General features: G+C 67.9%; 57 protein-coding genes (2 of these 57 running past the window's edge). 33 read left to right on the top strand and 24 right to left on the bottom strand.

Features of this window, described 5'->3' with window-relative positions; genetic code table 11:
* On the bottom strand, nt 1-2502 hold the 5' portion of the coding sequence (locus tag AB0L57_RS25240; protein ID WP_364966804.1) for an ATP-dependent helicase. The gene continues 2241 nt to the left of window position 1, outside the view; 2502 of the gene's 4743 nt are visible here — the first part of the coding sequence; it begins with the start codon at nt 2500-2502; its stop codon lies beyond the left edge, outside the window.
* A gap of 123 nt (nt 2503-2625) precedes the next feature.
* On the opposite strand from AB0L57_RS25240, the gene AB0L57_RS25235 reads away from it, so the two are divergent.
* The 3 genes from AB0L57_RS25235 to AB0L57_RS25225 are packed head-to-tail and all read left to right on the top strand — an operon-like array spanning nt 2626 to nt 4992.
* A complete protein-coding gene (locus AB0L57_RS25235) occupies nt 2626-3144 on the top strand; it encodes a VOC family protein (protein WP_364966801.1) in 519 nt (172 codons plus the stop codon).
* Between the two features lie 52 nt (nt 3145-3196).
* Nucleotides 3197-4144, top strand: coding sequence for a patatin-like phospholipase family protein (locus AB0L57_RS25230; RefSeq protein ID WP_364966798.1), 948 nt, complete (start codon nt 3197-3199; stop codon nt 4142-4144).
* Complete coding sequence (locus AB0L57_RS25225; RefSeq protein WP_364966795.1) at nt 4141-4992, top strand: SDR family oxidoreductase; 852 nt, start codon at nt 4141-4143, stop codon at nt 4990-4992. Before AB0L57_RS25230 ends, AB0L57_RS25225 begins: the two co-directional genes overlap by 4 nt.
* Before the next feature lie 6 nt (nt 4993-4998).
* Here the strand turns inward: AB0L57_RS25225 and AB0L57_RS25220 are convergent, their stop codons facing one another.
* Entirely contained in the window at nt 4999-6528 is a 1530-nt protein-coding gene (locus AB0L57_RS25220; RefSeq protein WP_364966792.1) for an aldehyde dehydrogenase family protein, read from the bottom strand.
* Nucleotides 6529-6634: 106 nt separating this feature from the next.
* Here AB0L57_RS25220 and AB0L57_RS25215 point away from each other — a divergent pair, with 106 nt between their 5' ends.
* The 5 genes from AB0L57_RS25215 (at nt 6635) to AB0L57_RS25195 (ending at nt 11533) form a co-directional block, all read left to right on the top strand.
* Nucleotides 6635-7087 carry an Lrp/AsnC family transcriptional regulator gene (locus AB0L57_RS25215; protein WP_364966789.1) on the top strand — a complete coding sequence of 151 codons (453 nt, stop codon included), beginning with the start codon at nt 6635-6637 and terminating at the stop codon, nt 7085-7087.
* 106 nt (nt 7088-7193) lie between these two features.
* Nucleotides 7194-8516, top strand: coding sequence for an L-lysine 6-transaminase (gene lat, locus AB0L57_RS25210; protein WP_364967046.1), 1323 nt, complete (start codon nt 7194-7196; stop codon nt 8514-8516).
* Between the two features lie 145 nt (nt 8517-8661).
* Nucleotides 8662-10302 (top strand): acyl-CoA carboxylase subunit beta, encoded by a 1641-nt coding sequence (locus tag AB0L57_RS25205; RefSeq protein WP_364966786.1) that lies wholly within the window; start codon nt 8662-8664, stop codon nt 10300-10302.
* Nucleotides 10303-10512: 210 nt separating this feature from the next.
* Nucleotides 10513-10842, top strand: a complete 330-nt coding sequence (locus tag AB0L57_RS25200; protein WP_364966783.1) for an acyl-CoA carboxylase subunit epsilon — start codon at nt 10513-10515, stop codon at nt 10840-10842.
* Between the two features lies 1 nt (nt 10843).
* Nucleotides 10844-11533, top strand: a complete 690-nt coding sequence (locus AB0L57_RS25195; RefSeq protein WP_364966780.1) for a Maf family protein — start codon at nt 10844-10846, stop codon at nt 11531-11533.
* Here the strand turns inward: AB0L57_RS25195 and AB0L57_RS25190 are convergent.
* Complete coding sequence (locus AB0L57_RS25190) at nt 11441-12088, bottom strand: transcriptional regulator (RefSeq protein ID WP_364966777.1); 648 nt, start codon at nt 12086-12088, stop codon at nt 11441-11443. The two genes, AB0L57_RS25195 and AB0L57_RS25190, sit on opposite strands and share 93 nt — an antisense overlap.
* Nucleotides 12089-12394: 306 nt before the next feature.
* On the opposite strand from AB0L57_RS25190, the gene AB0L57_RS25185 reads away from it, so the two are divergent.
* Both AB0L57_RS25185 and AB0L57_RS25180 read left to right on the top strand, forming a co-directional pair.
* A complete protein-coding gene (locus AB0L57_RS25185) occupies nt 12395-13324 on the top strand; it encodes a sulfurtransferase (protein ID WP_364966774.1) in 930 nt (309 codons plus the stop codon).
* Between the two features lie 119 nt (nt 13325-13443).
* Nucleotides 13444-15246 (top strand): acetyl/propionyl/methylcrotonyl-CoA carboxylase subunit alpha, encoded by a 1803-nt coding sequence (locus tag AB0L57_RS25180; protein ID WP_364966771.1) that lies wholly within the window; start codon nt 13444-13446, stop codon nt 15244-15246.
* A 300-nt stretch (nt 15247-15546) separates the two neighbouring features.
* Here AB0L57_RS25180 and AB0L57_RS25175 read toward each other — a convergent pair whose 3' ends face one another.
* Nucleotides 15547-16953, bottom strand: a complete 1407-nt coding sequence (locus AB0L57_RS25175) for a protein kinase (RefSeq protein WP_364966768.1) — start codon at nt 16951-16953, stop codon at nt 15547-15549.
* Nucleotides 16954-17297: 344 nt separating this feature from the next.
* Here AB0L57_RS25175 and AB0L57_RS25170 point away from each other — a divergent pair, with 344 nt between their 5' ends.
* From AB0L57_RS25170 to AB0L57_RS25160, 3 genes are all read left to right on the top strand, one after another.
* Nucleotides 17298-17756: a DUF1707 domain-containing protein gene (locus AB0L57_RS25170; RefSeq protein WP_364966766.1), complete on the top strand. Its 459-nt coding sequence runs from the start codon at nt 17298-17300 to the stop codon at nt 17754-17756.
* The gene (locus AB0L57_RS25165) at nt 17756-18094 is read left to right on the top strand and encodes a hypothetical protein (protein WP_364966763.1); all 339 of its coding nucleotides are present in this window, start codon (nt 17756-17758) and stop codon (nt 18092-18094) included. The genes AB0L57_RS25170 and AB0L57_RS25165 overlap by 1 nt, the downstream gene beginning before the upstream one ends.
* Nucleotides 18095-18483: 389 nt before the next feature.
* Complete coding sequence (locus AB0L57_RS25160) at nt 18484-19290, top strand: biotin--[acetyl-CoA-carboxylase] ligase (protein ID WP_364966761.1); 807 nt, start codon at nt 18484-18486, stop codon at nt 19288-19290.
* Between the two features lie 16 nt (nt 19291-19306).
* Here the strand turns inward: AB0L57_RS25160 and AB0L57_RS25155 are convergent, their stop codons facing one another.
* On the bottom strand, nt 19307-20269 hold the full coding sequence (locus tag AB0L57_RS25155; protein ID WP_364966759.1) for an acyl-ACP desaturase: 963 nt from the start codon (nt 20267-20269) through the stop codon (nt 19307-19309).
* A gap of 240 nt (nt 20270-20509) precedes the next feature.
* Here AB0L57_RS25155 and AB0L57_RS25150 point away from each other — a divergent pair, with 240 nt between their 5' ends.
* From AB0L57_RS25150 to AB0L57_RS25140, 3 genes are all read left to right on the top strand, one after another.
* Complete coding sequence (locus AB0L57_RS25150; protein ID WP_364966756.1) at nt 20510-21058, top strand: PH domain-containing protein; 549 nt, start codon at nt 20510-20512, stop codon at nt 21056-21058.
* A gap of 66 nt (nt 21059-21124) precedes the next feature.
* Nucleotides 21125-21802 (top strand): response regulator transcription factor, encoded by a 678-nt coding sequence (locus AB0L57_RS25145; protein ID WP_364966753.1) that lies wholly within the window; start codon nt 21125-21127, stop codon nt 21800-21802.
* A 6-nt stretch (nt 21803-21808) separates the two neighbouring features.
* The gene (locus tag AB0L57_RS25140; RefSeq protein WP_364966751.1) at nt 21809-23119 is read left to right on the top strand and encodes a HAMP domain-containing sensor histidine kinase; all 1311 of its coding nucleotides are present in this window, start codon (nt 21809-21811) and stop codon (nt 23117-23119) included.
* 14 nt (nt 23120-23133) lie between these two features.
* Here the strand turns inward: AB0L57_RS25140 and AB0L57_RS25135 are convergent, their stop codons facing one another.
* Entirely contained in the window at nt 23134-23679 is a 546-nt protein-coding gene (locus AB0L57_RS25135; RefSeq protein ID WP_364966749.1) for a GtrA family protein, read from the bottom strand.
* A gap of 124 nt (nt 23680-23803) precedes the next feature.
* Here AB0L57_RS25135 and AB0L57_RS25130 point away from each other — a divergent pair, with 124 nt between their 5' ends.
* The 5 genes from AB0L57_RS25130 (at nt 23804) to AB0L57_RS25110 (ending at nt 28255) form a co-directional block, all read left to right on the top strand.
* Nucleotides 23804-25033, top strand: coding sequence for a 5-(carboxyamino)imidazole ribonucleotide synthase (locus AB0L57_RS25130; RefSeq protein WP_364967044.1), 1230 nt, complete (start codon nt 23804-23806; stop codon nt 25031-25033).
* Nucleotides 25026-25529, top strand: coding sequence for a 5-(carboxyamino)imidazole ribonucleotide mutase (gene purE / locus AB0L57_RS25125; RefSeq protein ID WP_364966748.1), 504 nt, complete (start codon nt 25026-25028; stop codon nt 25527-25529). The genes AB0L57_RS25130 and purE overlap by 8 nt, the downstream gene beginning before the upstream one ends.
* Nucleotides 25530-25635: 106 nt before the next feature.
* Nucleotides 25636-26316 (top strand): TetR family transcriptional regulator, encoded by a 681-nt coding sequence (locus AB0L57_RS25120; protein ID WP_364966745.1) that lies wholly within the window; start codon nt 25636-25638, stop codon nt 26314-26316.
* A 180-nt stretch (nt 26317-26496) separates the two neighbouring features.
* Nucleotides 26497-27654: an acyl-CoA dehydrogenase gene (locus tag AB0L57_RS25115; protein WP_364966743.1), complete on the top strand. Its 1158-nt coding sequence runs from the start codon at nt 26497-26499 to the stop codon at nt 27652-27654.
* A 277-nt stretch (nt 27655-27931) separates the two neighbouring features.
* Nucleotides 27932-28255 carry a hypothetical protein gene (locus tag AB0L57_RS25110; protein WP_364966740.1) on the top strand — a complete coding sequence of 108 codons (324 nt, stop codon included), beginning with the start codon at nt 27932-27934 and terminating at the stop codon, nt 28253-28255.
* A 6-nt stretch (nt 28256-28261) separates the two neighbouring features.
* Here AB0L57_RS25110 and AB0L57_RS25105 read toward each other — a convergent pair whose 3' ends face one another.
* The gene (locus AB0L57_RS25105) at nt 28262-28552 is read right to left on the bottom strand and encodes a GNAT family N-acetyltransferase (RefSeq protein ID WP_364966738.1); all 291 of its coding nucleotides are present in this window, start codon (nt 28550-28552) and stop codon (nt 28262-28264) included.
* Between the two features lie 47 nt (nt 28553-28599).
* A complete protein-coding gene (locus tag AB0L57_RS25100; RefSeq protein ID WP_364966735.1) occupies nt 28600-29958 on the bottom strand; it encodes an FAD-linked oxidase C-terminal domain-containing protein in 1359 nt (452 codons plus the stop codon).
* Between the two features lie 82 nt (nt 29959-30040).
* Between AB0L57_RS25100 and AB0L57_RS25095 the strand changes: the two genes are divergently transcribed.
* Together AB0L57_RS25095 and AB0L57_RS25090 are read left to right on the top strand one after the other, a co-directional pair.
* A complete protein-coding gene (locus AB0L57_RS25095) occupies nt 30041-30361 on the top strand; it encodes a co-chaperone GroES (RefSeq protein ID WP_364966733.1) in 321 nt (106 codons plus the stop codon).
* Between the two features lie 538 nt (nt 30362-30899).
* Nucleotides 30900-31421 carry a hypothetical protein gene (locus AB0L57_RS25090; RefSeq protein WP_364966730.1) on the top strand — a complete coding sequence of 174 codons (522 nt, stop codon included), beginning with the start codon at nt 30900-30902 and terminating at the stop codon, nt 31419-31421.
* Here AB0L57_RS25090 and AB0L57_RS25085 read toward each other — a convergent pair whose 3' ends face one another.
* From AB0L57_RS25085 to AB0L57_RS25075, 3 genes are read right to left on the bottom strand one after another with little or no spacing between them, the layout of a single operon-like run.
* Nucleotides 31422-32066: a Type 1 glutamine amidotransferase-like domain-containing protein gene (locus AB0L57_RS25085; RefSeq protein WP_364966728.1), complete on the bottom strand. Its 645-nt coding sequence runs from the start codon at nt 32064-32066 to the stop codon at nt 31422-31424.
* A 6-nt stretch (nt 32067-32072) separates the two neighbouring features.
* Nucleotides 32073-32912, bottom strand: a complete 840-nt coding sequence (locus AB0L57_RS25080) for a maleylpyruvate isomerase family mycothiol-dependent enzyme (RefSeq protein ID WP_364966727.1) — start codon at nt 32910-32912, stop codon at nt 32073-32075.
* Nucleotides 32909-33367, bottom strand: a complete 459-nt coding sequence (locus AB0L57_RS25075; protein WP_364966725.1) for an HIT domain-containing protein — start codon at nt 33365-33367, stop codon at nt 32909-32911. Before AB0L57_RS25075 ends, AB0L57_RS25080 begins: the two co-directional genes overlap by 4 nt.
* Before the next feature lie 251 nt (nt 33368-33618).
* Here AB0L57_RS25075 and AB0L57_RS25070 point away from each other — a divergent pair, with 251 nt between their 5' ends.
* The 4 genes from AB0L57_RS25070 to AB0L57_RS25055 all read left to right on the top strand — a co-directional run bounded on the left by AB0L57_RS25070 (nt 33619) and on the right by AB0L57_RS25055 (nt 36983).
* Complete coding sequence (locus tag AB0L57_RS25070) at nt 33619-34761, top strand: Re/Si-specific NAD(P)(+) transhydrogenase subunit alpha (RefSeq protein WP_364966723.1); 1143 nt, start codon at nt 33619-33621, stop codon at nt 34759-34761.
* Complete coding sequence (locus AB0L57_RS25065) at nt 34761-35102, top strand: NAD(P) transhydrogenase subunit alpha (RefSeq protein WP_364966720.1); 342 nt, start codon at nt 34761-34763, stop codon at nt 35100-35102. The genes AB0L57_RS25070 and AB0L57_RS25065 overlap by 1 nt, the downstream gene beginning before the upstream one ends.
* A gap of 3 nt (nt 35103-35105) precedes the next feature.
* Entirely contained in the window at nt 35106-36518 is a 1413-nt protein-coding gene (locus AB0L57_RS25060; protein ID WP_364966717.1) for an NAD(P)(+) transhydrogenase (Re/Si-specific) subunit beta, read from the top strand.
* A 147-nt stretch (nt 36519-36665) separates the two neighbouring features.
* Nucleotides 36666-36983, top strand: coding sequence for a hypothetical protein (locus AB0L57_RS25055; RefSeq protein ID WP_364966715.1), 318 nt, complete (start codon nt 36666-36668; stop codon nt 36981-36983).
* Here the strand turns inward: AB0L57_RS25055 and AB0L57_RS25050 are convergent, their stop codons facing one another.
* The 4 genes from AB0L57_RS25050 to AB0L57_RS25035 all read right to left on the bottom strand — a co-directional run bounded on the left by AB0L57_RS25050 (nt 36984) and on the right by AB0L57_RS25035 (nt 40401).
* Complete coding sequence (locus AB0L57_RS25050) at nt 36984-37493, bottom strand: MarR family transcriptional regulator (protein WP_364966713.1); 510 nt, start codon at nt 37491-37493, stop codon at nt 36984-36986.
* A gap of 194 nt (nt 37494-37687) precedes the next feature.
* Nucleotides 37688-38476, bottom strand: a complete 789-nt coding sequence (locus AB0L57_RS25045; RefSeq protein ID WP_364966710.1) for an oxidoreductase — start codon at nt 38474-38476, stop codon at nt 37688-37690.
* Between the two features lie 91 nt (nt 38477-38567).
* Nucleotides 38568-39155 carry a TetR/AcrR family transcriptional regulator gene (locus tag AB0L57_RS25040; RefSeq protein ID WP_364966707.1) on the bottom strand — a complete coding sequence of 196 codons (588 nt, stop codon included), beginning with the start codon at nt 39153-39155 and terminating at the stop codon, nt 38568-38570.
* A gap of 10 nt (nt 39156-39165) precedes the next feature.
* Nucleotides 39166-40401: an MFS transporter gene (locus AB0L57_RS25035; protein ID WP_364966705.1), complete on the bottom strand. Its 1236-nt coding sequence runs from the start codon at nt 40399-40401 to the stop codon at nt 39166-39168.
* 449 nt (nt 40402-40850) lie between these two features.
* Between AB0L57_RS25035 and AB0L57_RS25030 the strand changes: the two genes are divergently transcribed.
* Nucleotides 40851-41300, top strand: coding sequence for a thioesterase family protein (locus tag AB0L57_RS25030; protein ID WP_364966703.1), 450 nt, complete (start codon nt 40851-40853; stop codon nt 41298-41300).
* 6 nt (nt 41301-41306) lie between these two features.
* Here AB0L57_RS25030 and AB0L57_RS25025 read toward each other — a convergent pair whose 3' ends face one another.
* The 3 genes from AB0L57_RS25025 to pdhA are packed head-to-tail and all read right to left on the bottom strand — an operon-like array spanning nt 41307 to nt 44825.
* Entirely contained in the window at nt 41307-42701 is a 1395-nt protein-coding gene (locus AB0L57_RS25025) for a dihydrolipoamide acetyltransferase family protein (RefSeq protein ID WP_364966700.1), read from the bottom strand.
* A 25-nt stretch (nt 42702-42726) separates the two neighbouring features.
* The gene (locus AB0L57_RS25020; protein WP_364966697.1) at nt 42727-43713 is read right to left on the bottom strand and encodes an alpha-ketoacid dehydrogenase subunit beta; all 987 of its coding nucleotides are present in this window, start codon (nt 43711-43713) and stop codon (nt 42727-42729) included.
* The gene (gene pdhA, locus AB0L57_RS25015) at nt 43710-44825 is read right to left on the bottom strand and encodes a pyruvate dehydrogenase (acetyl-transferring) E1 component subunit alpha (RefSeq protein ID WP_364966694.1); all 1116 of its coding nucleotides are present in this window, start codon (nt 44823-44825) and stop codon (nt 43710-43712) included. The genes AB0L57_RS25020 and pdhA overlap by 4 nt, the downstream gene beginning before the upstream one ends.
* Nucleotides 44826-45009: 184 nt before the next feature.
* Between pdhA and AB0L57_RS25010 the strand changes: the two genes are divergently transcribed.
* The 3 genes from AB0L57_RS25010 (at nt 45010) to AB0L57_RS25000 (ending at nt 47868) form a co-directional block, all read left to right on the top strand.
* The gene (locus AB0L57_RS25010) at nt 45010-45537 is read left to right on the top strand and encodes an Lrp/AsnC family transcriptional regulator (RefSeq protein ID WP_364966691.1); all 528 of its coding nucleotides are present in this window, start codon (nt 45010-45012) and stop codon (nt 45535-45537) included.
* A gap of 87 nt (nt 45538-45624) precedes the next feature.
* A complete protein-coding gene (locus tag AB0L57_RS25005) occupies nt 45625-46992 on the top strand; it encodes a benzoate/H(+) symporter BenE family transporter (protein ID WP_364966688.1) in 1368 nt (455 codons plus the stop codon).
* A 24-nt stretch (nt 46993-47016) separates the two neighbouring features.
* Entirely contained in the window at nt 47017-47868 is an 852-nt protein-coding gene (locus AB0L57_RS25000; RefSeq protein WP_364966686.1) for a sulfurtransferase, read from the top strand.
* A gap of 24 nt (nt 47869-47892) precedes the next feature.
* Here the strand turns inward: AB0L57_RS25000 and atzF are convergent, their stop codons facing one another.
* The 5 genes from atzF to AB0L57_RS24975 are packed head-to-tail and all read right to left on the bottom strand — an operon-like array spanning nt 47893 to nt 54434.
* Nucleotides 47893-49485 carry an allophanate hydrolase gene (atzF, locus tag AB0L57_RS24995; protein ID WP_364966683.1) on the bottom strand — a complete coding sequence of 531 codons (1593 nt, stop codon included), beginning with the start codon at nt 49483-49485 and terminating at the stop codon, nt 47893-47895.
* 13 nt (nt 49486-49498) lie between these two features.
* Nucleotides 49499-51520 carry a 5-oxoprolinase/urea amidolyase family protein gene (locus AB0L57_RS24990; RefSeq protein WP_364966681.1) on the bottom strand — a complete coding sequence of 674 codons (2022 nt, stop codon included), beginning with the start codon at nt 51518-51520 and terminating at the stop codon, nt 49499-49501.
* Nucleotides 51517-52137: an urea amidolyase associated protein UAAP2 gene (locus tag AB0L57_RS24985; protein WP_364966678.1), complete on the bottom strand. Its 621-nt coding sequence runs from the start codon at nt 52135-52137 to the stop codon at nt 51517-51519. The genes AB0L57_RS24990 and AB0L57_RS24985 overlap by 4 nt, the downstream gene beginning before the upstream one ends.
* Entirely contained in the window at nt 52134-52883 is a 750-nt protein-coding gene (locus AB0L57_RS24980; RefSeq protein ID WP_364966676.1) for a DUF1989 domain-containing protein, read from the bottom strand. Before AB0L57_RS24980 ends, AB0L57_RS24985 begins: the two co-directional genes overlap by 4 nt.
* A gap of 30 nt (nt 52884-52913) precedes the next feature.
* Nucleotides 52914-54434 (bottom strand): amino acid permease, encoded by a 1521-nt coding sequence (locus AB0L57_RS24975; RefSeq protein WP_364966673.1) that lies wholly within the window; start codon nt 54432-54434, stop codon nt 52914-52916.
* A gap of 279 nt (nt 54435-54713) precedes the next feature.
* Here AB0L57_RS24975 and AB0L57_RS24970 point away from each other — a divergent pair, with 279 nt between their 5' ends.
* Nucleotides 54714-55316, top strand: a complete 603-nt coding sequence (locus tag AB0L57_RS24970; RefSeq protein WP_364967041.1) for a helix-turn-helix domain-containing protein — start codon at nt 54714-54716, stop codon at nt 55314-55316.
* Nucleotides 55317-55378: 62 nt separating this feature from the next.
* Here the strand turns inward: AB0L57_RS24970 and AB0L57_RS24965 are convergent, their stop codons facing one another.
* Nucleotides 55379-56086: an HNH endonuclease family protein gene (locus AB0L57_RS24965; RefSeq protein WP_364966670.1), complete on the bottom strand. Its 708-nt coding sequence runs from the start codon at nt 56084-56086 to the stop codon at nt 55379-55381.
* 181 nt (nt 56087-56267) lie between these two features.
* On the opposite strand from AB0L57_RS24965, the gene AB0L57_RS24960 reads away from it, so the two are divergent.
* Nucleotides 56268-56450, top strand: the 5' portion of a protein-coding gene (locus tag AB0L57_RS24960; protein WP_364966668.1) for a DEAD/DEAH box helicase. Its footprint extends 2676 nt past the window's final position; the window shows 183 of its 2859 coding nt (coding positions 1-183); the start codon lies at nt 56268-56270; its stop codon lies beyond the right edge, outside the window.

The raw sequence follows: 56450 nt of genomic DNA, 5'->3' as shown, positions 1-56450 counted from the left end.
CAGCAGTGCGCGTGCCGCACATTCGCGGAAGCGGGAGGCGAACAGTGCCGAACCGCCGACCTGCTCGGTGACCACCTCGTCGATCTCGTCGGGTTCGAAGACGAAGAGCTCGGCACCGGGCGGATCGTCGGTGGTGTCGGGCAGCCGGACCACGATGCCGTCGTCGGAGGCGGTGGGCGCGGCATCGACCCCGAACCGCTCCCGCAGCCGCGCCCCGACGGCCAGCGCCCACGGGGCGTGCACGGGAAGGCCGAAGGGGGAGTGCAGGATCAGCCGCCAGTCACCGAGCTCGTCGCGGAATCGCTCGACCAGCAGTGTGCGGTCGGTGGGCAGGTGCCCGGTGGCCTGGCGCTGTTCGGCCAGCAGTGACACCAGATTCGCGGTGGCGAAATCGTCGAGCCCCGCCGCATGCACGATCTGTTCGAGTTCCAGCAGTTCCGCACCGGGCTTTCCGGAACCGTTCGCGCTCTCGGCGGCCGGCGCGGTCCGTCGTGATTTCGATTGTCGCGCTGGTTGTTTCGCGCCATCGAGGGCCGGTTCGTGGGCGGTCCCCGGACAGGCCCCCGCCGCCTCCTGGACCAGCGTATCGATGCGCCCCGCCGGTGCGCGTTCGACCGCCCGGCCCGCGGTGCGCACGAATTCGCCCAGGGCCGCGCCCAATTCCGCCGGACGCCCCAGGGAATCGCCGTGCCAGAACGGTAAGCGGCCGGGTAGCCCGAACGCCGGGGAGACCAGCACCCGATCGTGGGTGATGTCCTCGATCCGCCAACTGGTGGCGCCCAGGGCGAACACATCGCCGACGCGGGATTCGTAGACCATCTCCTCGTCGAGTTCGCCCACCCGCGAGGCCTTCTCGCCGACCATGAACACCGGGAAGAGGCCGCGATCCGGAATCGCTCCGCCCGAGGTGACCGCGAGCCGCTGCGCGCCGGGCCGCCCGGCGAGCGTGCCCGCATCGCGATCCCACACCACCCGCGGGCGCAGTTCGGCGAATTCGTCGGAGGGGTATCGGCCCGACAGCAGATCCAGGACCGAGTCGTAGGCGGAGCGGGGCAGGGATGTGAAACTTCCGGTGCCCCGGACCGTTTCGAACCATTCGTCCACATCGATCGGTTCCAGTGCGCAGGCGGCGACCGTCTGCTGCGCGAGGATGTCGAGGGGGTGGGCCGGAATCCGCAATTCCTCGATCTGCCCCGCGGTCATCCGCATCGAGGCCACCGCGCAGTGCACGACATCGGTGCGGTGCTTGGGGAAGATGACCCCGCGCGAGATCTCACCCACCTGGTGTCCGGCCCGGCCGACGCGTTGCAGCCCGCCGGCCACCGACGGCGGCGCCTCGACCTGGACCACCAGATCCACCGCGCCCATATCGATGCCGAGTTCGAGGCTGCTGGTGGCGACCACACAGCGCAGGCGCCCACTCTTGAGATCGTCCTCGATGATCGCGCGCTGTTCCTTGCTCACCGATCCGTGGTGCGCCCGCGCGAGCAGGGGCGCCGCACCGTGATTGACCTCTGTGGGTGAGCCGAGCTGAGCGGGCGGGCCGTGCTCCGTCCGCACGGGCTGTGCCGCGACCGCGGCGTCCGCGGCGGAATCGGTTGCGGCGGAATCCGGTTCGCTGATCCGCTCGGCGTATTCCTCGTTCAGGCGGGCAGTGAGTCGCTCGGCCAGCCGGCGGGAATTCGCGAACACGATCGAGGAACGATGTGCGAGTACCAGATCGACGATCGCGGCGTCCACATGCGGCCAGATGGAGCCGGGCTGATCGGATTCGCCCGGCTCGGTCATATCCGCGACCGGAACCCGCACCGACAGATCGAAGGTCTTCGGTGCGGGCGGTGCCACGATAGTGATCGGTGCGGGCCCGACCAGGAAACGTCCCACCGCCTCGGGCGGGCGCACCGTGGCCGACAGTCCGATGCGCTGGGCCGGGCGTTCGGTGAGCTGATCCAGCCGGGCCAGCGACAGCGCCAGATGCGCACCCCGTTTGGACCCCGCGATCGCGTGAACCTCGTCGACGATCACGGTGCTCACCTGCGACAGCGTCTCGCGTGCCGCCGAGGTGAGCATCAGGTACAGCGACTCCGGAGTGGTGATCAGGATGTCCGGTGGTTTGCGCGCCATCGTGCGGCGGTCGGCGGCGGTGGTGTCGCCGGAACGCACCCCCACGGTGATCTCCGGCGCGGCCGTGCCCAGCCGCGCGGCGGTCCGGGTGATGCCGACCAGTGGTGCGCGCAGATTGCGCTCCACATCGACCGCCAGCGCCTTGAGCGGGGAGATGTAGAGCACCGAGGTCCGCGGCGGCCCGTCCACCGGCGCACGGGTGGCGAGCCGGTCGATCGCCCACAGGAAGGCCGACAGCGTCTTGCCCGACCCGGTGGGAGCGATGACCAGCGTGTGTTCACCCGCGGAAATCGCCTGCCACGCACCCAGCTGAGCGGCCGTGGGAGCCGGGAACGCGCCGTCGAACCACTCCTGGGTCGCGCGGGCGAACTGCTGCATGGAATCAGTCTGCACCTCGGTACCGACACGAACCCGTCTCGATACGTCGTCGCCGCGCCGGCGATGGTTAGGCTGGTCCGCGGCCGAGATCCCGCTCCCGGAGTTCGGACGACAGGAGCAACGATGACAGACAATCGCGCAGCCGGGTCGTCGGTGCGATCGGGCGTCCCGCAAGGCACAGGAAGCGACAGCTCCGCACCGGTCACCGAGATTCCCGCGGATCCCCTGCAGGCTCGGGACCCGGGAAATCCGCCCGTCCCGTCCGGTGCCCTGCTGCTGGAACTGGTGCCGCTACCGGTGACCGATCTGGATCGATCGATCGAGTTCTATCGCGATCGGGCCGGATTCCACCTCGATGTGGATGTCACCCCCGCACCCGATGTCCGGATCGTGCAGCTGACCCCGCCCGGTTCGGCGTGCTCGATCCTGCTGTCCGCGGGCCTGCCCACGACCGGGGCGCCGGCGGGCACCGTGCGTGGGCTGCATCTGGTGGTCGCCGATATCGCGGCGGCCAGGAACGTGCTGCTGGATCGGGGCATCGAGGTCGGCGATATCGAGGATGTCGGCGGTGGCGTGCTGTACGCGTACTTCGCCGATCCGGATGGCAATACCTGGTGCCTGCAGTACATGCCGTGGCGATGAGGCTTCCCGGACCGGCAACCGGCCGATCGGGCCTCCGCTAATGTTTGCAACTATGGGTAACAGTAACGTGTTGCGACGGCGCGGTCTGGCGATCGGCTGTGGCGGTACGGTCGGCGCGGCCTGGATCGTCGCGGCACTGGCCGCGGTGCGCGACGTCCTGCACTGGGATCCGCGCGATGCCGACGCGCTGATCGGCACCTCCGCCGGTGCGGAAATGGTGACGATGCTGGCCGCGGGGGTCTCGGTCGACGACCTGATCGCCATGCAACGCGGAACCGCCGCCGACCCGATCCTGATCCGGCACATGGCCGCCGCTCCCGGCCGCTTCCCGCCGTTGCCCCGCCTGCGCCTCGGTGCCCCGCGAATGACTCTGTGCGGCAACAGCTCTCGCCAGGCCGCGTTGTCCGCCGGTAGCCGCCTGCTCCCCGTCGGTGGCGGCGACGCCGGCTGGCTGCAGCGGCTCGCCGACGATCTGCACGGTGAGCGGGACTGGCCCGCGCATCCGGCGGCCTGGCTGGTGGCCATGGACTACGACTCCGGCCGCCGGGTCGCATTCGGCGCGCCGGATGCGCCGGATGCGACGATCGGTGCGGCGTTGCGGGCGTCGTGGGCGGTGCCGGGCTGGTTCCCGCCGGTATCGATCGGCGGGCGCCGCTACGTGGACGGCGGCGCCGCTTCCACCGCCTCGGTGGATCTACTCCAACCGCTGGCCCTCGACGAGCTGGTCGTGCTGACGCCGATGGCCTCCACACGGCCGGTTCCGGCCCGCGATCCCGGCCACTGGCTCGAACGCCGGCTGCGGCGGCCGATGAGTGCGCAGCTCGACGCCGAGATCGCCACGATCCGAGCGTCCGGCACCCGGGTCCTGCAACTGGCAGTGACCGCCGCGGATCTGGCGGTCATGGGCCCGAATTTCATGGACGGCCGACGCCGTGCGCAGACCCTCGAACACAGTCTGCGCAGCACCCGCCGCGAGCTGGAACGGAGTGAGTTCTCATGAGGTTTCTCGGACCCGACTACCCCAGGATCGATCTCACCGGAGCCCGGGTGCTGATCACCGGCGCCGGGCGCGGGATCGGCCGTGCCACCGCCGAACTGTTCGCGAACAAAGGATCTCGGGTCGTCATCGCCGATGTGGACGGTGTCGCCGCACGGTCGGCCGCCGCGGCGCTCGGTGCCCGCGCGGTCGAACTCGACGTCCGGGTGCGGGAACAGTGGGACGAGGCCGTCGCCGAGATGGGCCGGGTCGACATCCTGGTCAACAATGCGGGTGTCATGCCCGCGGGGTCCTTCCTCACCGAGCCGGATGCGGTGGGGCACACCACGATCGACGTCAACGTCTGGGGTCTCATCCACGGTATGCGCGCGGTCGCGCCCGCCATGGTCGAGCGCGGGCGCGGCCATATCGTCAACATCGCCTCGCTGGCGGGCAAGATTCCGCTGCCGGGTCTCGCCGTCTACAACGCCAGTAAGTTCGCCGCCGTCGGCTTGTCGGCCGCGACCCGGCTGGAATTCGCCGAATCCGGGGTCAGTGTGAGTTGTGTGCTGCCCTCCGCTGTGCGCACCCGGCTGTCGTCGGGGCTCACCCTGGGCCATGGCCTGCCCACGGTCGATCCGGTCGATGTGGCCGCGGCCGTCGTGCGGACCTGCCGCACCCGTCGTGCCGAGGTGGCGGTGCCGCAGTACCTGGACCCCGTGGACATCGCGCTGGCCGCCGCTCCGGAATCGATCGTGCGGATGGTGCGCGGCCTGTTCGACGGCGATCGCGCGTTGCATCCGGGTGACTCCGCGATGCGCGCGGCCTATGAGGAACAGGTCCGCTCCATCACCCACGGACCCGGTCGCTGAGCGCGCTCAGCCGAACCGGATGCCCTGGGCCAGTGGCAGTTCGGCGGAGTAGTTGACGGTGTTGGTGGCCCGGCGCATGTACGCCTTCCAGGAATCGGAGCCCGATTCGCGCCCGCCTCCGGTCTGTTTCTCACCGCCGAAGGCGCCGCCGATCTCCGCACCCGAGGTCCCGATGTTCACATTGGCGATACCGCAGTCGGAGCCGTCGGCGGCCAGGAAACGCTCGGCCTCGCGCTGGTCACCGGTGAAGATCGCCGACGAAAGGCCCTGCGGTACCGCATTGTGCAACTCGATCGCGGTATCGAGATCGCGGTAGGTCAGGACGTAGAGGATCGGTGCGAAGGTCTCCTCGCGCACGACGGCGGTCTGGGCGGGCATCCGGACGATCGCCGGGCGCACATAATAGGAATCGGGATCACCGACCTCGACGCGCTCACCGCCACAGATCAATTCGCCGCCGTCGTCGATCGCCCGCTCGATCGCCGAGCGCATCGCCGCGTGCGCCCGCCCGTCGATCAACGGTCCCACCAGCATCCGCTCGTCGAGCGGATTACCCACGGGCAGTTGGCTGTAGGCGGTGCGCATCCGATCCAGCAGGGGCCCCACGACATCCACGTGCGCGATCACCCGCCGCAGTGTCGTGCAGCGCTGCCCGGCGGTGCCCGCGGCCGCGAAAACTACAGCGCGCGTGGTCAATTCGAGATCGGCAGACGGGGTGACCACGGCCCCGTTGTTACCGCCCAGCTCGAGCAGGCAGCGGCCGAAGCGCGCGGCGACCCGCGGTGCCACCGTCCGCCCCATCCGTACCGAGCCGGTGGCGCTGAGCAGAGCGATCCGTTCGTCGTCGACGAGCAGTCCGCCGACCTCGCCATCGCCCTGGACGAGCTGGTGGATCTCCGGATCCACCCCGGCGTCCGCGGCGGCCCGGCGCAGCAGCGTATGGCAGGCCAGCGCGGTGGAAGGTGTTGCCTGCGAGGGCTTCCACACCACGGTGTCCCCGCAGACCAGGGCGATGGCGGTATTCCACGACCACACCGCGACCGGGAAGTTGAAGGCCGAGATCACCCCGACCACGCCGAGCGGATGCCAGGTCTCCATCAGCCGGTGCCCGGGTCGCTCGCAGGCCATGGTGCGGCCGTAGAGCTGCCGGGACAGGCCGACGGCGAATTCGCAGACGTCGATCATCTCCTGCACCTCGCCGCGCGCCTCGGCGCCGATCTTGCCCGCCTCCAGCGTCACCAGTTCGGCCAGCGCGTCGATGTTGTCGGTCAGCAGCTCCCCGAGCCGGCGCACCACCGCCGCGCGCCGGGGCGCCGGTACCGTGCGCCACGATCGAAAGGCGCTGTGTGCCTTGTCGATCGCGTACATCACCTCCAGTTCGGTGCTGGCCCGCAGATGTGTCAGCACCGAACCGGTGATCGGGCTGCGCACGGGGAGGTCACCGGATTCCACGGTGCCGGCGCCGAGTTCGAGCAGGCGCTGCGCGAGCCGGTCGCGCAATTCGCCGGTGCTGGGCAGGACGGGGGCGGATGTCATGTGCGTCTCCGTTTCCGGGATCGGGATCGGGATTGCTGCGGGGCCTTCGCACCGGGGGGGAATCGGTTTCGGCCACGGCCGCCGCGCACTGGGTTAGCCTTCGCTGATGGCGGATGCACCTGCGAAACCTGTTCTGGACGATATCGATCGGCTCCTGATCCGCGAATTGATGGCCGACGGACGTGCCACCCTGTCCAATCTCGCGGAGAAAGCCAGCCTCTCGGTGTCCGCGGTGCAATCGCGAGTGCGACGGCTCGAGGCGCGTGGTGTGATCCGGGGCTACACCGCGAAGGTCGACCCGGAGGCGTTGGGGCAGATGCTGTCGGCATATGTCGCGATCACTCCTCTCGACCCGTCGCAACCCGATGACGCTCCGGCGCTGTTACAGCACATCCCCGGGATCGAGGAGTGCCATTCGGTGGCGGGGGAGGAGAGCTACATGCTGCTCGTCCGGGTGGCCTCCCCGCGACATCTCGAACAGTTGCTGGCCGAGATTCGCGCCACCGCCAACGTCAGAACTCGAAGCACCATCATTCTGCAGACATTCTATGACCAGTGAGACTTGATCGTAATTTATACGATCGTTCGTAGTGATTACGTAAATATTTACGTATCCTGCGAGAGTGACCCTCGAACTGGAACGTCCCGGAACGACCGACGCGGTGGTGACGAATCCGGCGTCGATCGCAGCCTCGCGCGTACTCGAGATCCTGTCCGGCCACATCCTTGCCGACGGCTTCGACATGGTGCTCGACCTGCGGAAATCGCAAGGGCGAAGACTGGTCGACGCACGGGACGGCACGGCCTTCCTCGACATGTTCGGTTTCTTCGCTTCCTCGGCGCTGGGGATGAACCATCCGGCCTTGGCCCAGGACGAGGGATTCCGCACCGAACTGGCCGCGGCCGCGGTGAACAAGCCCAGCAATTCCGATATCTATACGGTCGAGATGGCTCGCTTCGTCGAGACCTTCGCGCGTGTCCTCGGTGACCCCGCGCTGCCACATCTGTTCTTCATCGACGGTGGTGCCCTCGCGGTGGAGAACGCGCTCAAGGTGGCCTTCGACTGGAAGAGCCGGCACAACGCGATGCACGGCCGCGGAGCCGAACTCGGCACTAAGGTGTTGCATCTCACCGGTGCGTTCCACGGTCGCACCGGCTACACGATGTCGCTGACCAATACCGATCCGATCAAAACCGATCGCTTCCCGAAGTTCGACTGGCCACGCATCGATACGCCGTATCTGTGTCCCGGCATCGATATCGAGGCTGCCGAATCCCGGGCGCTGGCGCAGGCTCGCGCGGCCTTCGCCGAAAACCCGCACGACATAGCCTGTTTCATCGCCGAGCCGATTCAAGGTGAGGGTGGCGATCGGCATCTGCGTCCGGAATTCCTGCGGCGGATGCAGCGGTTGTGCCACGACAACGACGCCCTGTTCATCCTGGACGAGGTGCAGACCGGGGTCGCGATGACGGGTTCGCTCTGGGCCTATCGGCAGCTCGGGCTGCAGCCGGATGTGGTCGCCTTCGGGAAGAAGACCCAGGTGTGCGGGATCATGGCGGGCGGGCGCGTCGACGAGGTGCCCGGCAATGTGTTCGAGGTGAGCTCCCGGCTCAACTCCACCTGGGGCGGCAATCTCACCGATATGGTCCGCGCCCGGCGCATCCTTGAGGTGATCGAATCCGATCGGCTCGCCGACCGTGCCGCGGAACTCGGTGAGCTGCTGCTGGCGCGGCTGCGGGAGCTGGCCGGCCGGTACGGCGAGCTCACCGATCCGCGTGGTCGCGGGCTGATGTGCGCGGTCACAGTGGAATCCGCGGAACTGCGCGATGCCGTGCTGACCGAAGCCCGGGAACGCGAACACGTCCTGCTGATCGGCAGCGGTGAGCGGGGCATCCGGTTCCGGCCGCCGCTCACGGTCACCGCGGCCGAACTCGAGGAGGCGGTGGCGGCTCTGGACCGGGTACTGGCCCGGCTGCGGAATCGCTGAGGATTCGGGCCGATTCCAGCAATAGCGGCCTCGCTATTATGGCACTTCACCAGGGATTTTCTGCTGGCGAACAGTCAATAAGGGTACTGATCGGTAGTACCCTCTGGAATTCCGCGAAGGCTTGTCACTGGTTACACTCCGGGACATGACGAGTGTCCAGCAGCAGCCTTCGCCGGATTCGGCGGAGGCCCCCGATATCCACACGACCGCCGGGAAGCTGGCTGATCTGCGTAATCGGCTGGAAGAGGCCAAGCACCCGATGGGCGAGGGTGCGGTCGACAAGGTGCACGCCAAGGGCAAGATGACCGCCCGCGAGCGCATCCTGGCCTTGTTGGACGAGGGCTCGTTCGTCGAGATGGACGCCCTGGCCCGGCATCGCAGCGTCAATTTCGGGCAGGAGAACAACCGCCCGCTCGGCGACGGTGTGGTGACCGGCTACGGCACCATCGACGGTCGCGACGTCTGCATCTTCTCCCAGGACGCCACGGTCTTCGGTGGCTCGCTGGGTGAGGTCTACGGCGAGAAGATCGTCAAGGTCATGGATCTGGCCGTCAAGACCGGCCGGCCGCTGATCGGTATCAACGACGGCGCCGGTGCCCGTATCCAGGAGGGCGTCGTCTCGCTGGGCCTGTACGGGGAGATCTTCCACCGCAATGTGCAGGCCTCGGGTGTGATCCCGCAGATCTCGCTCATCATGGGTGCCGCCGCCGGTGGCCACGTCTACTCCCCGGCGCTGACCGACTTCGTCGTGATGGTCGACGAGACCAGCCAGATGTTCATCACCGGCCCGGACGTGATCAAGACCGTCACCGGTGAAGAGGTCACCATGGAGGAGCTGGGCGGCGCCCACACCCACATGGTGAAGTCCGGTACCGCGCACTACGTCGCCTCCGGTGAGCAGGACGCGCTGGACTGGGTGAAGGATCTGCTGAGCTACCTGCCCAGTAACAACCGCGCCGAGGCCCCCCGCTTCCCGGCCACCGATCCGATCGAGGGCGCGATCGAGGAGTCACTGACCGACGAGGACATCGAACTCGACACCCTGATCCCGGATTCGCCGAACCAGCCCTACGACATGCACGAGGTCATCCGGCGGCTGGTCGACGACGACGAGTTCTTCGAGGTGCAGGCCGAGCGCGCGATGAACGTCATCGTCGGTTTCGCCCGCATCGACGGCCGCAGTGTGGGTTTCGTGGCCAACCAGCCCACCCAGTTCGCCGGGTGCCTGGACATCGACGCCTCGGAGAAGGCCGCGCGCTTCGTGCGCACCTGCGATGCCTTCAACATTCCGATCATCACCCTGGTCGATGTTCCGGGCTTCCTGCCGGGCACCGGCCAGGAGTACAACGGCATCATTCGCCGCGGTGCCAAGCTGCTCTACGCCTATGGTGAGGCCACTGTGGGCAAAATCACGGTCATCACCCGCAAGGCCTACGGTGGCGCCTACGACGTCATGGGTTCCAAGCACATGGGTGCCGATGTGAACCTGGCGTGGCCCACCGCGCAGATCGCCGTGATGGGTGCTTCGGGTGCCGTCGGCTTCGTCTACCGCAAGAAGTTGCAGCAGGCCGCGGCCGAGGGGGCGGATGTCGACGCTCTGCGCCTCGAGCTGCAGAACGAGTACGAGGACACCTTGGTCAACCCGTACGTGGCCGCCGAGCGCGGCTACGTCGACGCGGTGATTCCGCCCTCGCACACCCGCGGGCAGATCGTGTCGGCACTGCGCCTGCTCGAGCGCAAACTGGTCACACTGCCGCCGAAGAAGCACGGCAACATTCCGCTCTGATCCGACGATATGTGCGGTAGCGGAGGCACACTTTCTTCGATGAGTGGTGCAACCGCGACGCGCATGATCGCCGCATTCGGGTGAAGATGGTAGGAACAGGCACTCATTGCATGGGAGCCGCAACGAGTACCGTTCACGACGCGCGGTTCACCCCGCGTCGTGAACGCCGGGCCCTCGCGGCCCGGCGCATGGACAGGAGGAGTTGGCGCTGTGACCGCTGTGGCTGACGAAGAGATATTGCGCGCTGCCGAACTGGAGTTGGCGGCCGATGGATTCGGTGACGACGCGAAGCTCGTATCCGAGCCGGCCGCGACCGAGCCGGAGCCGGATCGGGGCCCGGTCGTCCGGGTTCTGAAGGGTTCGCCCACCGATGCGGAGCTGGCCGCTCTGATCGCCGTGTTCGCCGCTGGCGCGAATACCGGTGGGGCAGCTCAGGAGCAGGGCCCGGTGGACAACTGGGGCCGGCCCACGATGATGCACCGCGGTGCCTCTCCGTTCTCCCCGTACGCCTACCCCTACGTGTCGCACCTCCGCGGCTGACGTGACGGGATTCGTTCTCGGGTCCGCGTCGCCGGCGCGTCTGCAGGTTCTGCGTTCGGCCGGGCTGGACCCGGTGGTGCGGATCTCCGATGTCGACGAGGACGCGGTCGCGGCGGCGCTGCCGCCGGACACCTCGCCCGCGGGTGTGGTGACCGCGCTGGCGCGGGCCAAGGCCCGGTCGGTGGCTGCCGCGGTGCTCGCCGAGGCTCCGGACGGGCCCGGCGCCCCCTCGCCCCGGCTGGTCGACGACTGCGTGATCGTCGGCTGCGATTCCATGCTGCTGGTCGACGATGTGCTGCAGGGCAAGCCACACACCCCCGATGTCGCCCGCGCTCGCTGGGCCGCGATGGCCGGGCGCAGCGCCGACCTGCTGACCGGTCACTGCGTCCTGCGTGTGCGCGACGGCGCGATCGTCGCCGAGGCGCACGACTGCAGCACGACCACGGTGCATTTCGCCGAGCCGGGTCCGGCCGAACTGGATGCCTACATCGCCACCGGTGAACCGCTGAAGGTCGCCGGTGCGTTCACGCTCGACGGTATGGGCGGCTGGTTCGTCGATCGCATCGACGGCGACCCGTCCAGCGTCATCGGAATCGGACTACCGCTGTTGCGTCGCCTCCTGGGCGATGTCGGCGTCGGCGTTGCGCAGCTGTGGGTCGGAGCGCAATTGCGGGCCGACGCGATTTCCTGACGGCGTCGCGATCCGCGACGTGGGGCCCACCTGATCGGGTATGTGCGCCGGATCCGGCACCAGTGCCGCGGCCGATGTCTCCAGTCGTAGGACGCACAGATCCGGTCCGACGAACGGGTGCAGGCGAACGTTGACCACGTCCCGGCCGCCGTTGCGGTCGAGTACCTCGCGCATCAGGCCCTGATGGACACCGCAGACCACCTCGGAATGGGTACGGGCCAGTTCGCGCAGGGGGCAGGCGGTGAGCCGGACGTTCGATTGCTGCGCCGACTCGGATGCGGTGTCGCGCTCCGGGGCGAAACCGAGTTCCGAACTCACGGTGATCGCGACGTCCCGGGCATCCTCGAGGGACGCGATGGGCTGCTCACACTGTTCGACCTTGGCGCCCCAGGCCCGGCCCGCGGTCACGGCCAGATCCGCGCGGCGTCGCGGATCGCTGCCGAGCTGATCGGCGAGTACCTGTGCGAGATCCTGATAACCGACCGATCGCTGCACCGCGGTGTATCCGATGCGCGGGCGGCCCCGTCCGCGCGGGGGTTGCTGAAACTGCCGCACCAGGGATTCTCGTGTGAGAACATCCAAATGGAAGCGAACGGTGGTTACGTGTTGTCCGGTGATGCGCGCCAGTTCCTGCGCATCGAGAGGCTCGCTGGCGCCGCGTAGGATCGCAAGCAGGCGTCGTCGTGGCCAAGAATCGGACATAGCTCACCCCTCCTCCCTGGTGACTTTATCGGACGAAGCTGCGACTTAATCGCTTCTTCCTCCGATTCATGATGTGAAACCGTCAGTGCACATTCTTCGCACCTACGATCGGTACCGCACAGCCGACAATCGTCCACCACGCATGAAGGATCTTCCACCGTGCCCGTCACCCCGGACCCTCATCCATCCTTCGGCTCCTATGCATTCCCACAACGACTAGTAACCACTGAGTGGCTGTCGGCAAACATCGGTGCGCGCGGCCTGGCCATCGTGGAGTCCAACGAAGACATCCTTCTCTACGACATCGGACATGTGCCAGGTGCGGTCAAGATCGACTGGCGCACCGAGCTTACCGACCCACTGACCAGGGATGTGATCAACGGTGCGCGATTCGCGGAGCTGATGCGCGCCAAGGGGATCGCCCGCGACGACACCGTGGTGGTGTACGGCGACAAGATCAACGGAACGGCCGCCGCCACCGCGTGGGTGTTCGGGCTGTTCGGTCATCTCGATGTGCGCCTGCTCGACGGTGGGCGCGACGCGTGGATCTCGGAGGCGCGCGACACCACCTTCGAGGTGCCCGCGGTGGGGCTGGGCGACTACCCGGTGGTCGAACGCGACGATCGCGACGCCCGGGCCTTCCTGGAGGACGTGCGGGAGCGCCTGGAGCGGGCCGCCGAGACGACCCGGCTGATCGATGTCCGCGAGACCGAGGAGTACACCGGGGAGGCCGGCCGGATTCGGGACCGCCCGGAGGAACAGTCGCTGCGCGCCGGGCACATCCCGACGGCGATCAGCATTCCGTGGCGGGCGGCACTGCACGCCGACGGCCGCTTTCGCAGCCGAGCCGAACTGGAGCAGATCTACGCGCCGGTACTGGACGCACGTGACGCCGTCGCCTACTGCCGCATCGGCGAGCACTCCGCGCACACCTGGTTCGTGCTGACCTCGTTGCTCGGGATGGCGAACGTGCGCAATTACGACGGCTCCTGGACCGAGTGGAGCAATGCCGTGCGCAGCCCTATCGTCAAGGGACATGAACCTGGATCGGCGTCTGCCGCGGTGTCGGCGGCTACACGGTCCGTCTAGGGTGTTGTTCACCTCACCGGCCGGATCTACCGTCCAGTAGCCCGGTCGGTGTTCGGCGACTGTTGGCACACTGCCTACACTCACCGAGACGTTAGTTTGTCGAAAGCACAGGAGGCTCAGTGGCCAGCCATGCCAGCGCGCAGATCACAAAGGTCCTGATCGCGAATCGGGGCGAGATCGCGGTGCGTGTGATCCGGGCCGCGAAGGATGCCGGTATCGCCAGTGTTGCCGTGTACGCGGAACCCGATGCGGAGGCGCCGTTCGTCAAGTTGGCGGACGAGGCATTCGCCCTCGGCGGTCAGACGTCGGCGGAGTCGTACCTGGTGTTCGACAAGATTCTCGACGCGGCCCGCAAGTCGGGTGCCGACGCCATCCACCCGGGCTACGGATTCCTCTCGGAGAACGCGGATTTCGCGCAGGCTGTGCTGGACGCGGGCCTGATCTGGATCGGGCCGTCGCCGCAGTCGATCCGGGACCTGGGTGACAAGGTCACCGCCCGCCACATCGCCGAGCGCGCGTCCGCGCCGATGGCCGCGGGCACCAAGGACCCGGTCAAGAACGCGAACGAGGTCGTCGAGTTCGCCAAGGAATATGGCGTTCCGGTGGCGATCAAGGCCGCGTTCGGTGGTGGTGGCCGCGGTATGAAGGTCGCCCACACCATCGAGGAGATCCCCGAGCTGTTCGAGTCCGCGACCCGTGAGGCCACCGCGGCGTTCGGCCGTGGTGAGTGCTTCGTGGAGCAGTACCTGGACAAGGCCCGCCACGTCGAGGCGCAGGTTCTGGCCGACAAGCACGGCAATGTGATCGTGGCCGGTACGCGCGACTGCTCGTTGCAGCGCCGCTTCCAGAAGCTGGTCGAGGAGGCCCCCGCGCCGTTCCTGTCCGACGAGGTGCGCTCCAAGATTCACGAGTCCGCCAAGCGGATCTGCAAGGAGGCCGGTTACTACGGTGCCGGCACCGTGGAGTATCTGGTGCAGGGCGAGACCGTGTCCTTCCTCGAGGTCAACACCCGCCTGCAGGTCGAGCACCCCGTCACCGAGGAGACCTCGGGCCTGGATCTGGTGCGCTGGCAGTTCCGCATCGCCAACGGCGAAGAGCTCACCATCACCGAGGACCCGACCCCGCGCGGCCACTCGATCGAGTTCCGTATCAACGGTGAGGACGCGGGCCGCAACTTCCTGCCGGCCCCCGGCCCGGTCACGGTGTACAAGGAGCCGAGCGGCCCCGGTGTGCGCGTGGATTCCGGTGTGGTCGAGGGCAGTGTCATCGGCGGTCAGTTCGACTCGATGCTGGCCAAGCTGATCGTGACCGGCGAGAACCGCACCCAGGCACTGGAGCGGGCGGCACGCGCGCTGGCGGAGTATCACATCGAGGGCCTGGCCACGGTGATCCCGTTCGACCGCCACATCGTCACCGACCCCGCGTTCATCGGTGACGGAACCAAGTTCGACGTCTACACCAAGTGGATCGAGAACGAGTGGGACAACACCATCGAGCCCTACACCGGTGCGCAGCCGATCGAGGACGAGGACGAGGCGCCGCGCCAGACCGTGGTCGTGGAGGTCGGCGGTCGTCGGGTCGAGGTGTCGCTGCCCGGTCAGTTCACCGTCGGCGCGGGTGCTGCCGGCGCCGCCGGTAACGGTGCCGGAGTCATCCGCAAGAAGCCGAAGCCGCGCAAGCGTGGCGGTGCGGGCGGTTCGGCCGCCTCCGGTGACGCGGTGACCGCGCCCATGCAGGGCACCGTGGTCAAGGTCGCCGTCGAGGAAGGTCAGAGCGTCGAGGCCGGTGACCTGATCGCCGTCCTGGAGGCCATGAAGATGGAGAATCCGGTCAACGCCCACAAGGCCGGTGTCGTCACCGGACTCGCGGTCGAGGCCGGCGCCGCCATCACCCAGGGCACCGTGCTCGCTGAGATCAAGTAGACCCCAACGGATTTCGAGAGCCCCGCGCCGTGATCGGCGCGGGGCTCTCGCATGTTCGGCACTACCCGGCCGCACACCGCCGCGTGGGTGGCGGCATTCGGCAGCTCGCTGGGCGACCGGGCATCGGAGAGGAACCGCCCCGCTCGTCGACCGTGTGACTCGAGCGAATGCCACTGCCTGGCACGATGATCCGGCGTGGCGCGGAAGGCGCGAATGGTCGCTGCGGTGGATGTCCACGGTGCCGGTGTGAGCTTTCTCCGGGCAGAACGATCGCCGTGCCGCGGAGGTTCGGGCGAAGTGTCAGGCCGGCGTTCGGTTCAGCGTCGCCGCTGAGCCGTCCCTCTTGCGACCGGCGCCGGGGTGGCGGCGACCGGCGGCTCCGCTTGTGGGGCGCGGGAATTGGAGTGGCGGGATGATGTTCGTCGGTATCGGGATGGTCCACGGCGGCGGCACGACGGCGGTGGAGTACCGCGGTTGCGGAGTGGTCGGCGCGTCGGTGGCCCGGGGGTGCGTGGTCGCCGCCGGATCGTTCGTGACCGGGCCCGACGGGGTGTAGAAGTGGATCCCGTTGCCGATCAACGCGGTGCATCCGGCAACGACCGCGAAGACGACGAGGGCGGTACCGATCAGCGCCGCCACGACCAGGCCGGGGGAGCGGCGGCGCGCCTCGGCCGCGCTCCGGCCGGATACCGCTCGGGGTCGGGAGGCGCTGGGCGGGAAGGGAATCGGATGCTGCGGGGCCCGGTAGGCGCCGGATACCGCTGCGGGCCGTGGTGGATATGTCTCGGCCGGTTCGGGCATGACCAGTGTCGGTCTCGGGGTGCGCGCCGGTGGCGGGCCGGAGCGGACGGTCGGATCGGCGGGGGCCGGGACCGGATGCGCGCGGACCGGACGGACGGTCATCGTCATCGCCGCGCGGGCCGCCTCCGCCAGCTCACCCGCCGTGCGGAATCGATCCTCCGGCTGCTTGGCCATACCGCGGGCGATGACGCCGTCGAGTGCGGGTGGGATCGACGGATCGTCGATGGAGGGCCGCGGTGGTGGCTGGTGCAGGTGCGCGTGCAGCTGCTGGACCGCATCGGTATCGCCGAAAGGTCTTTGCGCGGTCAGGCATTCGTACAGAACGCACGCGAGCGAGTACACATCCGAGCGGGTGTCCCCGCGGCCGGTGAATCGTTCGGGCGCCATATAGGCGAGGGTTCCGACCGTGAAACCCGTTGCCGTGATGGTGGTCTGGCCTTCCACACGGGCGATGCCGAAGTCGATGAGATAGACGAAGCCGCTGGTGTGCACGATGATGTTCGCGGGTTTCACGTCCCGATGCACGAGCCCGGCGGCGTGGGCGGCATCGAGGGCCTCGGCGACCTGGGACACCAGATCGACCGCCTGGGTGGCCGACATCGATGACGACCGGACCAGCTTCGCGAGATCGACCCCCGCGATGTAGGCCATGTCCAGATACAGTCGCCCGTCGATTTCCCCGAAATGATGGATCGCCGCGATGTGCGGATTGTCCAGCTGGGCGCCGATCCGGGCCTCTCGCTCGAACCGTCTGCGGTAGTCGGCGTCCTCGGCCGCGCTACCCGACAGGATCTTCAGCGCCACCGTACGCGCGTCGATCGAGTCGTGGGCGAGCCACACGTCGCCCGCCGACCCACGGCCGAGCAGGCGGTCCAGACGGTACCGTCCGAATTGCCGTGGCCTCATCGAATCCGCCCGTACCCGGCCGGTGCGCCGGAATCTCGTGACGAGGAGCGGAGCAGGGCCGACGCGGCGGCGAATGGGGCGACGGCCGGGCCGATGCCGCGCTGGCAGAACATATCCCGACCATAGTGCCGATCCGGACGCAGCGGTACCCGGCCGGTGGCCAACCTTGGCGGCTCGCCGCGCGGCCGAGCGACGGGCTGCCGGAGGTGGCCGGGTGTCACCGGGCCGGCGGCCGCTGTCGAACGGTGCCGGTGCCACGGCTGCCCGCGGCACCGGCGGGCCACCCCCGGTACGGCTCCGGCGGTACCCCCGCTCCCCGCGAGGGTGCGCGGTAATCTCGTGCCATGGCTGATTCTCCCGACGTCCGCATCGGTACCGCGGAGCGTGAGCAGGCGATGCAGCGATTGTCTGAGCATTTCGCCGCCGGGCGGTTGTCGGTCGCCGAATTCGACGAACGCAGTGGCCACATCGCGGCGGCGGTCACCCGGGGTGATCTGGCTCCGGTTTTCGCCGATCTGCCCGCATCGGTGCCCACCGCACCGGAACCACCCGAGCCGTCGGAGCAGCGCAGCGGTGGCCGCCGCGAATTGGCCGCGCCGATCATGGGCCTGATCGTCCTTCTCGCGCTGGTGCTGTTCTTCACCACCCACACCTGGGTGTGGTTCCTGATGATTCCCGCCGCGGGCATCGTCACCGGCGGGCTTCGGCAGCGTCATCACGAACACCGGATACTCGGCGACGGGGAACGCGGGGATCGGATACTCGAACGCCGGCAGCGGCGTGACCGGCGCAGGAGGCACTGATGGAACCTATCGAGATCAATGCCGGCAGCTGGTACCTGCGTGCCATGCGCGCCGACGAGCGCATCGACGATCGCCCGGCACTGGCCGAGGGCGGCATCACGGATCCGGATTACATCGAGCGCCGGTCCCGGGAATGGGCCGAACAGATCACCTATTCGTGGGCGGTCTGCGAACCGACCACCGCGGAGTTGGTCGCCGAAATCGTCGTCACGCCGAAAGCCGATGGCACCGCTGAGCTTTCGGGCTGGTCGCGCGCGGGCTACGACGAGGCCCTGGCGTCCGGCCTGACCGCGGTGAGTCGTTTCGTGGCCGGTGCCCTGGGCCTGCAACCACTGTGATCCGCATCGGACACCCTGCGTAACAGCAGTTTTCGAGACCTCCCCGGGGCTCGCGGAAACAATTCGGTGGCTGGGCGCCGGTGTCCGCCGTTACCCTGAGTACTCCGATCCCGGCACTGGGAGGAGGTGCACGATGTGGGAGTGGGGTACAAGGGTGGCGCAGCACGCCACCGCCACGGCGTGGACTCGGCCGGCGGGTGAGCCGGCTCCGACGATCGTGGATCCGGAGGTCTGGGACGAATCGGCTCCGGTCCTCGCGCGCGAGGTGCGAGGTGCTGCGGAGGGCGCCGCGCGGAGCGCGCTCCGAGACTACGGCCTCGCCGGGTGATCACGTCCGTCGCGGAGCGGCGGAGCGGGAGCGATCACCCGGCAGGAGTAGCGTGCTGTGCGTGCAGAGGTCACCGTTGGATGCCGAGATCCTGCGACGCGCGGTCGCAGAACAGCCCGACCTGTCGTTCTTCTCCCGCATCGATGTGGTGGAGACGACCGGTTCGACCAATGCGGATCTGATCGCGCAGGCGGCCGATCCGCACGCCGATCACCGGGTGCTGATCGCCGAATATCAGGACAGTGGCCGTGGTCGCCACGACCGGACCTGGGTGGCGCCGCCGCGGGCCCAGATCGCGATGTCGATTCTGGTCCGGCTCGCCGGTATCGATCCGGCGCGGCTGGGCTGGCTGCCCTTGCTCACCGGAGTGGCCGCCGTGGACGCGATTCGCACCGTCGGCGTCGACGCGAGCCTCAAGTGGCCCAACGATGTTCTCATCGGCGGCCGCAAGGTGGCCGGCATCCTGGCCGAGGTGGCCGTCGCGGCCGAGAATCCGGCCGTGGTGGTCGGCATGGGGCTCAATGTGAGCCTGACCGAGTCCGAACTGCCGGTGCCCCATGCCATTTCACTGGAGCTGGCGGGCGCGCAGAACATCGATCGCACCGAACTCGTGCAGATGCTGCTGCGTTCGTTCGCCGGATACTTCACCCGGTGGCGCGACGCGAGCTGGGATGTCACCGAATTGGCCGCCGCGTACCGCGACCGGTGCGTCACGCTGGGTGCCGAGGTGCGTGCCGAACTGCCCGGGGGTGACGTCCTCACCGGCGTCGCCACCGATGTCGACGAGCACGGTCGGCTGATCATCGGAAACCGCACCGTCTCGGCGGGAGACGTCACCCACCTACGCCCGGTCCAGGACCGGGCGTAGCCGCGGCATTCGCAGCTCAGACCTTGGCGGTCTCTCGTGCCGCGGCGCGGGCCGCTTCCCGGGCCAGCATCCGATCCCGCTGCTCCTCGAAACGCACCACATCGGTCTCGAGTTTGCCCATGAACGCGGCCAGCTCATCGCGTGCCTGTTCACCGGTGGCGCCGAAGTCGTTGCGCTCGAAGACGTTCCACTTCTTGAGCACCGGCGCGACGACCTCCTCGAGGTGCTGTCGCAGGTCGTAGATACCGTGCTTGGCGATCACCACACTGTTGCGGCGGAAGTTCGGCATACCGGCGCCGGGCATCACGAAGTTGGTGAGCACCTTGGTGATCGCGGACATCGCCTGATCCGGCACCAGATCCAGTGCCGCACCGCACAGGTTGCGGTAGAAGATCATGTGCAGGTTCTCGTCGGTGGCCACCCGCTGCAGCATGCGGTCGGCGATCGGATCGTCGCAGACCCGGCCCGTGTTGCGGTGACTCACACGGGTCGCGAGCTCCTGGAAGGTCACGTACGCAACGTTTTCCAGGAATCCGCCCCAGCTGTCCGGTGCTTGCGCGCCGTGGGTCATGTGGATCATGCGGGCCTGTTCGAGGGCGACCGGGTCCACACCGCGGGTGACCACCAGGTAGTCACGCATCACGATGCCGTGCCGGTTCTCCTCGGCGGTCCACCGGCCGACCCAGGTGCCCCAGGCGCCGTCCATGGAGAAGTTCTCGGCGATCTCGCGGTGGTAGGAGGGCAGATTGTCCTCGGTGAGCAGGTTGGTGATCATCGCGATCCGCGCGACCTCACTCAGTTCCGATTGCTCCGGATCCCAGTCGATGCCGCCCATGGCGGCGAAGTTGCGGCCCTGATCCCACGGCACGTAGTCGTGCGGGTGCCATTCCTTGGCTATCGAGAGATGACGATTGAGGTTCTCTTCAGCCACCGGCTCCAGCTCCGTGAGGATCTCGAGCTGGGTCATCTTCCTGGTCACACACGCCTCCGCTATCGCAAATCGAACGTTCGCACAATGATTGACTTCCGGGTGACGCGACTACGGCCCGATAGGGCTGAGACATCCGAGTGGGTACCTGAGCCGGATTGCCCTGTCGCGGACACCATTGGTGCAGGGTACCGCCGAGACGGTACCGTCGACAGAGACCGCAGCTGATTGTGCAGCACAACGGCGTTCGCTGTCAGGCAATCTCACAACATCAGGGGGTAGGGTTCGCGTATGGGTTATCCGGAGGAGCTGCTCGCGCCGGACGAGCAGCTGCTGCTGCATCGTCATCCGCACTGGAAGATGCTGTTCCTGCCTGCGCTCACATTCATCCTGGCCACCGCGCTGGCCGGATTCGCGAGCGGCCTGGCCTGGCGCAACACCGAGGGGACCACCCGCACCGTAGTGCTGATCGCGATACTGGTGGTCTGGGCCGTGCTGTTGGTGTGGCGTTGCCTCGGACCGGTGATTCGTTGGAAGTCAACGCATTTCATCATCACCGACCGGCGGGTGCTGGTGCGCGAGGGCGTGCTCACCCACACCGGTATCGATATTCCGATGAACCGCATCTCGAGTGTGCAATTCCGCCACGGTCTGTCGGATCGGCTGCTGGGAACCGGCACGCTGATCATCGACGCCGCGTCCGGGGATCCCCTGGAATACGACGACATTCCGAATGTGCAGCAGGTGCACGCGCTGCTGTACCACGAGGTGTTCGACACCGGGGGTGGCGATCCGCGCTACGACCAGTACCCCGATCCCCGTCACGAGCACCGGCGCTGAGGGGCCCGGCTGGGCAAGGTGTGCCCAGCCGGACCGATCGGCCCGGTTCGCCAGTAATCTTGTGCTGTGACCGCCGTACTGCTGGCCGAGGACGATGACGCCATCGCTGCCCCGCTGTCGCGCGCGCTCGGCCGGGAGGGCTACTCGGTGACCGTCGAGAGCTTCGGCCCCGCGGTGCTGCGCCGGGCGCTGGAAGGGGAGCACGATCTGCTCATCCTCGATCTCGGCCTGCCCGGGATGGACGGCCTCGAAGTGTGCCGCCAGGTACGTGCCCGCGGGGCCGATCTGGCAGTTCTGATGTTGACCGCCCGCACCGACGAGGTGGACTTCGTCGTCGGGCTCGATGCCGGCGCCGACGACTATGTCGGCAAACCGTTCCGGCTCGCGGAACTGCTCGCTCGGGTGCGAGCATTGTTGCGGCGCAGCGGAATCGGGGACGAGGCCGTCGAGATCGGTGGCGTCCGGCTCGAACCCGCGGCCCGGCGGGTGCTGGTCAACGGCCACGAGGTCAATCTGGCCAACAAGGAATACGAACTACTCAAGGTGCTCATCGACCGCGCCGGTCAGGTCGTGCCGCGCGAGACCATTCTGCGCGAGGTCTGGGGGGACGCCGATCTGCGCGGCTCCAAGACTCTCGATATGCACATGTCGTGGTTGCGCCGCAAGATCGGGGACGAGGGCCCGGTCGCCGAACGTCGGATCGTCACCGTGCGCGGTGTCGGCTTCCGCTTCAACACCGACTGATCGCCGATGCGCCGCCGGATTCTGCTCTCGATGCTGGCCGCATTGACCCTCACCACCGTGGTGCTGGGCATACCGCTGGCTTTCACCGCCTGGCAATGGGTGGCCGACATCACCCGCAGCGATCTGCGGGCCCGCCTGGATCGCATGTCGGTGGAGATCGTCAGCCAGGAGCATGAGGACGGCCTCGTCCACGGGGTGCTGGATCTGCGTTCGGTCCGTCCGCTGATCCCGTCCGGCGGGCGGCTGACCATCGTCTATCCGACTCCGGAGGATGCGGCGATGCGGGTCGACGCGGGCGCGCCCGTCGTCGACGATCCGGTCGTGGAATCGCTGTCCATGGGTACCTCGGGTTCGTTGCGGCTCGAGGTACCGGCCGCGCCCATGCATTCCATGCAGCGCCAAGCCGTCGGCGCCGTCGCCCTGGTGGCGCTGGCCTCGCTGGCCGCGGGCGCGGCGGTGGCGGTGGTGACCGCGCGCCGGGTGGCCGATCCGCTGCGGGATGTGGCCGCGCGGGCCGCCCGGCTGGCCAAGGGGGATTTCCGGCCGGACCCGCGCCGGCACGGCATCACCGAACTGGACCGCGTCTCCGATGTGCTCGACTCGGCGACCGTCGAGATCGCCGGTCGTCTGCAACGTGAGCACGCACTGGTCGCCGATGTCTCCCATCAGTTGCGCAGCCGTCTGACCGCGGTGCGATTGCGCCTCGACGAACTGTCGGCACATCCCGATCCGGATGTGGTGCAGGAGTCGGAGGAGGCGATGGCCCAGGTCGACCGTCTCACCGAGGCCATCGACGAACTGGTCCGCGATTCCCGCGACGAGGACGCCGCCGACCACGACCCGGTGCCGGTGGTCGCGGAGTTGCGCGGTGTGGTCACCGAGTGGCGGCACCCCTTCGCCGAGGCGGGGCGCAAACTCGTGCTCGCCGGCGATCCGGGATTGCGTGCGCCGATCACCGGTTCGCGATTGCGGGAGGCCGTGGCGGTCCTGGTGGACAACGCCCTGGTGCACGGTGGCGGCGATTGCACGGTGTCGGTGCGTACCGTCTACGGCGGCCCGGATCGGGAGCCGCTGGTGGCCGTCGAGATCGCCGACGAGGGGGAGGGGGTCAGCGATGAACTCGCCCCACACATCTTCGATCGCGGTTTCTCCGGTGCCGGATCGACCGGTGTGGGCCTGGCGCTGGCTCGCGCCCTGATCGAGGCCGACGGTGGCCGGTTGGAGTTGCAGCGTCGTCGTCCCGCGCTGTTCGCGGTCTTTCTCGGGAAACCGGCGGCGGGGCGATCCGGTAACGGTGTCGTCGGTGAGCCTCGGTGAAGAATGTCCGGAAATCAGCTGCTGCCGAGCGGCCTTTCCTCTTCGTACAAATCTTCGAATTCCTCGACCAGCGCATCGATTTCGTCCGGGAACACCCAGCGTTTCATGGCCCAGAAACGGAACACCATCTGCAGGATGTTGCCGATGATGAACGCGCTGACGAAGTCGGCGATGTTCTCCACCATCAGGCTCACATCGGGGACGTGAAGGTGGAAGGCGTAGCGCGAAAGCCACAGCGGCAGATTCGACAGCAGGACGCCGATGGCGCTGACCACGAAGAACAGCAGTGCCTCGTGGTGGCGTTCACGCCCGCCGCGGCCCTTGAAAGACCATTCCCGATTGAAGATGTAGGACGCGATCACCGCGATGACACCGGAAATGATCTTGGCGGTGATCGGTTTCGGCGACAGCACCGTCAATTTGAGAATGTAGAAGATGCCGCTGTCGATGATGAAGGTGGTCGCTCCGACAATCGCGAACTTGATCAGCTCGTTATGACGGATTGCCAGGTCCCGGAGGGTTTTGGGCAGGATGTTGACCACATCGTCGACAAATGACACCCGCTGAGTCTACGACTGTCCAGCGGTGGGCAATCAACCCGCACTCATTGTGGTGGCCACGGCCATGACAACATGGTGGGCTGTGAGCGAGCGTAGCGGGGCATCGATGGGCCTCTCAACCGGGGTGCGAGCGGTTGCCGACAGTGAACCGAAGCCGGCGTCGCGTGATCTGGCGGGCGGTGCGATGCCGACCGTGGCGATGATCGGCGGCGGGCAACTGGCGCGGATGACACATCAGGCGGCGGTCGCGCTGGGCCAGTGCCTGCGGGTGCTGGCCGAACGAAGCGACGATCCCGCGGCACAGGTGAGTCCCGCGGTGGTACTCGGATCGCATACCGATCCGGCGGCGCTGCGCGAGGTCGCCAGGGGCACGCACGCGATGACCTTCGATCACGAGCATGTGCCCACCGAATATCTGCGCGCGCTGGTGGCCGAGGGCGTCAATGTCCAGCCGCCGCCGGAGGCCCTGATCTATGCCCAGGACAAGCTGGCCATGCGCGGCAAACTTGCCGAGATGGGGGTCCCGATTCCGGCGTTCACGGCCGTCGAGTCGGTCGAGGACGCCCTCGGCTTCGCCGCCGAGCACGGACCGTTCGTGCTCAAGGCGGTGCGTGGCGGTTACGACGGCCGCGGAGTATGGATGCTCGACGACGAGGACGAGATCCGGCGCCTGGTCACCGACCAGCTCGAACACGGTGTCACCCTGCTCGCCGAGCAGCGGGTGCAGCTGAAGCGCGAGCTCTCGGCGATGGTGGCGCGGTCGCCGTTCGGGCAGGCGGCGGCCTGGCCTGTGGTGGAGACCGTGCAGCGCGAAGGGCAGTGCGCGGTGGTGATCGCACCCGCCCCGGACCTGTCCGACGACGCCGCGACCGAGGCTGAATCGCTGGCCCTGCGCCTGGCCTCCGAACTCGGTGTCACCGGTGCGATGGCAGTGGAACTCTTCGAGACCTTCGATGGCCGGTTGCTGGTCAACGAGCTGGCGATGCGACCGCACAACTCCGGACACTGGGGGATGGACGGCGCGGTCACCGGACAGTTCGAACAGCATCTGCGCGCGGTGCTGGACTATCCGCTGGGTGCGACCACACCGCTGGCTCCGGTCACGGTGATGGCGAACATCCTCGGTGCGGCGCAGGCGCCGGCCATGTCCATGGACGAGCGCCTGCATCACCTGTTCGCCCGGATTCCCGAGGCGAAGGTGCATCTCTACGGCAAGAGCGAACGCCCGAAGCGCAAGATCGGGCATGTGAACATCCTCGGTGACGATGTGGCCGAGGTGCGGGAGAAGGCCGAACGGGCGGCACACTGGATGTCGCACGCGGTGTGGACCGATGGATGGGATCACCATGAGTGACGGAGCACAGGTCGGCCTGATCATGGGCAGCGACTCCGACTGGCCCACCATGGAGGCCGCGGCGGAAGCCTTGGCGGAGTTCGGAATTCGCTTCGAGGTGGGTGTGGTCTCGGCGCACCGCACCCCGCAGCGCATGCTCGACTACGCCCGCGACGCCGCGGGCCGGGGGATAAAGGTCGTCATCGCCGGTGCGGGCGGCGCCGCCCACCTGCCCGGCATGGTCGCTTCGGCCACTCCGCTCCCGGTGATCGGCGTGCCGGTCCCGCTGAAGTATCTCGACGGCATGGACTCACTGCTGTCGATCGTGCAGATGCCCGCCGGTGTCCCGGTCGCCACGGTCTCCATCGGCGGCGCCCGTAATGCGGGTCTGCTGGCGGTCCGCATCCTGGCCGCGGCCGATCCGGCCCTGCGCACCCGCATGGAGCAGTTCCAGGCCGATCTGGAGAAGCTGGTCCTCGACAAGGACGAGGCCCTGCGCGCCCGCCTGCTGGGCTAGCTCGGCGCTCGACCGGGCTCATGCTTCCCCGCCGCACCGCGCGAATCTCTGCCCGTTCGACCACGCGCAGAAGGGTCCGGGGCGGCGGCACAGCTACCGTTGCAGGGTGTCCAGCGAGAATTCGACTCCTGTTCGTGGCGGCTCCGACGCTCGGTTTCGCCTGACGGTGGTCGACCATGCGCTGCGGCTCTATGCCGAGCGTGGGTACGAGGCGACCACCGTCGACGACATCGCCGAGGCGGCCGGCATCTCGCGGCGGACGTTCTTCCGGCAGTTCCGGTCCAAGGAGGATGTGGTCTTCGCCGACCACGAGGAGCAGCTGGCGCGGGCGCAGGCGTATCTCGACGCGGCACAGGGTGATCCGTGGGATGCCGTGCGCGAGGCCGTGGTCGGGATCTTCGAGCGGTTCACCGAGACCCGGGAACTGGCCGCGCGCCGGTATCGGGTGGTCCGGCAGGCATCGGCGCTGCGTGACCGGGAGATCGTGACGGTCTTCCGCTACGAACGGCTGTTCACCGACTATCTGCGTGAGCGGCTGCCGGAGACGCCCGATCTCGCGCTGATCCAGTTCAGTGCCGCGGTGACCGCCACGCACAACTATCTGCTGCGCAGGATGGTGCGCGGTCGGTCGGAGGCGAGTGTGGCCGATCTGCGCGCCGCGGTGCGGGCGATCGCACCCGGTACCGCGAACGGCGAGTCATCGGACATGGTGGTGGCGGTGTTTCCCCGCGACATGTCGGCGCGGGAGGTCGCCGATCTGCTGACCGACCGTCTGGGTAGTCTGTGAGCACGGCCACGCCATGTGGTTGGTGGCACTGAGTGCCAGGCCGGATCGGTGGCATAGGCTCACTTCATCGAAGTATTCAGGCGTATACTCGAGCTCGACTGGCACTGAGTGCCTAGGTGTTGGCAGTGCCGGAATTCGCGGACCAGGCGAACCCGAAACCCCACGACCAGGAGTGAACCCATGGCGGGCAATCCCGATTTCGATCTCTTCAAGCTGGAGGACGTCCACAACGAGCTGCGCGAGGCGATCCGTGGCCTGGCCGAGAAGGAGATCGCCCCGTACGCGAAGGATGTGGACGGTAACGCCCGCTTCCCGCAGGAGGCCCTGGACGCACTCAACGCCGCGGGCTTCAATGCGGTGCACGTGCCCGACAACTATGGCGGCCAGGGAGCCGACTCCGTCGCGACCTGCATCGTCATCGAGGAGGTTGCCCGGGTCTGTGGTTCCTCCTCGCTGATTCCCGCGGTGAACAAGCTCGGCACGATGGGCCTGATCCTGCAGGGTTCCGAGGAGCTCAAGCAGCAGGTGCTGCCCGATATCGTCGCGGGCAAGATGGCCTCCTACTGTCTGTCCGAGCGCGAGGCCGGTTCGGATGCCGCCTCGATGCGCACCCGCGCCAAGCGCGACGGCGACGATTGGGTGATCAACGGCTCCAAGTGCTGGATCACCAACGGCGGCCAGTCCACGTGGTACACCGTGATGGCCGTGACCGATCCGGAGAAGGGCGCCAACGGCATCTCCGCGTTCATGGTCCACAAGGATGACGAGGGCTTCGTCGTCGGTCCGCTCGAGCACAAGCTCGGGATCAAGGGTTCGCCGACCGCCGAGCTCTATTTCGAGAACTGCCGCATCCCGGGCGACCGGATCATCGGCGCCGAGGGCACCGGCTTCAAGACCGCGCTGCAGACCCTCGACCACACCCGCCCCACCATCGGCGCGCAGGCCGTGGGCCTGGCCCAGGGCGCACTGGACGCCGCGATCGCGTACACCAAGGACCGCAAGCAGTTCGGCAAGGCCATCGCCGATTTCCAGAACACCCAGTTCATGATCGCCGATATGGCGATGAAGGTGGAGGCCGCGCGTCTCATGGTCTACACCTCGGCCGCCCGTGCCGAGCGTGGCGAGAAGAACCTGGGCTTCATCTCCGCCGCTGCCAAGTGCTTCGCCTCCGATGTGGCCATGGAGGTCACCACCGATGCGGTGCAGCTGTTCGGTGGTGCCGGCTACACCACCGACTTCCCGGTGGAGCGGATGATGCGCGACGCCAAGATCACTCAGATCTACGAGGGCACCAACCAGATCCAGCGCATGGTGATGTCGCGGCAGCTGCTGCGGTGATCGTTCGCGGGGCGTGACCGTCGGGTGTGGCGGCCGGTGACATGCGTCACCGGCCGCCACACCGTTTCGGGTGCCTGTGTCACGGGTACGCCTCGTCAGGACGCTTACGGTAACGGATCGGCGAATTCAGTGAACTACCGGCAATTTTCACTGGTAGAACGGTAGGGCCACGAAAAACTGCGTGGGGGGCTCGCAAATGCAATTTCAAATGTACGTTCAATCGCAATAGGGCGAATTCGGAATTGTCCCAAGGGCTTTCACGGCGCAATATTGATGCATGGCAGGCGTGGAGATCACCGACAGGTTCGTCCGCCGCACCCTGGACAACGGACGCATCGAGGAGGTCTCGTGGCAGGAGCTGACGGAGGTGCGCGTCATCACCACCGCCGATGGCCCCTTCGCCGATGACGTCTTCTTCGTCCTGATCGGTGCGCGCGGAAACGGGTGTGTGGTGCCGCATTCCGCCGCCGACAAGGAGTTCCGGGTCCGCCTGCTACAACTGCCCGGATTCGACAACGCCAAGGTGATGGAGGCGCTGGGCACTGTCAGTGATCGGCAGTTCCTGGTCTGGCGGCGCCGCAACCGCGCGGTGACGCGCTAGGCGCGATCAGGCCACCAGATCGGCGTATTCGCGATGGTCACCGATGTACTGCTCGACGTACCAGCAGGTGGGGACGACCGCGAAACCGGCGTCGCGGCAGTCGGTGAGCGCGTACTCGACCAACTGCGCCGCCACCCCGCGCCCCCGGAACTCCGGAAAGGTCAGCGTGTGGTTGAGATCGCGGGTCCGCGTGCCGTCTCCGTCGGTCTCGGTGTAGTCCGCGTATCCGGCGAGGGTGTCGTCGATGTAGATCTCGTACCGGGTGGCGGCCGTATTGTGCTCGAGCCTGGTCGTCATATGGGGTAGAACGGCCGCACCGGACCGATTTGTTCCGGTGGCCGGGGTCACAGGATGGCCCCCGGATTGAGGATGCCCAGCGGATCGAGGGCCGACTTGATGCGCGCGGTCAACTCCATCACCTCGGGGCCCACCTGATCGGGCAGCCACGCCTTCTTCAATCGGCCGACCCCGTGTTCACCGGTGATGGTGCCGCCCAGTTCGATGGCCAGATCCATGATCTCGCCGAAGGCCCGGTGGGCGCGCGCGGTCTCGTCCGGATCGGCGGGATCGTGCACGATCAGCGGATGGGTGTTGCCGTCGCCGGCATGCGCGATCACCGAGATCAGCACGCGGTGGCGTTCGGCGATCGCGGCGATGCCGCTGACCAGATCGCCGAGCCGCGGCAGCGGGACACCCACGTCCTCGAGCAGCAGCGTCCCCTTGAGTTCCACCGCGGGAATGGCGAATCGCCGTGCGGCGCAGAATGCTTCGCCCTCCTCGGGATCCTCGGTGCGGAACACCTCGGTGGCGCCGGCCAGCTCACAGGCCGCGGCGATGGCCTCGGCCTCCCGGGTGCGGAATTCGCCCGGTGCGTCGGAGCGGGCCAGCAGCATGGCGGCGGCCTCCCGGTCCAGGCCCATGCGCATCTCGTCCTCGACCGCGTTGATCGCCACCGCGTCCATGAATTCCAGCATCGATGGGCGCAATCCGGCCGTGATCGTCTCGATCGCCGCCGTGGCCGCGGTGAGCGTGGAAAATGTTGCGACGACGGTACTTTGCTGCGGTTGCGCCGGGAGCAACCGCAATGTCAGCTCGGTGATGACGCCGAGGGTGCCTTCGCTGCCGACGAACAGTTTGGTCAGCGAGAGACCGGCGGAATCCTTCAGCCGCGGTCCGCCCAGCCGCACCACCGTGCCGTCGGCCAGCACGACCTCCATACCCAGGATGTAATCGGTGGTCACGCCGTATTTCACACAGCACAGCCCGCCCGCGTTGGTGGCGGCGTTACCGCCGATCGAGCAGATCTCGAAGGACGAGGGATCCGGCGGATACCACAGCCCGTGCTCGGCGGCGGCCCGCTTGACCTCCGCGTTCAGCAGTCCGGGCTGGGTGACGGCGGTCCGCGTCACCGGATCGACGGTGATGGCGCGCATCCGCTCGGTGCTCAGCAGCAGTGCCCCGTCCTGGGCGGTGGCCCCGCCGGACAGTCCGGTCCCGGCACCGCGCGGAACCAGCGGCACCCGATGTTCGTGTGCCCAGCGCACGATGGTCGCGACCTGCTCGGTGGTTCGCGGCCGGAGCAGTGCGGCCGGGGTGCCGGCCTGTGGATCGAGCGCGCGGTCCCGGCGATACCCGGCGAGGATATCGGGATCGGTGACGACCGTTCCGTCAGGAAGTCGGGCGGCGAGGGCGGTGATGTCCACACCTCGAACCTACGTGCTCGGCGGCCGTGCGACAGCCGATACCGCTGCCGGGCGACAGTTCCGTTCGCAGTACACTGCCGCGGTGTCCGATGCCCAGCTCGAGATCCAGATGTTGCACGACCGGATCATGGTTCGTGTCTCCGCCGAGGAAGGCGAACGGCGCAGCAGCGGTGGAATCCTGATTCCCGCCACCGCCCAGGTGGCCAAGCGTCTCACCTGGGGCGAGGTCAGTGGAGTCGGGTCGCATGTGCGCAGTGTGGGCGTCGGTGACCGGGTGCTGTTCAGCGCCGAGGACCAGTTCGAAGTCGAGGTGCAGGGGCAGGCGTACCTGGTGCTGCGGGAACGTGATCTGCACGCGGTGGCCAGCGAGCGACCCGAACACGGCACCGGTCTCTACCTGTAGACGGCTCCGCGCCGATCCCCGGCGCCGTGCCTCGATCCCCGCGATATCGGTGGTCAGCGATCCGACGAAGAATGCCATTGCGGCATAGGACCTTTCGGCCGCCGCCGGATGTCCCGCGCCACAGACATCGGTGACCCATGATCAGGAGATGACGAGATCGATGCAGTGCCGGACCGTCGGCTCGATACCGACCTCGAGCGCGATGCCGACGATCGCGACAGTGTCGACACCGAGGTCGCGCGGTGCCTAATCCAGCGGTGTCGCCGCGAACGCGGACAGGGCGTTCTTGTCGAGGTCACCGTCGATCCGATCGGCGGGAAGTGGGGCGCAGCAGTGTGAGCGCATGGGTATCACCGCGGGCTCAGAGCTCGGCCCGGTCGTCATTTTTCGTTACGAGGCAAGAAATGTGCGTTTGGCGGCATTCCGGGGGCGTGGCGCTGGGACGTGGCCGTTTCAGGGGACAGACTGGTACAGCGGCCACGGACCGGGTGTGTCCGATGGGCGGTGCGATGGGAAAGGTCGTGATGGAGGTGATCTCATGACCGTGCTGGCGATGTCGATCGGGAACTCGACGTTCGCGGTCGGCCCGGTGACGGTGGACTTCGGCGCGGAACAGGTACGACGGCTTCCGGTGCCGGTGCTCACCGACTGGTATCGCTGCCGGGACCTGTTACTCGATGTCGCCGGGGACGACGAGATCACCGCGATCGGAATCGCTTGCGCGGATACCGTTTACGGTCCGATGACCGCCGCCACGATGCAGCGCCGGCCCGGCGGGTTCACCGTGGTGGCGGCGATGCGGCGGCTGTTCCCGGTCGCCGTCGTGGAGATGGCGACCGACCGGCTGTGCGAGACTCTCGCACAGCGCACCTTCGGCGTCGGATACCAGGTGGAGCCGGCACTGGCCGGTGCCGGCGTCCTCGCGTTGCTCGCCGAGGAGCGGGCCGAGGGCCGCGAGCCGGCCGGATACGGTGTGAACCCCTCCGCGCGTTTCCGCCGGGCCCGTGCCGGGCGCATCGTGTCGGACCGTAATCGGTGCCGGCGCCGTCCGCTGCCCTAGTCAGCCGGTCAGGACCCGAGTCCGGGAGCCGTCGACCACGATCGCGTCGTCATCGGTGAGTGCCCAGTGCGCGATGCCGTCGGCCCGCAGGCGGGCGGCCAGCCGAGTGCCGTGGCCGTCCGGATCGGTTCCCGGTGAGTCGACATGCGGAACGATGACACGATCGACCAGACCCAATCCGTCCCAACGGGTTTCGATACCGCACGCGGGCGCCACCTCGGCCGGGTCGTCGGCATCCTCCAGGCCGTGCAGGTCGGGGGTGAGCAAGCAGGCCCCGGCGCTGTAGCCGGTGTAGGCGATCGCATCCTCGGCCAGCAGTCGGCGCAGCACCGAATCCGCTCCACTGCGCGCGAATTGGGCGCGGAGTACGAAGGTGTTCCCGCCGCGCACCCACAGTGCGGGGTAGTGGCGCATCGTTCGCTCCAACTCCATCGGGCGGCCGATGTAGTCGCGCAGGTCGAGCAGCTCCGGGCAAAATCCCAAGCGGCGCAGTGGTGCCCGGTCGCTGGCGACCGCGCCCGCCCACGCCGCGGGCCATGCATCACAGGCGTTGGGTATCACCGCGATGGGTCCGGGTCCGCCGACCAGTTCCGCGAACCGGTCGTAGTGCGCCCCGAATCGGTAGCTGGACAAGAACAGTCGCACAGCGGCTCAGATCGTGAAGGCGAGCCGGGCGGCGATGCGCGACCCGAGCTCCCGATCTCCGCCGACCGCGATCTCGGCCTCGTGCGGCTCGGCATCGGTGCGGCCGCCGCAGAGGCGGGCGAACAGCCCGGAGCCCAGGCTGATCACCGTATCGGCCGGGCGATCAAGGGCGGCAACGATTTCCGCGCGCCCGTCGACCCGGATGAGGAATTCACGCTCGACCGGCCCGGTGAGCCGGATGGCGATCCGTGAGCCGTCGGGTGCACCACCACGTTTGACCACCACCCGGCCGAGGAAGGGCTCGATCTCGTCGATCGCGAATTCGGCGCGAGTGCCGCTCTCGTTCATTCCCAGCGCCCCGGCATCGCCGCCGAGCGCATCGGTGATGTCGAGCTGATGCATCCAGCAGTCGAACAATCGAACCCGCATGAAACGGCCGTAGGACACCAGTCCGATGGGTGACTGGATATCGGCCTGCCATGCCGCGTCGTCGGTGCTGGTCAAGGCTTCTCGGCGGCGCCCGGTGACATCGGTGAATCGGCGCAGCAACTCGGCTCCGGGCAGCGGGCGCAGTGCCTCCAGCCAGATCTCGTTCAGCGCGCCGGTGTCGTTGCGCACGTGCGACAGTTCGCGCACATCGGTGCCGACCTCGGGCAGCGGTTCGCCGAGCAGCATCGATTCGGTGCCGACGACGTGGGCGAGTACGTCGAAGATCGACCATCCCGGCAGCGGTGAGGGCGTGCGCCACTGCGTCTCGTCCAGCCCACTGACCAAGTGCGCCAGCGCGTCCCATTGATCGGCGAGGGCGGCGGTCAGCGCGGTGCGGTCGGGTCCGGTTGCGTTCATCGGGGAGTCTCCTCCGTATCGCCGGGTGCGTTGCGCAGCCGATCCAGTCCGGTGCGGATGGCCGCGGCGGTGGTCTCCGGCTCGTGTGGCCGGCGCAGCAGGAAGCCGCGCGCGAAGGTGAACAGATCGCCGCCGCGCCGCGGCACCACATGCAGATGCACATGGTGCACGGTCTGGAAGGCGGCCTTGCCGTCGTTCAGAACCAGATTTGCACCGTCGGCACGGATATCGCTGCGCCGCAACGCTTTCGCCAGGCGATGGCCCACCCGGAACAGATCGGCGCCCAGCTCGGCATCGAGTTCGTCGAGATCGCCGGCGTGGATCTTCGGAATCACCAGAGTGTGGCCGCGGGTGATCGGCCGGATATCGAGGAACGCGAACACGCGGTCGTCCTCGTACACCCGGGTCGCGGGTGCGTCGCCGGCGACGACCCGGCAGAAGATGCAGCCACTCACCGGGCAGACATTACGGCGTACAGGACGCCGGGTACAGCCCCCGCGTCCCGGCTGCCGAGACGGTCATTTCGGGAAAAGCACGCGATGGAGTGTGATGTTGATCTCGGCTACGCTCACCAACGTGCCGGGTACAGTTGCGAGAATTATTACGGATCTTACTCCAGAGTAAGTTCTGCTCGGCCAGACCGGTAACAAGCGGCCCACCTGGAAACAGGGGGCCAGCTTGCTGTCACAAGTAAGGAAGTTGACCAGTGGAGACAACGCAAGGCGCCGACGCGGATGCGCAGCGCGGGACGCGTGTCGGCGTGGTTCGTGAGACCAACGCCGGTGAACGACGCGTCGCGTTGGTGCCGAAGATCATCGGAAGCCTGGTGAAACAGGGCGTGCAGGTCGTCGTAGAGGCTGATGCCGGTGTCGGGGCTTTGATCCCCGATGCGGCGTTCGTGGAGGCCGGTGCGGTGATCGGTGATCCGTGGCAGGCCGAGGTCGTGGTGAAGGTGGCCCCGCCCAGTGACGGTGAGATCGCGAAGCTGTCGAAGGGGCAGACGCTGATCGGGTTCCTGGCTCCGCGCAATGCCGACAACAAGATCGGTGCGCTCGAGGACGCGGGTGTGCGTGCCTTTGCCGTGGAGGCGATTCCGCGTATTTCGCGTGCGCAGGTGATGGATGCTTTGTCCTCGCAGGCGAATGTGTCGGGTTACAAGGCGGTGTTGCTGGCGGCGTCGGAATCGACGCGGTTCTTCCCGATGTTGACCACCGCGGCGGGGACGGTGAAACCGGCGACGGTGCTGGTGCTCGGTGTGGGCGTGGCCGGGTTGCAGGCATTGGCCACGGCCAAGCGTCTCGGTGGTCGCACGACCGGGTACGACGTGCGTCCGGAGGTGGCCGATCAGGTGCGGTCGGTGGGGGCGCAGTGGCTGGATCTGGGGATCGACGCAGCGGGCGAGGGCGGTTACGCCCGTGAGCTCACCGAGGACGAGAAGGCCCAGCAGCAGCAGGCTCTCGAGGATGCGATCAAGGGTTTCGATGTCGTGGTGACCACCGCGCTCGTGCCGGGTCGTCCGGCGCCGCGCCTGGTGACCGCGGCCGCGGTGGAGGGGATGAAGCCGGGCAGTGTGATCGTCGATCTCGCGGGCGAGACGGGCGGTAACTGTGAGTTGACCGAGCCGGGGGAGACGGTCGTCAAGCATGGTGTGACGATTTGTTCGCCGCTGAATCTGCCGGCGACGATGCCCGAGCACGCGTCGGAGTTGTACTCGAAGAATATTGCGGCGCTACTGGAACTGATGCTGAAAGACGGGAAACTCGAGCCCGATTTCGGTGACCAGGTGCTCGCCGATTCCTGTGTGGCCGGTGCCCCGACCCCGGCCGCCGACCCCGAAGGGGAGAGCTGATGTATACCGAGCTTCTGGCGAATATCGCGATTCTGGTGCTGTCCGGTTTCGTGGGTTTCGCGGTGATTTCCAAGGTGCCCAACACCTTGCACACCCCGTTGATGTCGGGCACGAACGCGATTCACGGGATCGTGGTGCTGGGTGCGCTGGTCACGTTGGGCAAGGTGGAACATCCGTCGGTCGTCACCCAGATCATCTTGTTCGTGGCGGTGGTGTTCGGAACGTTGAACGTGATCGGTGGTTTCGTGGTCACCGACCGCATGCTCGGGATGTTCAAGGGCAAGAAGCCCGCTGCGTCGGGCGCGGAGCGTCCTGGAAATACCGAGAAGGCGGGCCGCTGAGTCATGGACAATCTGGTCAATATTCTCTATATCGTCGCGTTCTCGCTGTTCATCTACGGTCTGATGGGTTTGACCGGCCCGAAGACCGCGGTGCGGGGTAACTGGATCGCCGCGGTCGGAATGGGCATCGCGGTGATCGCGACGTTCATCTCCATTCGCGACACCTCGAACTGGATCATCATCGTCGCGGGCCTGGTTGTCGGTGTGGCGCTGGGCGTTCCGCCGGCGAAGTTCACGAAGATGACCGCGATGCCGCAGCTGGTGGCGGCGTTCAACGGTGTCGGTGGTGGCACGGTCGCGTTGATCGCGTGGTCGGAATTCCTGAACAGTGACGGTTTTTCGCGGCTGCCCGAACAGCCCACCGTGCACATCGTGATCGGGTCGCTGTTCGCGGCGATCATCGGGTCCATCTCGTTCTGGGGCTCGCTGATCGCGTTCGGCAAACTGCAGGAGATCCTGCCCGGCAAACCGATCGGGCTCGGCAAACTGCAGCAGCCGGTCAACCTGCTGCTGGCGGTGGGCGCGATCGCCGTCGCGGTCGTGATCGGTGTCGGAGCGACCGGTGACGGCGTGGGGTGGGGATGGATGATCCTGCTGCTGGTGCTCGCGGCGGTACTCGGCCTGATGGTCGTGCTGCCGATCGGTGGCGCCGATATGCCGGTGGTGATCTCGCTGCTCAACGCGCTCACCGGATTGTCGGCCGCGGCCGCGGGTCTGGCGTTGAACAATACGGCGATGATCGTGGCGGGCATGATCGTCGGTGCGTCCGGCACGATCCTCACCAATTTGATGGCCAAGGCCATGAACCGGTCCATCCCCGCGATCGTCGCGGGTGGTTTCGGTGGTGGCGGCTCGGCTCCCAGCGCGTCCGGTGGCGAGCAGAAACAGGCCAAGGCCACCAGTGCCGCGGATGCCGCGATTCAGATGGCGTATGCGAATCAGGTGATCGTGGTGCCCGGGTACGGGATGGCCGTGGCGCAGGCCCAGCACGCGGTCAAGGAAATGGCCAGTCTGTTGGAGGCCAAGGGTGTCGAGGTCAAGTACGCGATCCATCCGGTCGCGGGCCGCATGCCCGGTCACATGAACGTGCTGCTGGCCGAGGCCGAGGTGTCCTACGACGCGCTCAAGGAAATGGACGACATCAACGGCGAGTTCTCCCGCACCGATGTCGCGTTGGTGATCGGTGCCAACGATGTCACCAACCCCGCCGCCCGGGAGGATTCCTCGTCCCCGATCTACGGGATGCCGGTGTTGAATGTGGATCAGGCGCACAGTGTGATCGTGTTGAAGCGGTCGATGAATTCCGGTTTCGCCGGGATCGACAACCCGCTGTTCTACGCCGATCACACCTCGATGCTCTTCGGCGACGCCAAGAAATCCGTCGGCGCGGTCACCGAGGAACTCAAAGCACTCTGACCGGACGACTCACTCCGACCGGAGAATGACGACGGCCCGCGGCTTCCCATGCCGCGGGCCGTCCTCGTCGGCGGGGCCGACCCATTAGGCTGGCCGCAACGCCGAACGGCTTCGATACGGGCGGCAGAACAGGAGAAAGAGGTCGAGATGACGGTGCGCGAACAATTCGATCTGCCTGCGGTCGCCGGTGATTCGGCGGTGTACGGCACACCGTATCGGACGTCCGAGGGAGTGACGGTCATCCCGGTCACACGGCCGGCCGGCCGGCTGCGGCGCGAGCGAGCGCTGGGTGTGTTCGCGATCGGTGACGGTAAGGCAACCTGGCATGCCGTCACCGATGACACCGCGATCGCGCTGCTGGGCATCTTCGTCGGTCTGGTAGCGACCACACTGTCGCTGGTCGCGGTGATCAAGCGGCCGCCGTGGCCCGATATCCACATCCGGGTGCGCAAGCTCGAGTCCTGATCATTTCCGCTCGACGGTCTCGGTGCGCTCGGCATTGGCGAGAAAATCGTCGACCATGCGGTGATTCAACGCCGCCAGTTGCCGTAGATCCTCGGTGGTCCAGTCGCTCAGCGCATCCCGCATATGCCGGCGGCTGACCGAGCGGATCGCGTCCAGGGTGGCCCGCCCCTCGTCGGTGATGCCCACCCGCTGTGCCCGCCGATCGTCCGGGTCCGGTATCCGGTGCACATAACCCGTGCGTTCCAGCCGCTGGATCTGCCGGGTGACATGCGGCGCCTCGACATCCAGGCACGCGGCGAGTTCGCCCATGCGCATCGGCTCGGCGGCATCGGCGAGCATCCGCAACAGCGGCACATTCGCGCGCTCGACGGTGACACCGGCGGCAGCCATCGTACGATCGTGGCGCCGTGCGCGGGTCAGCAGATGGGCGATCCGGGTCAGGGCGCGCTCGAGCTCGATGATGTAGTCGGCATCCACCGATGAATCGGGGCTTCCTTCGGAACGCGGCACAGGGCTGTCCTATCCAACACCTTACTTAAGTTAGGTAAGTTTAAAGCCAGAGTAACAGATGACGTCGACCGTCACCGGCCGGGTCTCCGCCGCCCCGCACATCCCGGCCTGACCCCGCTCGCGCGGCGCGGGCCGTCGCCCTCGGGAACGGCCTGCGGCGCAAGCACACCGCGGCCGCTCCCGGACTCCGACCCTCAGGCGACCTTGAGTGTTCCGCCGTCGATCACGTAATCGGCGCCGACGATATTGCCCGCGCGCTCGGAGGCGAGGAAGGTCACCAATGCGGCCACCTCCTCGGGCTCGGAGATGCGCCCGGAGGAGATGCCGAAACTGTCGCTGATCCCCGCCAGCAGGTCCTCGTGGGATATGCCCTGTGCCGCGGCGATTTTCGCACCGAAGCCGTTGGCATCGCGCCACAGTGGACTGCCCACGACACCGGGGGAGACGGTGTTGACCCGGACGCCGCTCGGGGCCAATTCCTCACTCAGCCTTTTGCTCAGCGAGGTGAGTGCGGCCTTGGCTTCGCTGTAGCCGATGGGTCCGGCCGCGGGCAGGCGTGAGTTGATCGAGGAGATGTTCACGATCGAACCGCGGCGCTCGAGCAAGCTTGGCAACGCCGCGCGTGTGGTCCAGATGGCGCTGAACAGGTTGAGGTCGAACAGGTTTCGCCACTGCTCGTCGGTGATGTCGGCGAATGTGCCCAGCCGCATCCGATCCGCGTCACCCCCGCCGACATTGTTGACCAGGATGTCGATGCCGCCGAGTTCCCGCAGCGCCGATTCGATCAGCGTGCCGACACCCTCGGAGGTGCCGAGATCGGCGGAAATCGCTGCGACACTGGCTTTTTCGAGTTCCGGTGAGACGGTGCGCGCCGCGCCGACGACCAGTGCGCCCTCGGCGGTCAACGCCTCGGCGATCGCGAGGCCGATCCCGCGGCTCGCTCCGGTGACGACGGCGGTCTTGCCGGTCAGTCCGAGTTCCATGATGGTTCCTTTCTTGAACTGCAGGTCAAAAATTAGGGTGCGCGGAAGGTGACCGCGCCGTTTTCGGGCTCGCGGTCGATGCGGGGCTCGGTCAGGGCTGGATTCGAAGGGTGGTCAGTGCGGTGTCGATGATGCGGTGCAGGGTCGCGGACTCATTGGTCTTGGCCATGACGCGCAGGCCGGCGATGGTGTTCATCAGGAATTCGGCGGCAGTGCGCGGATCGGTGTCCGGTGCCACATCGCCGTCGCGCCGGCCCTGATCGATCCGGGCGGCCATGGTCGCCGTGGTGTGTTCCTGCATGGTGCGTATGGCGCGGGTGATCTCGGTGTCGGTTCCGGAGAATTCCGAGATGGTGTTGACGGCCAGGCAGCCGCGCCGAACCGGCTGGGACACATCGGAATCCACGAGAAAAGACAGAAACGCGCCGATGCATTCACGCGTCGTCCCCGGCCGGGCCATGAATTCCCCGGCCAGCTGCGCGCCCATTCGGTCGTACCGATCCAGCGCCCGTTCGAACAGCTCGCGTTTACTCCCGAATGTGTTGTACAGGCTGCCTTTTCCGATTCCGGTGGCTTCCGCCAGCTGTGCCGGTGAGGTGTTGGCGTAACCGTGGGTCCAGAACGCGTCCATTGCCCGATCCACCACGGCGTCGGTGTCGAAGTTACGCGGTCGTCCCATGGAATGAACCCTACGAGTTTTTGTCCTCAAGGTCAAGAATGGGTTCCGGTTCACCGACGATTCCCGCGAACGTGGCGCACAGCAGGACCGCGATCAGCGGAAAGGTGAAGGCGACGGTGAGGGAGGTCAGTTGGGCCAGCCAGCCGATGATGGACGGTCCGGCGAGGAAGCCGAGATAGCCGAGGCCGAAGACCTTGGACATGTCGGTGGCCGCGGTGGCGGTACCGAGATTGCCCGCGGCGGTGAAGATCTGAGGGACCCCACCGGCCAGTCCCAGGCCCGCGAGAATCCAGCCGGCGAGGGTGCAGGGAAGCCAGGAGGAGACCATGACCACGGCCAGGCCGGCGGCGCCGAGGAGCGACCCCCACCGCACCACCGCGATGCGGCCGAACCGCCCGCTGACCCGATCCACGCGGAAGCGCCCGATGGTCATGGCGGTGGAGAACGCGCCGAACGACAGCGCGGCCGTGGCATCGCCGACATCGAGATGTTCGTGGGTCTGCAGCGCGCTCCAGTCGTTGGCCACGCCCTCGGCCATCAGCAGGGCGAACGCCACGGCGCCCAATGCCAGCACATTGCGAGGCAACCACATTCGGATTCCGCGGGATACCGGATCCGCGGGAGCGGTCGGCTCGGATATGACCTCGGAACGCGAGGTCGTGATGGGGCGTGCCAGCAGATGGGGAACACTCGCCGTCATCGCCACCACGCCGATGACCGCGGCGGCCGCGAAAGTGGATCGAATATCCAGATCCGCGTGCATGGCCGCGGCGCCGGCGAGCGAGCCGACCAGGCCGCCACAGGAGAACAACCCGTGGAAGGCCGCCATGATGGGCCGGCCGTAGGCCCGTTCGACCTGCACGGCCTGCGTGTTCATCGACACGTCCAGCGCTCCGTTGCCGAAGCCGAAGATCGCGAGCGCGACGGCCAGCTGGATCGGCCCGGTGGCGAAGGCGGGACCGAGAACCGCCACCGACAGCCAGGCCACGGCCACGCCGACCAGCACCCGGCTGCCGAACCGATCGGCCAGCGGTCCGGCCGCCTGCATACCGGCGATGCCACTGCCGGCCATCACCAGGATCAGCAGGCCCAATGTGGCATGGGAGACGCCGGTGCGATCGGTGATGGCGGGGATGTGCACGACCCACATGGCGGCCAGGAACCCGTTGAGCGCGAACACCGCGAAGACCGCCGCCCGCGCGCGACGGGTGAGCCGGTCCGGGCGCGCCGACACCGATGCGTCCATCGGCCCGACGGTACCGGGCAGCGTGGGGCGCTCGGCACTACCGGCGCCGTGCGGCACCGGTGTTGTTGCGCCCCGATGCGGGAATCACCGGAGACGCGCGTCGCCGCGCCTCCGGGATGAATCCGGAGAGGAGGAGTGTGTCGAAGCGTCGTCGATTCGGCGGTGCCGGCCTTCGGTCGGCGGCTCCCCGTACTCCCGAGCGGCCACGGCATCGTCGGCGTGACCGCACGGGCTCCGGATTCAACCGGTTTCGAGTCGAGTGTATGACCTACCACCGACACGTTTCGGCGGCGCAATGGGTTCACCGTCCGCGGTTCCGGTATGAGGCCGAGCCGCCGCCGGCCGTGTCGCTGCGGACGCTGTGCTCGGTGGCGTCCTGCGCGGCGTCCTGCGTGGTGACGCGAGCTGCCGCCTCCGGCCGCGTCGCTCCGGACGCTATTGTCGAGGCGGTGACCACACAGCAGGAGTATCCGGTGCTCTGGCCGGTGCCGACCCGTTGGGCCGACAACGATCACTACGGCCACGTCAACAACGTGACCTACTACTCGTACTTCGACACTGCGGTCAATGCCTGGCTGATGGCGGCGACCGGCACCGATATCCGGGAACTGCCCGCGATCGGTGTGGTGGCGCAGACCTCCTGCCAGTACCTCGGGTCGCTGAGCTTTCCTGATCAGCTGCGGGTGGGATTGCGCATCTCTCGCCTCGGCCGGTCCAGCATCACCTACGAGCTGGCGATATTCCGGGTGCTGGACAACGCGAATCCGGACGAGACACTGGAACTGGCCGCCACCGGTTCCTTCGTGCACGTCTACGTCGACCGTGTGAGTCGCAAATCCGTCGAGATCCCGCCGGTCATCCGGACCGCCGCGGCCACACTGGTGGCAGCGGGCGAGTAGCGCGCCTCAGATCCGGCCCAGCAGGGTCAGCGGATCCTCGAGCAGCGCCGCGACCGTGGACAGGAACCGGGCGCCCAGCTCACCGTCGATCATGCGGTGATCGAAACTCACGCCGAGGGTGGTGATCCAGCGGATCGCCGGTTCGTCGCGGTACACCCACGGCCGTTTGCGGATCGAGCCCAGGCACAGGATCGCGCCCTCGCCCGGATTGACCAGCGGCACCCCGGTATCGACGCCGAAGACGCCGACATTGCTGATGGTGAAGGTGCCGCCGCGCAGATCGGCCGGTGTCGCCGAACCCGCCCGCGCCACATCGGCCAGCCAGCCGATCTCGCGGCACAGCTCGCGCAGGCTCAGCGACTGCGCCTCCTTGATGTTGGGCACCAGCAGGCCGCGATCGGTGGCCACCGCGATGCCGAGATTGACGTAGTGCTTGGTGACGATCTGCTTGGCTTCCTCGTCCCAGCAGGAGTTGATACCGGGGAATTCGGCCATCGCGGCCAGTGTCGCCTTCGCGACCAGGGCCAGCGGGGTCAGGGACAGGCCGGTGAAGGAATCGGTGCTGCGCAGATGGTCGAGCAGTTCCATCGAGGCCGTGAAATCCGTGGTGACGAAGGCACTGGCCTGCGGAATGGTCCGGGCGCTGGCGGTCATGGCGGCCGCGATGCGTTTGCGTACGCCGTTGACGGGGGTCCGGGTCTCGCGCTCGCTGGGGGTGGGGCGGATGATCCCGCCGTCGGGCCGCATGGTCGGCACCGGCGGGGGTGTGCGGCGTGGCGCGTCCGGGGACTCCTCCTCGGGCTTCGCACGGCGCGGCGGCTGCGAGACCGGCACGGCATGGCGCACATCCTCGACCGTCACCGCGCCCCCCGGACCGGATCCGGCCACGAAGGCGATGTTGATACCGAGTTCCCGGGCCAGTTGCCGGGCCGCCGGAGTGGCCGGTGGTCGGCCGGGAAACTCCGGCGGGATGGGATCGGTGGTGGCCGTATCCGAATGTGGTGCGCTGGTACCGTTTTTCGAGGCCGGACGACGGCGCCGGGTGGGCGATTCGGCATCCGGCCCGTATCCGACCAGCACCGACTGCCGGGTCTCGGTGACCGGCGGAGGTTCGACCGCCGCGTCGCTGCGCACCCGGATCAAGGGTGCGCCGACCGCGACCGTATCGCCCGGTCGCGCCAGTAATTCGGTGACCCGCCCGGAGAACGGGCATGGCAGCTCCACCTGAGCCTTGGCGGTCTCCACCTCGGCGATGGTCTGGTTGAGTTCGACGGTGTCGCCGACCGCGACCGACCACGAGATGAGTTCGGCCTCGGTCAGTCCCTCACCCAGATCGGGCAGGCGGAATTCGAGGATGTGGTTGTCTGCTGCGGGTTCTGCGGGGTCTGCTGGTTCTTCCAACGGGCACCTCTGTCTGCAAATGCGGTCAGGCCGAAATCGCGAGCGTTCGATCGACCGCCTCGAGAATGCGGTCGGGGTCGGGCATGTGGTGCCGTTCGAGCTTAGCGGGGGGATACGGGATGTCGAAGCCTCCGACGCGCAGTACCGGTGCCTCGAGATGGTAGAAGCACCGCTCGGAGACGCGGGCGGCGATCTCCGCCCCGAGTCCGGCGAAGACCGGTGCCTCGTGGGTGACGATCAGCCGGCCGGTGCGGCACACCGATTCCTCGATGGTGCCGAAATCGATCGGCGACAGGCTGCGCAGGTCGACGACCTCGAGTGAATGTCCCTCACCGGCCGCGATTTCGGCCGCGGTCAGGGCGGTGTCGACCATGCCGCCGTAGGCGACGATGGTGGCATCGCGCCCGGGGCGGCGGATACGGGCCCGGTCCAGGGACGGCGACTCGGTGTCGAGGGCGGCGAAGTCGAGATCGGCCTTGTCCCAGTAGCGGCGCTTGGGCTCGAAGAAGATCACCGGATCGTCGCACGAGATCGCCTGGCGCAGTAGGAGATAGGCATCTTGCGGGTTGCTCGGGGAGACGACCCGGAGACCGGCGGTGTGGGCGAAATATGCCTCCGGCGACTCCGAGTGATGTTCGACCGATCCGATGCCGCCACCGAACGGGATGCGAATCGTGATGGGGGCGCGTACCTTCCCTTCGGTGCGGTAGTGGATCTTGGCGACCTGGGACACGATCTGATCGAAGGCGGGATAGACGAAGCCGTCGAACTGGATCTCGCAGACCGGCCGGAAACCGCGCAGAGCCATCCCGAAAGCCGTTCCGATGATGCCGGATTCGGCCAGCGGCGTATCGATGACGCGGTTGTCGCCGAAGTCCTTCTGCAGGGTGTCGGTCACCCGGAACACCCCGCCCAGCCGGCCGATGTCCTCGCCCATCAGCACGACCTTGGGGTCGTCCTCGAGTGCCCGGCGCATTCCGGTGTTCAGCGCAGCCGCGAAGGTGGTCATCATGGCCGGACTCCTTCCTCGAAACCCGCCAGGTATCCGGCGTATTCGTCGCGCTCGGCGGCGACGAGGGGGTGATCGGTGGTGTAGACGTGATCGAACAATCGCATCGGGTCCGGATCGGGCATATCGATGGTGGCGGTACGGACCGCGGTGCCCACGGCATCGGCGCGCTCGGTGACCCGGCGCTCGAAATCGCCGTCCCACAGATCTTCTCGCTCGAGTAGCCGGCGCATCCGGTCGATCGGATCGCGGCGCTGCCACAGTTCGGTCTCCGCCGCCGAGCGGTACCGGGTGGGATCGTCGGCGGTGGTGTGCGGGCCCATGCGGTAGGTGATCGCCTCGATGAACGACGGTCCGCCACCGGCGCGCGCCCGCGCGACCGCCTGCCTGGTCACCGCCAGCACGGCCAGCACATCGTTGCCGTCGACCTGGACACCGGGAATCCCGTAGCCGTAGGCGCGGCGCACGATCGGGGTCTGGCTCTGCAGCTGCACCGGCTCACTGATGGCCCAGTGATTGTTCTGGCAGAAGAACACCACCGGCGCGCTCCAGGACGCGGCGAAGCCGAGGGCCTCGGCGATATCGCCCTGACTGGTGGCGCCGTCGCCGAAATACGTGACCACCGCGATCTCCGCGCCTTCGAGGTGGGCCGCGTAGGCGTATCCGGTGGCGTGCAGTCCCTGGGAGCCGACCACGATGGCCGGATTGGTCATGTTGATCTCGTCCGGATCCCAGCAGGAGTGCGCCACACCACGCCACAAACGGGTGATCAGGGTCGGATCCACGCCGCGGGCGTAGGCCACGCCCGCCTCGCGATAGCTGCAGAACACGTAGTCGTCGGTGTGCAGGGCGCGGGCCGAGCCGATCTGCGCGGCCTCCTGGCCGAGCATGGGCGCCCACAGGCCGAGCTGGCCTTGGCGCTGCAATGCGGTCGCCTCGACATCGATCCGCCTGGTGACCACCAGATCCTCGTAGAGTGCGCGCAATTCGTCCGGGCCGATATCGGCGACCAGTGCGGCGTGGTCGCGATCGAATACCCGGCGCCCATCGGGCTGGACCAGTTGTACCGGATAGGGGGTGGTCCCGGTGTCGTGCCTGGTTGTGGTGTCGTCCACAGCCTTCACCTCCTCGGTCGTCGCGAGCGGGGTCGCCGCGTTTCGCGATCCGGTGGATCGGTGTTTCGCCAGCAGTGTGCTGTAACACAAAGCATCCACGATTGAGCGAGTTGCGCAAGTACTAACACTCGAACTGAGCAGAATGCGTGATCGAACCCGGAGGTGGACTGTCATACTGACCTACATGTCCAGTGCCGAAACTGCTCCGACCGCGCTCGATTCCACCGATGCCCGGCTGCTGCTGGAACTGGTTGCCAACCCTCGGGCCACTGGGGTGGAACTGGCCACCCGGCTCGGATTGTCGCGCAACACCGTGCAGGCCCGGCTGGCGCGCTGGGAGGCCGGTGGGGTACTGACCGGATTCGAGCGCCGGGTGGATCCGCGGGCGCTCGGGTACCGGCTGGCGGCCTTCGTGGCGGTGGTGGTCGACCAGCATCGGCTGGCCGACATCGTGGCCGAGCTCGCGGACATCCCCGAGGTCACCGAGGTGTGCGGAACCACCGGTCCATCGGATCTGACGGTGCGGGTGGTCGCTCGCGACGCCGATGATCTGTATCGGATCACCGGTGCGATCCTGAAGATCGCGGGGGTGGAGCGGACGAATATGGCGCTGGTGATGCAGCAGCTGGTGGGCCCGCGCACGGCGCCACTGCTGCGGCGGCTGGCGGGTGCGGACGCCGCGGCTGCGGACAGTGCGGGGAGTGCCGGCTGACGGCCGGCCGGACGCGTCGCGAATTTCGGGCCAGTTTCCGAGGATTGGCTGCTGACCGGGAGGCCAGCGGCTCGTGAGAATGACCCGGTGACTGCTGGCGCTCCGAAATCCCGTACGACATCCGATCCCGAACCGGGAAACGAGCACGCTCCGGCAGCCGCCAGTGGTGGCCGGGCGCAGGCGGTCGGTGCCGGGGTCATCGCGGCGGCGGTGGGTTTCACCAGTTCGTGGGCCGTGGTGCTCGCAGGATTGACCGCGGTCGGGGCCAGTCCGGCTCAGGCGGCATCGGGTCTGCTGGCCGTCTGTGTCACGCAGGCGCTGGGGATGTGGGTGCTGGGTGTGCGGTATCGACTGCCCATCACCCTGGCCTGGTCCACTCCCGGCGCGGCGCTGCTCGCCGGTGCCGGTGCCGTCACCGGCGGCTGGCCCGCCGCTGTCGGAGCGTTCGCCGCGACCGGGGTACTGATCGTGCTGACCGGTCTCTGGTCCCGGCTGGGCCGTGTGATCACGGCGATCCCGGTCGAGGTCGCACAGGCCATGCTGGCGGGTGTCCTGCTGCCGCTGTGCCTGGCGCCGTTGCGCGCCCTGACCACCTCGAGTGCCGCGGTGGTGGTGCCGGTGCTGGTGGTGTGGCTGGTACTGCAGCGCTTCGCGAGCCGCTGGGCGGTGCCGGGCGCGTTCGGCACCGCGGTGGTCGCGGCCGCGATCGCGATGGTGGCCGGGCATCACGGTGTGCGGGCGGCGGATCTGGTCCCCAAGCTGGAATGGACTGTGCCGCACTGGAGCTGGCAGGCGATGATCGGTATCGCGGTGCCGCTGTACGTGGTGACGATGGCCGCGCAGAATCTGCCCGGCGTCGCGGTGATGAGTTCATTCGGATATCGGGTGCCGTGGCGGGCGTCGATGACGGTCACCGGGCTCGGGACCATCGCCGGGGCGCCGGCGGGCGGGCATGCGATCAATCTGGCCGCGATCAGCGCGGCGCTGGCGGCCGCGCCGTCGGCCCATCCCGATCCGCGCCGGCGCTGGTGGTCGACGATGGCCGCCGGGGGCTGCTATCTGGTTCTCGCCCCAGCGTCGGCGGCACTGGTCGCCCTCGCCGCGGCCGCACCCACCGGAGTGCTGGAAACCGTTGCCGGACTTGCCCTGATTGCGACATTCGGGTCGGCGCTGACCGCTGCCCTCGGGCCCGCCGGCCATCGCACCGCGGCGACGGTCACCTTCCTGGTCTCGGCCTCCGGCATCGCCGTCTTCGGAATCGGCGCGGCGTTCTGGGCGGTGGTGGCCGGTCTGCTGGTGCGGTGGGTGCTCGCACCGCGACCCACCCCGGATGCCGCAGCCGGTCCGGCGGGCCCGCACGGCCGCGATCCGGGGCCGGTGCCCGAGTACCCGGGCGCGAATCGCGATGATTCCGGTGTCCCCGGTGCGCCGTCCCCGGCACGCGCGGTGTCGTAGGCTGAAACCGTTCGCGTCAGGGGTATGTCTCTGGTAGAGGAGCCGGGATTGGCCGCCGTATTGATTTCGCCCGAGGAACTGCGGAATACGCTGTCGGACACCGATTGCCAGGTGCACCTGCTGGATGTGCGCTGGGCGCTGGGCGATCCCGACGGGCCCGAGCACTATTTGGCAGGCCATATCCCCGGCGCCGTATTCGTCGATCTGGAGACCGAATTGGCCGCGCCGCCATCGCCCGCGCACGGCCGCCATCCCCTGCCCGCACCGGAGCATCTGCAGCGGTGCGCGCGCAGCTGGGGCCTGCGCGCCGGGCAGCCCACCGTCGTCTACGACGCCACCGGCGGAATGTCGGCGGCACGGGCCTGGTGGCTGCTGCGCTGGGCCGGGGTCGGCGATGTGCGCATCCTGGACGGCGGCCTGCCCGCGTGGCAGCGCGACGGTGGCGAACTGGCCACCGGCAGCGAATCCGATCCGGTACCCGGTGATGTGGTGGTGCGGCCGGGCAACATGCCCGTCGTGCAGGCCGACGAGGTCGCCGAATGGTCCGGTGCGCTGCTGGACGCGCGAGCCGGTGAACGCTATCGGGGCCAGGTCGAGCCGGTCGATCCGCGGGCCGGGCACATTCCCGGTGCGGTGAGCGTGCCGACATCGGACAACCTCACCTCAGAGGGGACGTTCAAGTCCCCCGAACAGTTGCGGGAGCGCTTCTCCGGACTGGGATCCGGCCCGGTGGCGGTGTACTGCGGATCCGGAGTCACCGCGGCCCATCAGATCGCCGCCCTGTCGGTGGCCGGCGTATCTGCCGCGCTGTACCCCGGATCGTGGTCGCAATGGTCCAGTGATCCGGAGCGACCGGTCGCCACCGCCCTGGACTGACCGGGGCGGCCGTTTCGACAGCCGCTACCCGACCGCGCCGGCTGCCAGCGCCGCTCGCCAGCTGCCGTATTCGCTGAGGTCCTTACCCGCGGCCGCCGCCTCGCCGTCGCACCCGAATGCCGTGTGCCAGCTGCCGTCGTCGAGTTCCACCGCACCGAGCTGCATGGGAGCGGGCAGATTCGCCAGGAAGCGCCCCAGTGCCGCCGGCGACAGCAGCCATCGTTCGCCCGCGACCGCCACACCACCCTCGCATCGGGTGACGGCGGGTTTCGGTGGTGTGGTGTCCAGCGCCGCGAGCCGATAGGCCGGTGCGGTGCTGACCTCGCCTGCCCAGCGCGCGCCCAGCGCGTGCAACTGGTGTTCCAGCGGCTGGCCGCGTAGATGCGCGCCGAAGACGATCAGTTCGCACGGCGGTGCGGCGGCCAGTGGCCACGGCCGTGCGATCGGGTCGGAGCCGGTGATCAGCGCGGCGAGGTCGGCTGCCACGGCATCCTCGAACGGGCGGGCGAAAACGGTTACCCCGAAACAGGATTCACCCGCGCTCGCGGACGGTACCGCCACCGCGCACAGATCGAACAGATTGCAGAAGTTGGTGTAGGTGCCCATCAGGGAATTGACACCGACCGGATCGGCGGCGACCGCCGCGATCGTCGGATGGGCCGGTGCGGTCGGGGCGAGCAGCGCGTCGGCGCCCGACAGTGCCGCCATCGCCTGGGTACGCAACCGTTCGAGCTCGGCGCGGTCGGCAACCAGCCGGTGCGCGGGAATGTCCTTCGCCGCCCGGATGATGCCGCCCACGGTCGGATCGACCCCGTCGGGGTTCGCATCGACGAATTCGCCTACCGCAGCGTATCTTTCGGCGACGAGCGCGCCGTCGTAGAGCAGACGCGCAGCGGCCAGGAACGGTGCCGGATCGATCTCGACGATGGTGGCACCGCGCTGCCGCAGGGTCGTTACCGTCCGCTCGAAGGCGGTGCGCCACTGCGGATCCAATCCGGGCAGTTCGGCGAAGACCGCGACGGTGGGACGTGGTGGGGCCGCCAGGCGGAACTCGCTGGGCCAGGGCCGGTCGGGGGCGCCCGCGGCCATGACACCCATCGCGCGATCGGCCGTGCCGAGATCGGTGGCGAAGATCGTGACACAGTCATAGGAACGGCAGGCCGGAATCACACCCTCGGTGGAGATCACCCCGACGGTCGGCTTGATACCCACGATGCCCTGCAGCGCCGCCGGAATCCGGCCGGACCCGGCAGTGTCGGTGCCGATGGCGATATCGGCGGCACCTGTCGCGACCGCGACCGCCGAGCCGGAACTCGACCCGCCGGAGATGAATTCCGGACGGCGGGAATCCGATACCGCACCGTAGGGCGACCGGGTGCCGACCAGGCCGGTGGCGAACTGGTCGAGATTGGTCTTGCCGACCACCACCGCCCCCTCGGACCGCAGCGCCGCCACCGCGGGCGCATCACGCTGCGGCACAAAGGAATAGCCGGGGCAGCCCGCGGTGGTCGGTACCCCGCCGACGTCGACATTGTCCTTGACCGCCAGGCGCAGACCGGCGAGGGCGCCGGTCGTGGCGTCGGTGCCGGGGTCGAGGCGATGAATCCAGATGCTCATAGGTCGTCCACCCTCAATCTCGTTCGGACAGCTCACCGGCGGCACGCCACGAATTCCGTTCGGTCGCGAAGGCTTCCGCCTGTCGCGCGCGGAAGCCGGCGATCGACTCGGAGTTCGCGGCCAGGAATTCGCGATGGTCGGCGAGCCGGAACTCGCCCTCCTCGATGCGTGGTTCGCCACCACCGCGGGCGATGTCGGCACGCATGTCCAGCAGTTCCTCCGCGCCGACGGGATACCAGCGGATACGATCGAAATATCGGAGCAACCAGGGATTTTCGTCCCGGCCGGAACTGCGGTGATTCCAGACCTGCGTGGTGCGCCCGACGAACTGATACCCGCCGGGACCCTCCATCCCGTAGATGCACAGGTATGCGCCACCGATCCCGACCGCGTTCTCCGGGGTCCAGGTGCGGGCCGGATTGTATTTGGTGGTGACCAGCCGGTGCCTGGGATCGGTGGGGGTGGCCACGGGCGCACCCAGGTAGACGTCACCGAGTCCGAGCACCAGGTACTCGGCCGCGAAGACGGTGTCGAAAACATCTGCGACCGTGGATAATCCGTTCATCCTGCGGATGAACTCGATATTCCACGGACACCACGGCGCATCGGCGCGCACGCCGTGCATGTACCGGGTGATCGCCTCGCGAGTGGCCGGATCGTCCCAGGACAGCGGCAGATGGACGGTGCGGCTGGGCACCACGAGCTCGGTGGCCGCGGGCACCGCCGACTCCGCCTCGCTGAGGAGCTGCAGCAGTTTCGGGCGTGACAGCCGCTGCGGGTCGAAGCGGATCTGGAGCGAGCGGATGCCGGGTGTCAGCTCGGTGATACCGGGCTCGGCATGTTCGAGCAGATGGTGATGCAGGGCGTGCACGCGTGCCCGCAGACCGAGATCCAAGGTCATATCGCCGTATTCGACGAGGATGCCGTCGTCACCGGCGCGGCGGTAGGTGATCGAGGTGGTGTCGTCGGCCTCGGCGCGGGCGATGATGCCGTCGTCCCCATCGCCGCCGTCGGACAGGACGATGGGCCAGTCCGCGCGCCGGGCCGGTCCCAGCGCGCGGATCGAGGCCGCCCGATCGGCCCGCACCGGTACGAAGCGCACGGTGTCCCCGGGGCAGAGCTGTCCCAGCTTCCACCGTTCCGCGGCGACGACCGTGACGGGACAGACGAATCCGCCCAGGCTGGGACCGTCGGGGCCGAGCAGGATCGGGGTGTCTCCGGTGAAATCCAGGGCTCCCACGGAATACGCGGTGTCGTGGATGTTGGACGGATGCAGCCCGGCCTCGCCGCCGTCGGTGCGCGCCCACCGTGGCTTCGGTCCGATCAGCCGCACGCCGGTCCGGTCGGAATTGAAATGGACCTCGTAATCCGTGCCGAGGAGGGTGTTCATATCCTCGCGAGTGAAGAACTCCGGCGCGCCGTGCGGGCCCTCGGTGACCGCGAGCTCCCAGCGATGCGACAGCACCGGTTGATCGGCCATCGGCACCCCGGAGCCGATCCGCCTCGGAGGCGCACCGAGCGGTAGGCGGTCGCCGGAGCGCAGGGCGGCGCCGGTTCCGCCACCGAATCGTCCGAGTGTGAAAGTGGCTGTGCTGCCCAAGTATTCGGGTAGGTTCAGCCCGCCCGCGATCAGCACATAGGTTCGCATACCGGGTCCGTGGATCGCGCCGATGTCGAGTACCGCACCGGCGGGAACCACGACCGTGCGCCACTGCCGGACCGGCCGGCCGTCGACCGTCACCGTGGCGGGAGCGCCGGTGACGCAGACCGATGTCGCGACGCCGAACCGCAATGCGGGCCCAGCCAGTGTGCATTCCAGTCCGGCGGCACCCTCGTCGTTGCCGAGTGCGCGGTTGCCGAGCCGGAGCGACAGATCGTCCATCGGGCCCGACGGCGGGACGCCGACATTCCAGTAGCCGACTCTGCCCGGCCAATCCTGCACGGTGGTCAGCATTCCCGGGCGCAGGACCTCGATCGCCGAGCCGTCGATATCGGTGGCGCCGACCACGCCCTTCTCGAGCTGTACGGTACTCATCGCGACACCACCATCCGGACCGGGGTCGGCTCGAATCCGTTGCAGGGATTGTTGATCTGCGGGCAGTTGGACACCAGGACCAGCGTGTCGATCTCGGCGCGCAGGGTCACCGATTTGCCCGGCGCGGACAGACCGTCGACGATGCCGAGCGTCCCGTCGGCCTCGACCGGAACGTTCATGAACCAGTTGATGTTCGAGACCAGGTCCCGCTTGCCCAGACCCCACTCCAGTGCCGCGGTCAGGAAGTTCTCCACACAGGCGTGCTGGTGGCGGGTGTGGTGACCGTAGCGCAGGGTGTTGGACTCCTGGGAACACGCACCGGCGATGGTGTCGTGGTTGCCGACATCGTCGGCAACGACCGTCATCAGTGGGGTCCCCGATTCGGCGCGCAGGACGCTCCCGGTGGTCAGGAAGATATTGCGCTGCGCCGCGACGGTGACCTGGGCGCTGTAGCGGTCGGTGTGGTCGGCGGCCGAATAGAGCAGGCAGTCGACCGCCTGATTGCCGTGCAGATCGATGATCTCCAGTTGATGCCCCGCGGCGACGATCGCCGACCAGGGGGCGCAGGCGGCCACCGTCTCGTCCAGTACCACGGTGCGTTCGGCAGTGCTGTTCATGCGACGGTCTCCAGATCGTGAGCGGCCAGCCAGGCCTGTTCGGTGTTCTCGACGGCGCGCCGGTATTCGGGATCGTCGTTGCCGGGCCCGTGCGGCTCGGCGGCGCGCCAGGCGACGACATCCAGTGCGGTCGTGGGGCGTTCGTCGAGCGGGTGGGCGCCATTGGCGATCAGAACGGTCAGCGGCAGATGAATCAGCAGTTCGACCGCGCGGCCCGGACCGGCATTACCGGTGGCGGTGAGCCCACCGTCGGCGCCGGCCCGGACGCCGCGGAAGAAGGAGAGCGTCGGGCCGATATCGCGTGGTGTGAGCCCGTGTTTCGCACCGGCCACCCGGAGTGTGGCGCGCACGTGTGCGGTCGGACCACACAGCGCGTCGTGCCGGCCCGAGCTGTCGGAGACGACCGTGGCCAGCACCCGCCCCTGATCCGACAGCAGTGGATGTCCGGGACCCAGGTACGCCTGCCACGGGACCTTGACGGTATCTGCGACATTCAGCCGTTCCCACGGTGCCTCGGCGCGCAGCAACAGCACATGCGCACAGGCGCGGCCGTCCGGGTCGCCGAGCCGGATGCGAGTGCCCCGGCCGAGTACCGCGGTGGTATACCCGTCGGCCGGAACACGTTGTGCGAAGGTGATTTCCGAGCGGTCGACCGATTCCGGCAGCGCGGGGCCGGCGACGATCGCCGCCGCTGCCTGTGATCTCGCGTGTGCGCGGGCGGAGGTGGTGGATGCGGTGTCGGACATGGGAACTCCTCGCGGGCGGGACGGGCGGGGTCAGGCGGGTTGCGGTGCGGGCCGGGATTCGGCCGGAGCGGGCCCGGGGGTGACACCGCGGTGCACGGCCGCGCCCACCACGATGGTCAGGATCAGGAAAAGTGGTGCGGCCCAGAGCATCCACCAGCTGCCGCCGTCGGGTGTGTAGACCTCCGATCGCGGCCAGGCCAGATTCACCGCCATGGCGATTCCCCACACCACCGCCAGCAGATTCACCGGGATGCCGAAGCGGCCGAGGGAGAACAGGCCGGGTTCGGCGGCGGGCAGGCCGCGCAGACGCCGGATGAGCAGTGGAACCGTGACCAGCAGATACGCGATGTACAGCGTCACGATGCACACACTGGCGAGGGTCGCGAACAACGCGGCGTTGCCGAGATTGACCACCAGCAGCGCGACCGCGAGTACGCCGATGACCACCGCGGGCAGCACCGGTGTGCCGAAGCGGGGGTGCACCCTGGCCAGGCGGGCGGAGAACGGCAGCCGGTCATCGCGTGCCATCGAGAAGATCAGCCGGGAGCCGGCGGTCTGAATCGCCAAGGTGCACACGGTGATCGCTATCGCGACGCAGGCCAGCAGGACGGTGCCGGCGGGGCTGTCGAGCTTCGCGGTGATCACATAGGCGAGCCCGTCGGCGGCCAATCTGCCGTCGCTGACGCTCGGGGCGGCCATCAGCGCGCCGAGCAGCAGCAGACCGCCGCCGAGGGCCGAGGCCGACAGTGCCAGCAGGATGGTGCGTGGTGCCACCCGGCGCGGATTCCTCGTCTCCTCGGAAAGCTCACCGGCGGAATCGAATCCGACCATGACGTAGGCGGCCATCAGCCCGGACACCAGGAATGCCGCCCAGTACGGCCCGGGTGTGGCTTGATCGGTGTGCAGCACGACATCGGCGCCACGTTCGGTGTGGGTGAAGAACAACGCGATGACGGCGAGAACACCCACGATCTCGACGGTGACGCCGATCGAGTTGATCCGCGCCATCAGATCGATGCCGATCACATTGATCACGGTCGTGACCACCAGCAGAATGCTGCCCAGCAGTACGGCGTTGGTCGCGCCGTCGGTGGAGGTGAGCGCGGTCTCGGTGCCGATCAGCTGGAATCCGCTCCAGATCGAGGGCAGCACCACCTGCAGCGCGATCGCAGCCGCCGCGGCGGTGACGATCTGCGCGATGATCATCATCCAGCCCGCGAACCAGCCCACCAACTCTCCGGCGAGCCGGCGCGACCACTGGTAGATGCAGCCCGAGATCGGGTAGCGCGCGGCCAGTTCCGCGAAGTTGAGAGCGACCAGGAACTGTCCGGCGAACACGATCGGCCAGGTCCAGAAGAATGCGCCGCCGCCGAATCCGTAACCGAACCCGAAGAATTGGAAGATGGTGGTGAGAATCGAGACGAAGGAGAAGCCCGCCGCGAACGAGGCGTAGCGGCCCAGCTTGCGATGCAGCACCGGCTGATAGCCGAACCGTTCCAGGTCGGCGCTGTCGGGTGTGGATTGCGGGGGTGGATCCAGGGCGATGGCCATGTGCGGTCCTCCGGCGTGGCGCTCAATATCTATCGCTTGACAGTTTTGCGGCCGGGATCGCGCTTTCGGTGACCGTTGTGTATCGCTTGCGGTAACGCGCGTAACTTCTGTGTTGCCGCGATTTCTATCGAGTGACAGATATTTCACAACCGCAGGTGAGCGGCGGTGCGAGAGGTTCGCGCGCAGGCTCGGTGGCACGATGAGGCGGTGACACATCTCGGGCCGGGGCGCCCCCGTGCCGATCAGCGCAGCCGCCGCGGGGGGACGCCGCGCGCCGAAATCCTGGATGCGGCAGCCGAATTGTTCACCGCCAACGGATACGGAAGCACCTCCACCCGGGGCATCGCCGACGCCGTCGGTATCCGGCAGGCCTCGCTGTATCACCACTTCGCCGCCAAGGACGACATCCTCGACGCACTGCTCGCCGAGACCATCACCGCGCCACTGGATCTGGCCGGCCGGTTGCTCGCCGACACCGCACCCGCCGCGATACGCCTCTACGCGCTGGCATGGGCCGATGTCGGTCAGCTGTGCTTGTCGAAATGGAATCTCGGTGCCCTGTATCTGCTTCCGGAACTGCGTGACGAGCGGTTCGCCGAGTTCCGCCGCCGACGCGCCCGGTTGCGCCGGCACTACGAGGAGCTGGCCGCGGCCGCGATCGAGGCGGCGGGTCCGGCCGGTGTGCCCGGCGCCCAGGTGCTGCCGTTCCGAATCGTGGAGACGGCGATCAATATCCGTTCCGACGAGGGCGAGGCACCGGACTCCGCGCGGACCGCCATCCCCGACGCCGCCCTGCGTCTGCTCGGAGTGCGCGATGACCCCGCGGAACTGCGCGCCGCGGCACGGCGGCTGTTGACGCGCCTGGAGGAGGAAGCGGACTGAGGCGGCACCGGGATCGTTTCGGTGTGCGGTGCCGGTCCCGCCCGATACGCGCGGAGCTCGAGTCACGGGCAACTCCTCGCCACCCGTGCCAGCGCCGAACGGTCACCGGCGCTGATCGGCAGCTCGTATCGGGCGGCCGTGGTGAGGTATTTCCCGGCGTAGAAACAGCGATACGCGCGAGCGGGCGGTAGCCAGTCGGCGGGAGTTCGGTCGCTCTTGTTCATATTGGTGGGCCCGTCGACCGCCAGCAGATTGAATTCGATGTCGTTGGCGAAGCGCATGCGGGCCGCGACCGGCCAGCCGGCCGCTCCCATATCCCAGGCCGCGGCCAGCGGATACACGTGATCGATCTGCACCTCGCGGGCGCGGGCACGATCGAATCCGATCCGGCGGCCGGTGTACGGGTCGTACAGCGTGCCCGCGACCACGACACAGTCGTGCGTACCGGGCCGGAATCTGACCTCGTGCAGCTGCCCGGCCAGCACGCTGTTGCGAGAATCGCAGCCGTCGTGCCCGCCGGGCCCATCGTGATCGTCGGACCAGGCCGGACCGAAGACGCAGCCGCGTCGCGCCCCGCAGTCCCGGTCGTATCCGCCCGGATGCGGGCGATTCGGCACCACCCGCACGAGGCCCAGCAGCTCCTCGAGCCGAGCCCGAGTCGGGCTGCCCGGAGCGGGCGGCGGACCGGTGAACGTCGCGCACCCGGCCACAACCACGACTGCCACCCCGGCCAGTATCCGAGCCGCCCCGGCGATCCATCCCCATCGCATATGCCAGATCTACTGTGCACCGCCGACCAGAAGTGGCCGGAATCTGCTGGACGGGGTGCGTCGGCCCGAAAACGCTGTTCGATCCGCCCCGCGGTGGTGCTCGTCGCCCGGGAACGGAGGGACGCGTGCCGAGCCGACGGCCCCGGGCCCGGTTGTCGGTACCGGCTGATTGGATGGGGGAATGCTGCACGGTCTGTGGTCGCCCGGGTCCGGGTTGGTGCTGTGGCGCCTGCCCGGCTCCGACGGCACGCCCGCCGCGGCGGAGTTCGCCGATCTTCCCGATCCGCTCGGGGAGATCGCGCGTACGGCTCGCTTCCGGCATCGGGCCCGGGTACTGCTCGCGGGTTCCGCCGGGCCCCAGGTC

This window comes from Nocardia sp. NPDC052254 (assembly GCF_040679495.1).
Classification (GTDB): domain Bacteria; phylum Actinomycetota; class Actinomycetes; order Mycobacteriales; family Mycobacteriaceae; genus Nocardia.
This window is presented reverse-complemented; position numbering and strand designations above follow the sequence as displayed.

What these genes read in the sequence shown, in the direction of transcription:
- AB0L57_RS25010 (WP_364966691.1), top strand. Translation starts at nt 45,010, where the DNA reads ATGTCCAGTGCCGAAACTGCTCCGACCGCGCTCGATTCCACCGATGCC.
- AB0L57_RS25060 (WP_364966717.1), top strand. Translation starts at nt 35,106, where the DNA reads ATGGACAATCTGGTCAATATTCTCTATATCGTCGCGTTCTCGCTGTTC.
- AB0L57_RS25065 (WP_364966720.1), top strand. Translation starts at nt 34,761, where the DNA reads ATGTATACCGAGCTTCTGGCGAATATCGCGATTCTGGTGCTGTCCGGT.
- AB0L57_RS25175 (WP_364966768.1), bottom strand. Translation starts at nt 16,953, where the DNA reads ATGAGGCCACGGCAATTCGGACGGTACCGTCTGGACCGCCTGCTCGGC.
- AB0L57_RS25170 (WP_364966766.1), top strand. Translation starts at nt 17,298, where the DNA reads ATGGCTGATTCTCCCGACGTCCGCATCGGTACCGCGGAGCGTGAGCAG.
- AB0L57_RS25215 (WP_364966789.1), top strand. Translation starts at nt 6,635, where the DNA reads ATGGCGGATGCACCTGCGAAACCTGTTCTGGACGATATCGATCGGCTC.
- AB0L57_RS24990 (WP_364966681.1), bottom strand. Translation starts at nt 51,520, where the DNA reads ATGAGTACCGTACAGCTCGAGAAGGGCGTGGTCGGCGCCACCGATATC.
- AB0L57_RS25220 (WP_364966792.1), bottom strand. Translation starts at nt 6,528, where the DNA reads ATGACATCCGCCCCCGTCCTGCCCAGCACCGGCGAATTGCGCGACCGG.
- AB0L57_RS25090 (WP_364966730.1), top strand. Translation starts at nt 30,900, where the DNA reads ATGACCGTGCTGGCGATGTCGATCGGGAACTCGACGTTCGCGGTCGGC.
- AB0L57_RS25045 (WP_364966710.1), bottom strand. Translation starts at nt 38,476, where the DNA reads ATGGAACTCGGACTGACCGGCAAGACCGCCGTCGTCACCGGAGCGAGC.
- AB0L57_RS25230 (WP_364966798.1), top strand. Translation starts at nt 3,197, where the DNA reads ATGGGTAACAGTAACGTGTTGCGACGGCGCGGTCTGGCGATCGGCTGT.
- AB0L57_RS24985 (WP_364966678.1), bottom strand. Translation starts at nt 52,137, where the DNA reads ATGAACAGCACTGCCGAACGCACCGTGGTACTGGACGAGACGGTGGCC.
- AB0L57_RS25020 (WP_364966697.1), bottom strand. Translation starts at nt 43,713, where the DNA reads ATGATGACCACCTTCGCGGCTGCGCTGAACACCGGAATGCGCCGGGCA.
- AB0L57_RS25165 (WP_364966763.1), top strand. Translation starts at nt 17,756, where the DNA reads ATGGAACCTATCGAGATCAATGCCGGCAGCTGGTACCTGCGTGCCATG.
- AB0L57_RS25055 (WP_364966715.1), top strand. Translation starts at nt 36,666, where the DNA reads ATGACGGTGCGCGAACAATTCGATCTGCCTGCGGTCGCCGGTGATTCG.
- AB0L57_RS25000 (WP_364966686.1), top strand. Translation starts at nt 47,017, where the DNA reads ATGTCTCTGGTAGAGGAGCCGGGATTGGCCGCCGTATTGATTTCGCCC.
- AB0L57_RS25140 (WP_364966751.1), top strand. Translation starts at nt 21,809, where the DNA reads ATGCGCCGCCGGATTCTGCTCTCGATGCTGGCCGCATTGACCCTCACC.
- AB0L57_RS24965 (WP_364966670.1), bottom strand. Translation starts at nt 56,086, where the DNA reads ATGCGATGGGGATGGATCGCCGGGGCGGCTCGGATACTGGCCGGGGTG.
- AB0L57_RS25235 (WP_364966801.1), top strand. Translation starts at nt 2,626, where the DNA reads ATGACAGACAATCGCGCAGCCGGGTCGTCGGTGCGATCGGGCGTCCCG.
- AB0L57_RS25105 (WP_364966738.1), bottom strand. Translation starts at nt 28,552, where the DNA reads ATGACGACCAGGCTCGAGCACAATACGGCCGCCACCCGGTACGAGATC.
- AB0L57_RS25205 (WP_364966786.1), top strand. Translation starts at nt 8,662, where the DNA reads ATGACGAGTGTCCAGCAGCAGCCTTCGCCGGATTCGGCGGAGGCCCCC.
- AB0L57_RS25040 (WP_364966707.1), bottom strand. Translation starts at nt 39,155, where the DNA reads ATGGGACGACCGCGTAACTTCGACACCGACGCCGTGGTGGATCGGGCA.
- AB0L57_RS25150 (WP_364966756.1), top strand. Translation starts at nt 20,510, where the DNA reads ATGGGTTATCCGGAGGAGCTGCTCGCGCCGGACGAGCAGCTGCTGCTG.
- purE (WP_364966748.1), top strand. Translation starts at nt 25,026, where the DNA reads ATGAGTGACGGAGCACAGGTCGGCCTGATCATGGGCAGCGACTCCGAC.
- AB0L57_RS25080 (WP_364966727.1), bottom strand. Translation starts at nt 32,912, where the DNA reads ATGAACGCAACCGGACCCGACCGCACCGCGCTGACCGCCGCCCTCGCC.
- AB0L57_RS25035 (WP_364966705.1), bottom strand. Translation starts at nt 40,401, where the DNA reads ATGGACGCATCGGTGTCGGCGCGCCCGGACCGGCTCACCCGTCGCGCG.
- AB0L57_RS24975 (WP_364966673.1), bottom strand. Translation starts at nt 54,434, where the DNA reads ATGGCCATCGCCCTGGATCCACCCCCGCAATCCACACCCGACAGCGCC.
- AB0L57_RS25225 (WP_364966795.1), top strand. Translation starts at nt 4,141, where the DNA reads ATGAGGTTTCTCGGACCCGACTACCCCAGGATCGATCTCACCGGAGCC.
- AB0L57_RS24980 (WP_364966676.1), bottom strand. Translation starts at nt 52,883, where the DNA reads ATGTCCGACACCGCATCCACCACCTCCGCCCGCGCACACGCGAGATCA.
- AB0L57_RS25115 (WP_364966743.1), top strand. Translation starts at nt 26,497, where the DNA reads ATGGCGGGCAATCCCGATTTCGATCTCTTCAAGCTGGAGGACGTCCAC.
- atzF (WP_364966683.1), bottom strand. Translation starts at nt 49,485, where the DNA reads ATGAGCATCTGGATTCATCGCCTCGACCCCGGCACCGACGCCACGACC.
- AB0L57_RS25110 (WP_364966740.1), top strand. Translation starts at nt 27,932, where the DNA reads ATGGCAGGCGTGGAGATCACCGACAGGTTCGTCCGCCGCACCCTGGAC.